Source organism: Bacteroidales bacterium (assembly GCA_035342335.1).
Classification (GTDB): domain Bacteria; phylum Bacteroidota; class Bacteroidia; order Bacteroidales; family JAGONC01; genus JAGONC01.
This window is the reverse complement of the sequence record DAOQWY010000011.1, coordinates 1-57671: the sequence shown is the minus strand read 5'-3', so window position 1 is coordinate 57671 and position 57671 is coordinate 1. Positions and strand designations below refer to the sequence as shown.

Here is a 57671-nt window from a genome sequence, read left to right as displayed (position 1 = left end):
TGGAATGAAACCCCGGATCGAAATACCGGAGCGCATTCCGCACCGCCAGCCTCTTTTCCTCCGTGGTTAAAATGTCCTTCCGTACAGGGGCGTGACTGACCGAGGGATCCCAGGGCTTACTTTCCGGCAGCTGGTCAGGAATGCCCTGTATGATAGTTTTTTTAAAATCAATGACTGTCATGGTGGTCTTTTTCTGCATAAAGGCAAAGTTAAGATATTTGGTGATTTCTTGTTGGCGTGGTTTATCTTTGTTTCAAAAAAGCAGGTGGATAACTTCAAGTTCTCCTTTCGTACTGATGAGATTACAGTGTCTTTAACCACGGAGAATATGTTCCAGGAAAAAGTCACCGGAACTGCAAAGAAAACGTTTTAGTACTTCATTCACAAAATGACCATGAATGACTATTGAATGACTTCTATCCTTCCCATCCCTGGAAAGAAAATGATAAAAAAATAAACAGAGACAACTATTTTGATAAATGCACTTCACCGCGTATTTTTGCCGCCCAAAATATCCCATTTCCTATGAAAAAATTCCTGGCCGGCTTGATGCTTTTTCTGGTCCCTGCAGTTATGTTTGCAGGAACTCCTGAACAGATCCCCGCTTTGTTCAACATCCGTGTTGAGTTTATCCTGTTTGGCCTGACACTGATCGGAGTGGCCTTGTTTCATAAACAAACGCTTCTGGTTGCCCTTACCGGACTTGCCGCCATCCTGATCTTTAAATTCATTTTCGATCCGGGATTCAATCTTTTGGAGCACCTGTTCGGACATAACTCGTTCAGTGACCAGATTCGTCATCCGCACATGCGCCAGGGAGAATGGGCGATCCTGTTGAACTTGCTTGGCCTTTTGCTGGGATTTGCATTGCTCTCGAGACATTTTGAAGAATCCGAGGTGCCCAACTGGTTGCCCAAGTTATTACCTGATAACTGGAAAGGCCCGTTAATACTCCTCTGCATGGTGTTTGTCATGTCCTCATTCCTCGATAACATCGCCGCTGCCATGATCGGAGGAACCATTGCAATGGTGGTATTCAAGGGCAGGGTGCATATTGGTTATCTTGCTGCCATCGTGGCGGCAAGCAATGCCGGGGGAGCAGGCAGCGTGATCGGAGATACAACAACGACCATGATGTGGATATCAGGTGTGCCCGCCTTCGATGTCCTGCATGCCTACATCGCAGCAATAGCGGCTTTTGCCTGTTTCGCGGTCATTGCATCCCTCCAGCAGCATAAAACCCAGCGCATCCAGGAAGATCCCACCCGGGGATACAAGATCCGCTGGAACAAGCTGATCCTGGTGCTCTGCATCCTGATCGGGACCATACTGACCAACATCCTGTTTGATTTCCCTGCCCTGGGAGTCTGGATCGCCATCCTGGCCGGTGCCGTTTTTGTAAAAACCGACTGGCGCGAGCTGAAGCATGCGCTGCCGGGTACGATTTTCCTCTTATCCCTGGTGACCTGTGCCTCCATGATGCCTGTCGACCAGCTGCCACATGCCTCCTGGCAATCAGCCTTCACCCTGGGGTTTGTTTCATCGGTATTTGATAACATTCCGCTGACAAAATTAGCCCTCGAACAGGGAGGCTATGACTGGGGAGTGCTGGCGTATGCGGTCGGATTCGGCGGATCAATGGTCTGGTTCGGCTCATCGGCAGGGGTGGCCATTTCCAATAAATTCCACGAGGCAAAGTCCGTGGCCAAATGGCTGGCCAACGGATGGCACGTTGCCATTGCCTATGTTGTCGGATTCATGGTCCTTCTGCTTATTTGGGGCTGGCACCCGGAAAAGATTGCCGAAAATGAGAGTGAACCTGCAACGGAGCAGGTGGGGGAATAAAGGCACAAAGGCACAAAGGCACAGAGGCACAAAGGCACAGAGGTGAAAGCGTTATTGCAGGTTGCGGATGCGGATTTCGCAGGATGATTCATCCTTCAATAGATCCAATAATTTGCTGACATCCGTAGTACCGTAATGGTAAGGATAGAGTATGGCGGGATGGAACATCCGGACAGCCTGGCTGACCATCTCAGGTGACATCGTATAAGGAAGATTCATCGGCAGGAAGGCACAACGGATGTCTTTTAATTCGGCCATTTCGGGTATATTTTCCGTATCGCCCGCCACATAGACCTTCTTATCGCCAAAATCAATCACGTATCCGTTGCCGACGCCTTTCGGATGAAACGGCTCCCCGTTGCTCCTTCTATGTTCGATGTTGTAGGCTGGCACGGCGCTGATCGTCAAACCTTTAAATGACCTGACATCTCCGTTTTTCATGACCAGGGCATCCGGAAGTTTTTCCAGGCAGGATTCTGAACAGATCACCGTTGTCCCCTCCTTTGATAGCTGAGCAATGGCTCCCGGATCAAGATGATCCCCGTGGTGATGCGTGACCAGGATCAGGTCAGCATCCGGTAACGCCTCATAATCAGCATATTGACTCACCGGATCAATGTGGATCGTCAGGCCGTTCCACGAAAACATCAGGGTACCATGTCCGACAAAGGTCATGGTCAATGGACCTGCAGAAGTCCGAAGGGTATCGGATTCGAATTTTTGCTGGCTCATGGCAAATGGAATGTTAAGGAAAAGCACTATAAAAAACAGACTTAATGATTTCATAATCGGTTTATTAATAAGCATTTACTCTTTGATCTTTGCATTTTTACTTTTGACTTTACATAAATATCCTGCAGCCACGACAACCAAGGTAATGATCGTGAGGGGAATGACAAAACCAGCCATCACCCAGGTGAATTTGTCAAGATGCTCATGCTGGATGGATGCCAGGATCAGATAGAGAACATAAGCGATATAATAGGCTACAAAAATTCCGCCTTCCCACCGGGATATTTTATTTTCCGTAAAGAATACGGGCAAACAGGCCAAAAGGACGACGATCATAACGGGAAGGTCAAAGCGGAGCATGGCACTGCTAACCTGCAGCCCATCCGGGGCCACCACGGCCGAGAGCCCAAGAATGACCAGAAGGTTCATGATATTGCTCCCAACCACATTGCCAATGGCAATGTCACGTTGTCCCTTTAAACTGGCAATCACTGATGTGGCAAGCTCTGGCAGGGAGGTTCCGGCAGCGATGATGGTCAATCCGATGATGAGTTCTGAAATGCCAAGCCTGCGTGCTATGAAAACGGCCGATTCCACCATCCACCGCGATCCAAGAATAAGCAAAGCCAACCCGACAAGGACGAAAAGAGTGAACAGCCACCATCTTTTGCGCTCATGCGTTTTATTACCTCCGTATTCCATGCTGAACTCATCCTGTTCACCTCCAATATCCTTTTTGCTGATATAAAATGAATATGTGATGTAACCTATGCTGCCTGCTAATAAAATGATCCCGTCACCTAATCCGATCCTGCCATTTAACCCAAGGAGCAAGACCAACAAGGAGGCCAGGATCATAACAGGAACGTCGATGCGAAGCAGCCGGTGCGAAACCATCAGCGGAATGATCAGGGCTGAGAGGCCCAGAAGGAGCAATACATTCATTATATTGCTTCCCACCAGGTTTCCCAGCGCAAGATCGGTCTGCCCTGCCGAACTGGCTACTAAGCTCACCACCAGTTCGGGTGAACTGGTACCCAAAGCCACCACTGTCAGACCGACAAGCAAAGGAGATATCCCTAAAATAAAAGCCAATCGTGAAGCACCACGAATCAGCAGTTCCGCTCCGACGGTCAGCAGGATCAATCCAGAGAAAAACGACAGATATTCCATCCTTTTACCGTTTGGGGTTCATAAAAATACGACTAAATTGACAAACCACATCAATGAATGTTTTAGTAATTTTACCCTGTCTTAAATGATTTGCCAATGATCAACGCTAAAGAATTCCGTCACCACGCTCACCAGTTTGTTGACTGGATGGCCGATTTCCTGGAAAATGTGGAGAACCTGCCCGTCAAATCCCCCGTCCTTCCCGGGGAAATCTATCAAAAAATACCGGATGCTCCTCCATCGGAGAGTGAACCGATCGAGAGGATCATGTCGGATTTTCAGCAGATCATCCTGCCAGGAATGACGCACTGGCAGAGCCCGAACTTTTTTGCCTATTTCCCTGCCAATTCAAGCTACCCTTCGGTACTGGCCGAGATGCTCACGGCCACCCTGGGTGCACAGTGCATGGTCTGGGAAACCTCCCCCGCTGCAACTGAACTGGAAGAGAAGATGATGAACTGGCTCAGACAAATGTTGGGATTGCCCGCCAGCTGGGATGGCGTCATCCAGGAGACGGCTTCCTCATCCACACTGATCGCCATGCTTTCAGCCCGGGAAAAATATTCTGATTATCAGATAAATGAAAAGGGCATCCATCATCAAAAATCGTTTCGTGTCTACTGCACATCGGAAACACATTCATCGCTCGAAAAAGCAGTCAAAATCACCGGACTGGGGAAGAAAAACCTCATCAGGGTGGATGTGGACGACCAGTTCAGGATGCGGCCTGAGGCATTGGAACAGGCCATTGAAACGGATCTTAAGAACCATAAGGCCCCTATGGCGGTGGTGGCCACCATCGGCACCACAAGCTCCACTGCCATTGATCCGCTGGCTGACATTGCACGCATCTGCAGAAAATACAATGTCTGGCTGCACGTTGATGCCGCCCTGGCAGGCACCGCGCTCGTGCTGCCGGAATACCGCTGGATGATCAGGGGTATCGAAGATGCGGATAGCTTTGTGTTCAACCCCCACAAATGGATGTTCACCAACTTCGACTGCTCTGCCTACTTCATCAAGGACCGGGAAACACTCATCCGGACATTCGGGATCCTGCCCGAATACCTGAAGACCAGAACCCGGGGTCAAGTGAACGATTACCGCGACTGGGGCATTGCGCTGGGAAGAAGGTTCAGGGCGCTGAAACTGTGGTTCGTTCTCCGCAACTTCGGCGTTAAGGGCATCCAGGAAAAGGTACGGCTGCATCTGACACTCGCACAGAACCTTGCCAAGGAGATCGAACAACACCCCGATTTCCAACTGATGGTCAAACCAGTTCTTAATACGATCTGCTTCAGGTTCCGGCCAGCAGGCCTTGAAGATGAAGTCAAACTCAATGAATTGAATGAGAATTTGTTAAACTCTGTGAACGGTACCGGGAAACTATTCATATCCCACACGCGCCTTCAGGGAAAATATACCCTGCGGATGGTTACCGCGCAGACATATGTAGAAGAAAGACATGTGATTGCGGCGTGGGATTTAATCCGTACGACCGCATCCGGAATGGTCAGATGATCTTATGAACACCATGGTCGAGCTTTATGGCACAAAAATACTCCCTTCAGAGGAGTTCCGGAACATCAGGGAACACCTTCTCAGGTTCGTACCGGAGCCATCCCGGAAAAAAATCAACTCATTTTACCGCGAACCGGATGCCCAGCGCTCCCTGTTTGGTGAACTGCTGATCCGTCGCCTGTTGTGTGAAAAACTTTCCATCCGCAATGAGGCACTTCAGATCGAATATGAGGAAAAAGGAAAGCCTTTTGTCCGGAATTACCCGGTCCATTATAATATGTCGCACAGCGGCTCCTGGATCGTTGCTGCATTCTCCGGCAAGCCAGTGGGCATTGATGTTGAACAGGTGAAAAAAGCCAGGATGGAGATCGCCAGGAGGTTCTTCACCAAAAGTGAATACCAAAACCTGATGGATGCTCCGGAACCCGCCCGGGCAGAATTTTTTTACACGCTCTGGACGTTAAAGGAAAGCTATCTGAAAGCCATTGGTAGAGGACTGACCCTTTCGCTGAGCAGTTTTGAACTTAAAGCAAGTCAGGGAGAATACGCTGTTGATATAAATGGTACTTTTGCAGAAGCACATTTACAGGTTGTTTCACTGGAAAAGGGCTATAAGCTTGCCGTTTGCGCCTTTGAGCCCGAGATCCGTCAGGAAGTGATACCCGTTTCGGCGAATGGATATCCGGAAGCATTCCAAAAGATTTAAACCACCAGGCCATGAAAAAATTCATTCTGTTTGCCGTGTTCAGTGCTTACCTTGCCGGTATGGCTGGTTTCGCCCAGGTTGCCCAAGAAAATCGTGAAGAATGGGTGAAGAAATATTATATCATCAAAGCGGGTAATCTCTGGTTCAATTCCATACGGATGGCATTCCCGGAACTTACCAGTTCCCGGACCGCAACCGACACCATCCCGGTATTCAACGCCTGGGATCTGCCCCTGGAGATGTCTTTCAAAAATCTGCCCGACTACACCACCGGTCAGATCCTTCCTCCAACACTCGGTCCCGGTGAAGAAGGAAAAATCATCATGACGTATGATCCTTTGAAAAAAGGCACTTATGGGCCGGTCTTCGAGAACATCTGGCTCTATACCAATGATACCAGCCAGCCACAAAAGAGACTGATCCTGAACCCAAACATCAGGGAGGACTTTTCCGGCTGGACCGAGGAGCAACTGGCCGAAGCACCGAAGATCATCTTTGAAAACGAAACGTTCATTTTCGATACCATTTCATCAGGCTTCCAGGTGGAATACAGTTTTGCTTTCAGGAATGAAGGAAAGAGCGACCTGATCATCCGGAATGTGAAGGCAGGATGCGGATGCACGGCCACAAATCCCGAAAAGACGTTGCTTGGCCCGGGTGAAACCAGCAAAATCGGCATTGTCTTCAACACAGCGGGGCGCAACGGACTTCAGCATAAAACGGTTGAAGTGATCGCCAACGATCCCGCCAAACCCTCAACCGTATTGACCATCAAGGGATATGTCCGCCAATAACCGTAACCGATGCGGTTAATCCGCATAGCGTTCTGCCTGCTCTGGTTGTCCCTGAAATTCATTCCCGGTGCAACAGGCCAGGGTCTCCCTCCGGGATGGGATTTTACCATCACACCCTTGTTTCACCCTTTTGCGATCCCCCTGTCAGCTCATCCATCCCTTTTCGGTGATTCACTGATGGCCGGAGACCATATCGGGGTATTTTTCACGCGCAACGATTCACTGATCTGCGCCGGTGCATCCGCCTGGGTGGGCAATGAGAATGTCGCCGTGGTAGCCTTCGGCGACGACAACATGACCACACTGAAGGATGGCTTTCACATAAATGAAACCATCCATTGGAAGATTTACTCCTGGATAGTTGAGGAAGAGTTCAGTGCTTCGGCAACCTATGACTCAGCAATGACCGATTACGACGGGAAATTTCATCCGGGGGGCCTTTCGGCACTGACAGGGCTCCATCATGGAGAAGCACTGCAGCTATCCGCAGAGGCCTCACCCGACACTTCCTGCATTGGAAATACGGTGCAGTTGACCGCTTTAGCCAGCGGTGGAAGCGAATCCTACAGCTTTTCCTGGTTTTCTCTCCCGGAGGGATTCTCCTCCGGTAAGCAGAATCCCAGCGTCAATCCGCTGCAGACGACCAGTTATATCGTCATCGTTGAAGACGGCTATCATTCCCTGACCGACACAACCACGGTCACCGTCGTTCAGTTGCCTCAAGTGTTTGCCGGAAACGACACGCTGATCTGCGAAAACGGACTGGTCAGCCTGCAAGGGGCTGCCTCTGATTTCCAGAGAGTGATCTGGCTGACAGACGGGGATGGGCAATTTTCAGACTCCGCCGGGCTGATCACCAGCTATTTGCCTGGCTCCTCCGACCTGGAAGACAGATGGATCAAGCTGACGCTAAAAGCCTGGGCACTGCAGCCCTGTCTGGATTCGGTGATCGATTTTCTGTACCTCTCCATCTGTCCGTTACCAATGACCGATGCAGGGAATGATGAAGCGATCTGTGCCGGTGAACATTTTCAGACCAGCGGGTACGCCGAACACTATACAATGATTGAATGGTCATCACAGGGAGACGGTTCGTTCGATAATCCAAATTACCTGGAAGCAAACTACTTCCCCGGAGAGGGAGATCTGCAGTCCGGCGAGATCAGCCTGATCCTTTCAGGATATCCCCCTTTACCCTGCACAATGACCATCAGCGACACGATGATGCTGACCATCCATCCGCTGCCCTCGGTGAATGCCGGTGTCGACCATTGGATCTCCTATGGCGCCAGCACCCAGCTGAACGGCACGGTCAGTGGTGGATCCGGTGAGTACCTTTACTGGTGGGAACCAGCCGTTTTCCTTGAGAACCCGGAAGCAGAGGATCCGTTGACCCTGAATTTGTATCAGTCCACCATTTTTGTGCTCACAGGAACCGATGGTCAGACATCCTGCAGTGAGCTTGATACTGCGATCGTAACCGTCACCGGCGGGCCGCTGGCCGTCACGGCAACCGCTCATCCTGACACCATTTGCACCGGATCCCTGTCGCAGTTAAAGGCGCTGCCGGGCGGAGGCTCAGGTAATTACGCATTTGCCTGGACGTCCGATCCTCCGGGATTTACTTCCAGTGAACAAAATCCTACTGTAATTCCAGGTCAATCCACTACCTACACGGTGACCGTCAATGATGGGTTCAACACGGCCGGTGACCAGGCGGCAGTGCAGGTCACTTCACCACCGGAAGCTGATGCAGGAGAGGACGAGACCATCCCCTGCGGGACCAGCACCACCTTGCAGGGTGCGGCGGCAGGAGGAACGGGGGAATATTCCTTTTACTGGTCGCCTGCCCAGTTCCTGGTCGATCCGCTGGCGGAGGATCCTGTGACCTTCGACCTGACCCAGCCGGTGGAATTCACACTTACCGTGACAGATTTGCTGACGCAGTGTCAGGATCAGGACAGTGTGAACGTATTTGTTGCCGGAGGGCCGCTGCAGGTGAATGTTACGGCCACCCCTGAGGAGGTGTGCGCCGGAGAACCCTCGCAGCTGAATGCGCTGGCATCAGGAGGTTCAGGAACCTACACCTATGCGTGGACCTCCGATCCGCCCGGATTTTTCTCGGGCCAGGCTGATCCTGTCGTGATCCCCGAGATCACGAAGGATTATTTTGTACAGGTTTTTGACGGATTTACAACTGCTTCAGGTTATACAACCGTTGAGGTATTTCCTGTCCCCGTCGTCGATATCCGGACCTATCCTGGCGACACGGTTTGCGCCGGGGAAGCCATCCGGCTGGATGCCAGCATACCGGGCGGGATCCAGTATTTGTGGACGCCGGGCGGGCAGACCGAACCGGTGATCGAAGTGGACTCGGCCGGGACAGGATTCGGGTCAGTGACGTATACCGTATATGTAAGAGCGCTTGACGGGTGCACGGGGGTGGATTCGGTGGAGGTAACGTTTTTTGATTGTGTGGGGATACCGGAATCCAAGGGCAAGGTTCCGGGAATGATCGTTTATCCCAATCCTGCGGAGGATTGGATCACCGTACAGCTCTACCACGCTGGATTCACGTTTGATGGTGGTCCTGTCGACACATATCATCTTGTGATTGCAGATACAATGGGTCGAATGCTGCTGCTGGCCAAATTATCGATCCGTGAACACACCCATTCACTATCTTTAGGTTCCCTGCCACCGGGAATCTACATACTGCTGCTAAAAAGGGATGATTCGGTCCTTTCGGCGGAGAAAATGGTGGTAAAGTGATTCCGTCAATCGACATTGACAATTGCCCATTATCAGCCTCTCACAGCGTGTCGTGTGAATTCTTCAGGATGTTGTACAGGAACTCCCGTGCCCTGAAAAGCTGCGCTTTGACCGTGCCCAGCGGTAGGTTCAACTGGCCGGCAATCTCCTCGTAGGAATATTCTTCAAAATAACGAAGATGGATCAACTGGCGGTAATGCGGTTTGAGCTTTTCCACCACATCGCGCATCATCTTGATCTTCTGATTCTTGATCAAATTCTCCTCGGGATCCGGTGTCTGCGAGGCAATCACCAGCTCACTGCCATCCTCCCCGTCACTGGGCTTATCCAATGAAAGCAGTTCCATCTTTTTCTTGCGGATGAAATCGATGCAATTATTAGTGGCTATCTTGAAAAGCCAGGTGCTGAAGGCGTAATCAGGCGTATACTGGTGCAGGTTCTTAAAAGCCTTGCCAAAGGCTTCAATGGTGAGATCATCTGCGTCGTGGACGTCGTTGGTCATTTTCAGTAAAAGGAAATACAGGGAATCCCGGTAATTGTTCATTAACTCTGCGTATGCCCTCTGATCGCCGGTCTTTATGGCTTGCTGTACAAGATGATAGTCGCGAAGTGCTTTATCCGTCAGATGTGAGGTCAGGTCTTCCATTTATCCTTTTTGTCGAACACCAGAGAGATACGGATCAGTCCATCCATTAGCAAAAGAAGAATCTCGTCTATGGGCGAAAGTAATAATAAATTCTTTTCACTCAGACGAATCATGCATTTTTTGAAAATGAATAACTGGCTGAATAAGCGCAGAATAAAAAGGGCAATGACCGGATAGAAGAGGAAGCGGACAATCAGCAGGTAAACAAAAGCTGCCAGAAACAACAGGAAGGAGAGGGCAAACAGGTTCAGGAGAAACTTGTCCCAGAAATGATAATACCGACGTGTCTTGAAATACTTTTTCCGGAACCGGATCCATTCAGAAAAACGCTGGGAGCCCCCGCAAACGACCTGACTTTCCAGATCAGGTGCAATGGCCACGTTGCGTTTGGTGGCAACCTGGTTGATGAACAGGTCATCTTCTCCGGCAGAAACCCGGTAATGTCCCGTAAATCCTTTGTTTTTATAATGGAGCATTTTACGGTAGGCCAGGTTCTTTCCGATGCCCATATAAGGACGGCCTGCCAGTGCAAACGAAAAGTAGTTCATGGCTGTGGAAAGGTTGGCAAATCGTCTGAATCCGTTCGGAGCACTTTTATCCGCAGGTGATGAACGAAAATAACCCAGAACAATCTCCTTATCCTCAATGAAGTTTGATTGAATCTGCTCAAGCCAGCGCTCGGAAACAGGGAGACAACCCGCCTCCGTAAAGATCAGAAGATCATTCCTGGCTGATTTGATGCCTATGGATAAGGGGAATTTGTTTCCCTTAAAAAAGTTTAAATCCTGTAACATCTTGACTATCTGAACATTAGGATACTCTTTCTCAATCTGTTCAAGATACTCAGCCAGATCATCATTAATGGATTGAATGATAAGAACGATCTCATAATCAGGATAATCCTGTGAAAGCAGGGCGGGGAGCTGTTCCTTTAATTTCTCAAACTCGTCATTGAACAGTAATACGACCGATACGGGCTCCTTTGTGCTTACACTCCGCCGCTTGCGGTAAAAAGCAAGTCTTCCGTACACAGCCCACCAGTAAACGATCTGAATGATGAAAGTTAGAACGAGAACAAGAAAAACATAAAAATGAACTTCATTGACGTGAAGTAAATCTGCAACCATATCCATTTTACAAGAAGGCACAAAATTATTTATTCTAGTCCTAGAAAATTTAACTTTGAAAAATATTTTTGATGGAAGCAAATCCCCGGGAAATGATTGTCAAAAAAGGATGGAATTCAGGATTTTAAATACCGACAGGGCAACATCGGCCCGTTGCGGGGAGATCAGCACGGATCACGGATTGATCCTGACCCCGGTGTTCATGCCGGTCGGCACCGCAGGTGCCGTCAAGGCCGTCCATATGAAAGACCTCAGGGAAGATATCCAAGCGCAGATCATCCTGGGAAACACCTACCATCTGTATCTCCGGCCGGGAACGGCCATCATTGAAAATGCAGGGGGACTGCACCGGTTCAATGGCTGGGACCGCCCCATCCTGACCGACAGTGGCGGATACCAGGTGTATTCCCTTTCGGCCCAGCGCAAACTGACGAAAAAGGGAGTCCATTTCCGCTCACACATTGATGGTTCAAAACACCTGTTCACACCCGAAGCCGTTGTGGATATACAGCGGTTGATCGGCGCAGATATCCTGATGGTGCTCGATGAGTGCACACCCTATCCCTGTGAGTTCGGATATGCCCTCAAATCACTGGAACTTACTCACCACTGGCTCGACCGTTGCCTGGAACATTTTGATGCGACAACGGGACGCTACGGGTATGATCAGGCTCTTTTTCCCATTGTTCAGGGAAGTGTCTACAAGGAACTGAGGCAGCGTTCTGCCGCCTTTATCGCTGAGAAAGGAGCCCCGGGAAATGCCATCGGCGGACTGTCGGTGGGTGAGCCTGCCGAAGTGATGTATGAAATGACCCAGGTGGTTTGCCGCATACTACCAGAGGATAAACCCCGTTATCTGATGGGAGTCGGGACACCGGTCAACATCCTGGAAAGCATCGCGCTTGGGATCGACATGTTCGACTGCGTGATGCCTACCCGCAACGGACGGAACGGGATGCTGTTTACCTGGGAAGGCATTATGAACCTAAAAAATGAGAAATGGAAGGATGACCATTCGCCACTGGACACGAATGGCAGTTCATTTGTTGATCAGACCTGCTCCAGGGCATATCTGCGGCACCTTTTCAGTGCCGGTGAAATGCTCGGGGCCATGATCGCCAGCAATCACAACCTTGCCTTCTACATGGACCTGCTCGATAAAGCAAGGGAACATATTCAGGAGGGCACCTTCGGAACCTGGAAAAACAGGATCACACCTCAGTTGCAACAACGCCTGTGAATTTGCAGGCATTGAAGTTCAACCGGATTTTCAAACATAATGAAAAAGATCGATCACTATATCATTCGTAAGTTCCTGGGTACATTCTTTTATGCCATTGCCCTCCTCATTGTAATCGTCATCGTTTTTGACCTTTCGGAAAAGATAGATAACTTTTTAAAAACCAAACCATCCGTAACCGAGATCCTGTTTTCCTACTACCTGAATTTCATACCTTATTTTGTAAACCTGTTCGTTTATCTATTTACGTTCATCTCCGTGATCTTCTTTACTTCCAAGATGGCCTCCAACACCGAGATCATTGCCATGCTCAGCAGTGGGATCAGCTTCAACCGCCTATTGAGGCCCTATTTCATCGCTGCTGTCTTCCTGGCAGGAATGTCACTGATCCTGTCCAATTTTGTGATCCCTTATACCAACCGAAGACTGCAGGCATTTGAAGATCAGTATCTTCATAATCCCCGATCGAACAGGGACACGGATATTCACATGAAGCTGGACCAGGAGACCTATGCCTATGTGGAAAGTTTCAACGCCCAAGCCAATGTGGGCTATAAGTTTGCGATCGAAAAAATCAACGAACAGGGTCTTTATTACAAACTCACCTCTGAAAAAGTTCAGTGGGACAGCGCAACCAGTACCTGGAAAGCCCAGAATTATTACCTCCGGCAGTTCAGGGGCGAGGACCAGGACATTCGCCACGGAAGAGAGATCAGTCTGGAACTGGATCTGAAACCCGAGGAATTCACGATCAAAAAGGATGATATGAAGACTATGAACTTCATACGACTGAATGAGTTTATCAAAGAAGAAAAGTTAAAGGGATCGCAAAATCTGAATGTTTACCTTGTGGAGAAGTACAAGCGCATTGCTGATCCGTTTGCCACGCTTATACTTACCTTCATTGCGGTTTCCGTATCCAGCCGAAAGGTCAGGGGCGGGATCGGCATGCATCTGGGTATTGGGATAGCCATCACCTTTTCGTACATCATGTTCATCCAGGTGTCGACCGTGTTTGCAACCATGGGGAACCTCTCTCCGGCCATTGGTGCCTGGATCCCCAACCTGATCTTTGGGATCATGGCGCTCTTCATGATCCGCCTTGCTCCTAAATAGCTAAAAATCAGCATTTTTCAGTCCACACAAAGCATCCGGGGAAGAGGGCGGGATCCGGGGGGGTGGATTCAAACAGACCATACACGGCTGAGCCGCTGCCAGTCATGGCGGCATACACAGCACCCCGGTCGAGGAGAGTGCTTTTGATGGCCCGGATCGACGGGTATTTCCTGAAAACGCTCTCCTCAAAATCATTGACCAGATGCCCCTGCCATTGGCTGACCGGATACCGGATGATTTCCCTCAGGGATGTCCTGCTTTCCACCGCAACGACTCCTGCGTAAGCATCCGCCGTACTGACGGAAACCGGTGGTTTGATCAGGATCAGGTGCATTCCCGACAGGTCCGGGCTGACAGGTTCCAGGTGCTCACCTCTTCCTGTTCCCAGCATCGGGCGGTTTTCAAGAAAAAACGGACAATCGCTCCCTACGCCGGCGGCCGCGCTGGTCAACTGATCCCTGGTTGCATTCAGGTTGAAAAGCGCATTCAGTGTTTGAATCGTAAAGGCTGCATCGGAAGAGCCGCCACCGAGACCAGCTCCGGTTGGTATCTTTTTATACAGAAAAATCCGGACAGGCGGTATCTTAAAGGACTCCAGCATAGTGTGATAAGCGCGAAGACACGTGTTCTGCCCGATGCTTCCCCCGATCTCCAGACCCCGGGATTCAAATACTGTTTCCTTCTCCGAAGATGGAATGATTTCCAGAATGTCGGTCAGGGCTATGGGGTAAAAAACCGTTTCAATCTGATGATAGCCATCAGGCCTTTTGCGGAGGACAGACAGGCCAAGGTTTATCTTGGCGTTCGGAAAGATGATCATGCGTTAAGGTGGATTATCTCCCCGTAAATGTAGTCCAATTTTTTAAAATATATTGTGTACTTTTGGTTCGTAAATGTAAGAATCCAATACCTGATGACACTCATATCTGCCGTAGCCTCACAGTTCCTTAAGGGCAGGATGCACCGGATAGAACATTTCATGAAGAACCCTCTTGAAGTGCAGCAGGATTGGTTTCGAAGGCTGATCACAACGGCAGAAAAGACGGAATGGGGCAGGAAATATGATTTTGCTTCCATCCGGAGTTATCGAGAATATGCCAACCGGGTCCCTGTTAGTGACTACGAATCAATCAAAACGCAAATTGCCCGTATTCGCAAAGGAGAACAGAATATTCTCTGGCCCTCCCGGATCAGCTGGTTTGCCCGCTCTTCAGGCACCTCAGGAGACAAAAGCAAGTTCATCCCCGTGAGTCGCGAATCCATGGCAGAATGCCATTACAAGGGAGCCATGGACCTGGTGTCCCTCTACCTGAGCCACCACCCTGAATCAGGGTTATTCAGAGGAAAAGGATTGATCATGGGAGGCAGCAACCGAATTTCAGAGGTCAACAATGAATCCTATTATGAAGGAGATCTTTCGGCAGTCCTGATCCAAAACATGCCGTTCTATGCCGATTTTTTCAGGGTACCGGACCGTTCCATAGCCCTGATGAGCGAATGGGAAACGAAAATTGAAAAAATTGCGGAAACCACTTTACATAAAAATGTGACCAGCCTCTCAGGTGTTCCTTCCTGGACACTTCTTCTTTTAAAGCGCACCCTGGAAATCTCCGGTAAACAGAACATCCACGACGTTTGGCCCGGGCTGGAAGCATTCTTTCACGGCGGCGTAAGTTTCCTTCCCTATAAAAGCCAGTACGACAGGATCATCACACCGGATAAGATCAACTATGTGGAAAGCTATAACGCCACGGAAGGATTTTTTGGCATCCAGGATATTCCTGAACTGGATTCCATGCTCCTGATGCTTGATTATGGTATCTTTTATGAGTTTTTGCCAACCGACCAGGTTGGAGAGGAATATCCGCGGGCGAAGACACTTCAGGAAATTGTTCCCGGAGAAAATTACGCCATGGTCATCACCACCAATGCCGGTCTGTGGCGCTACCTGATCGGCGACACCGTGGTGTTCACCTCCGTGGATCCTTACCGTATACAGATATCGGGGCGCACCAAAAGTTTCATCAATGCTGTCGGAGAAGAGTTGATCGTGGATAATGCGGAAAAAGCCATGGCCATTGCCTGTCAGAAAAGCCTGGCCGTCATCAATGAATATACGGCTGCACCTTTCTATTTCAATGATTCCGGGAATGCGGCCCACGAATGGCTCCTGGAGTTTGAAAAACTGCCTGCTGACGTTGATGAGTTTTGTAACATCTTCGATGAGGCGCTCAAATCACTGAATTCCGATTATGAAGCCAAGCGCTACCAGGGCATGGTACTGCGTGATCCTATCCTCCGGATCGTTCCTCACGGAACATTTTACAAATGGATGAAACAAAGGGGCAAGCTGGGCGGACAGAACAAGGTGCCCCGGCTGTCGAACAACCGCAACTATGTGGAAGAGATCATGAAGATCGTAACAGAATGAATTTTCGTCCTTCCGTTATGGCTTCCGAATTTATATCTTTGAAAAGTCTTTAATACCATTCTTATGCACATTGCCATCGCAGGTAACATCGGTTCAGGGAAGACTACGCTCACCGGTCTTTTAGCAAAAAATTTCGGATGGGAACCGCATTATGAAGATGTCGAATCCAACCCTTATTTGCACAGCTTTTATGAGGATATGCAACGCTGGTCGTTCAACCTGCAGATCTACTTCCTGAACAGCAGGTTCCGGCAGATCATACGGATCCGCAAAGGAGGCAAAACCGTCATTCAGGACAGGACCATCTATGAAGATGCATACATTTTTGCACCGAACCTTCACGAAATGAACCTGATGACTACCCGTGACTACCAGAACTACCGTGATCTTTTTGAGTTGATGAGCTCATTCATTCAGCCACCTGACCTGATGATCTATCTCCGTGCCTCCGTGCCGACCCTTGTCAGGCAAATACAGAAAAGAGGCAGGGAATACGAAGCCGCCATCCGGCTGGATTACCTTAAGAGGCTCAATGAGCGTTATGAAGCCTGGATCGCTCAGTACGAAATTGGCAAGTACCTGATCTTCGATGTGGATAATATCAATTTTGCAGAAAACACACACGATCTGGGACAGGTGATCGAAACCATCACCGGAGAACTTCACGGTCTGTTCAAGCAGTAAAATCATGTTGCGTTCAGGTGTCATCGGAATCATTCCCGCCCGCTTTGGATCTACCCGCTTTCCGGGCAAACCCCTGTCGATGATCAACGGGAAGACAATGATCCAGCGCGTATTCGAGCAAGCCAAAAAGTCGCGTTGCCTAAGCCGGACGATCGTCGCCACGGATGATCAGCGGATCTACGATCACGTTTGTCAGTTTGGGGGCGATGTTCTAATGACCTCCCCCCTGCACCTAAGCGGCACCGACCGCTGCGGGGAAGCCGTCCGGATTTTACAGGATACCTCCAATGATCCCTCCTCCCTGAAAATAGTGATCAATATCCAGGGAGATGAACCTTTTCTGGATCCTTTGCAGATTGACCAGGTAGCCGCTCTGTTTGACCACCCCGCAGTAACGATCGCCACCCTGGCCAGGCTGATAATCCGTACGGAAGAACTGGACGATCCCAATACGGTCAAGGTGGTCTTTAACAACAACAAAAAGGTCCTGACCTTTTCCAGGACAGCCCTTCCCTTTCAGCGAAACCTGCCGAGACAACAATGGATTGACCACCACCCCTATTATAAACACATCGGTGTCTACGGATTCAGGCTTGATACTTTACAGCAGATCATCTCCCTGCCGGTTTCTCCCCTTGAAACTGCAGAATCGCTGGAACAACTCCGGTGGCTTGAAAATGGATATGACATTTATTTAGACATATGTGATCAGGAAAGTGTTGCGATTGACACCCCGGAGGATTTATTAAAACTTTCCAACAGGACAGAGTAGCCTGATCCATCATTTCGTAACTTCGTGTGCTCATTTATAGAAAACCAGGCATGAAAACGATCGACGGATATATCTGTGATCTTTTATACAGTAACGATTGCATCATTCTTCAGGAATTCGGGGGATTCGTTGCCAGTTATACACCCTCCCGCATGCATCCCACACACCGGATGCTTCATCCGCCCTCAAAGCGCATCCTCTTCAATGTGCGGCTTCAGACCAACGATGGCCTGCTGGCAAATTACATCGCCGAAATGGAGAAGATATCCTATCAGGAGTCGATGTTTCGTATTCAGCAGTTTACCACACAGTGTCTGAACGCTTTGAAAGAGAATAAATCAGTCGTATTCGCACAAATCGGAACCTTTTCATTCAATAAGGAGGGAAAGCTCGAATTCATCCCCTTCCAGGAGACCAACTTCCTGGAAGAGGCTTATGGACTGACCAGCCTTGTGGCTCCTCCTCCGGCAGGCAAAAAAGCAAGAACGGTGAAACGCCCGGCACCGGAAAAAAGATCCGCTGTAAAGTCAAACAACACGAAGATCCTGCCTCGGGTGGTGTTCACTTCCATCCTGCTTGCGGTCATAGCATCCTGGGGCTATTACCACTCACCGCTTTTTAAGGACATCTACACCCATTATTCGGGCATTGTTCCCCTGATCAGAGCCTCACACCAGCAACCACCTGTTTTTTCAGATACCCCGGTGGAACAAAAATCCACCGTCGATTTGACTACTGCTGCTTCCCCGCCTGAAATCATTGAATCCGGAGATGAACCGGAGATTGTTCCACCGGCGGTTACACCAGCGGTTACACCCATTGACACACCTGCTGTTACACCTGTTGTTACGCCATCCGTTTCGACGGTGGCCACAAAACAGTTCTATATCATTGCCGGGGCCTTCAAAGATGAAATAAATGCAAGTTCACTTGAAACCCGGCTAAAAAACAAAGGCTATGACGCCAGGAGGGCCGGACGGACAAAAGGCGGACTCTACCGGGTCTGCTACGGAGTATATGCTGACAAAAAACAGGCACTCCGCGCCCTGGATACCATCCGGCAGAACGAGGATCCACAGGCCTGGCTGATGGTCGAATGAACCAGCTGCCTTTTTCTTTTATCTTTGCCCCATCATTCAGCATTCATTCACGTGGCAAAAAAAAAGCGGGAGCGATTCATTGAAAATGACACCTTCCCGAACCTGTTTCAACCCACCTACGAGCATCTCATAACCGAGGGTTTTGGTTTGAAAGGCAGGTGGAACCTGGATTTTTTCAGGAATGAAGCTCCCATCATACTCGAACTGGGCTGCGGCAAAGGGGAATATACTACCGGCCTGGCCAGCCGAACGCCTGAAAAAAATTTCATCGGCATGGATCTTAAGGGTGCCCGGTTATGGAGGGGGCTTAAAACGGCCCAGGAAGAGGGATTTCCCAATGTTGCCTTCATCCGCTGTGCCGTTGAACATATCGGATATTTTTTCGGTCCACAGGAAGTTGATGAATTATGGATCACCTTCCCTGATCCCAAGCCCAAAAAAAGCAAAGCCAGGCAGCGCCTTACTTCTCCCCGTTTTCTGGAAAGCTACGCTCCTATCCTGAAGCCCGGGCATGTGATCCATCTCAAGACCGATGACCCCGGACTGTTTGAATACACACGCGATACGATAACCAGGGAAAATCATTCGCTGCTCTATCACATCTGCGATTTGTACAAGGAAAACCTGAAAGAACCGGCCGACGAAATTCAGACATTTTATGAAAAAATGTGGCTGGAGCAGGGTAAGCCCATTTTTTATCTCCGTTTCCGGCTGAGAGAAATTCCCGGCGACAAAATCTTAAGACCCTGATGGAAAATCCTTCCTTTTTTGCAAAAGTCTATGCTGTTGTCAGGCAGATTCCCTATGGCCGTGTTACCTCTTACCGGGCGATTGCACGATACCTGGGCACCGAAGGTTCTGCCCGGATGGTGGGATGGGCCATGAACCAATCCCACAGCTCCACCGTCGAGATTCCAGCCCACCGTGTGGTTAACAGGATTGGGATCCTTACCGGAAAGCATCATTTCGGCGGTCCGGATGTTATGCGGCAACTCCTGGAGAGTGAAGGAATACAGGTCATTGACGATCAGATCGCCGACTTTGAAAAGCACTTTTGGGATCCGGCGAAAGAGCTTTGACGACACCCCGGAAAGAACCGTCAGCGGTGAAACTTTTTGCAGCTTATTTTTGTTTGTATATTTGCACGAACCCGTGAACAAATCTTATTTCAAGCGCGTGGAAAACTGGAATATTTTCGAAGCTTCTTCAAAAGAAAAACTGACGATCAGGAACACGGATAAGGAGATTCTCCGGAACTGGTTCCGCTTGATGACGATCGGCCGTCTGCTGGATGACCGGGCTCCCAATTACCTGAAGCAGGCACTGGGTTGGTCCTACCATGCACCCTACGCCGGGCACGATGGTATTCAACTCGCCATTGGCCAGGTCTTTGACCGGCATACCGACCATCTGTTTCCTTACTACCGTGACATGCTGACCGTCCTTTCTGCAGGAATGACAGCACAGGAAATCATCCTGAACGGGCTTTCGAAAAAGCTGGACATTGCAGGTGGGGGCCGCCATATGTCGAATCATTTTGCGAAACCGGAATGGAACATCCACAATGTTTCTTCCTGTACCGGAAATCACGCCTCCCAGGCAGCGGGTGTGGCGCGGGCCATCAAATACTACAAGCAACAGGGAGCCGCCATCTCTTCGCAGGGAGAATCGTCTGTATCAGAAGGATATGTGTATGAGGCCATCAACGGATCTTCCAACGAACGGCTTCCCGTCATCTTTGTGATCCAGGACAATGGCTACGGGATCTCGGTCCCCAAAGCGGAACAGACCGCAAACCGCAAAGTGGCTGAGAACTTCTCAGGCTTCCTGAACCTGAGGATCATCTACTGCAATGGCAAAGATGTATTTGATTCAGTCAACGCTATGGTCGAAGCAAAAAGGCATGTGCTGCAACACGGTGAGCCGGTGATGGTCCACGCCAACTGCATCCGCATCGGGTCCCACTCCAATAGCGACCGGCACGAACTTTACCGCGATGACTTTGAAATGAATTATGTGAGGGAATATGATCCGCTGGCTAAATTCAGAAGGCTTTTACTCCGCTATGACCGGATGACGGAAGAAGAGATCACCGGCATCGAAAACGAAGCCAAAGCCATCGTCAAGGAAGCACACAAAAAAGTACTCGCTTCCCCTGATCCGGATCCGGCCAGTATCTTCGATTTTGTTTCCCCTGAACCCTACCGGCCGGAGAAGTACCCTGATGGTCTGCCCGATGGTACCGGAAAAAAACTTCGGCTGATCGAAGCACTGAATGAAACCATGAAGGCTGAATTCCGCCATAACCCCGACACGTTCATCTGGGGCCAGGATATTGCCAGCAAGGAAAAAGGTGGCATTTTCAATGTCACAAAAGGGATGCAGCAGGAATTTGGCCGCGGAAGGGTCTTCAATGCCCCGATCGCGGAAGACTACATTGTCGCCACAGCCAATGGCATGAGCCGCTTTGACCGGAAGATACGCGTCGTGGTGGAGGGTGCTGAGTTTGCGGATTATTTCTGGCCCGCTATCGAGCAACTGGTCGACACCTCCCACGACTACTGGAGGTCGAACGGTCAGTTCTCGCCCAACATCACCATCAGGCTGGCATCAGGTGGCTATATCGGAGGTGGATTATACCATTCGCAGAACATTGAAGGTGCGCTGACCACGCTGCCCGGAATCCGCATTGTCTATCCCTCCTATGCGGATGACGCGGCAGGGTTGCTCCGGACGAGCATTCGTTCCGGGGGGGTGACGGTTTTCATGGAGCCCAAGGCGCTCTACAATGATCCGGCGGCAGAAGCGCCGGTACCCGCTGATTTTGAAGTTCCCTTTGGCAGGGCCCGCATCCGCCGCCCCGGGAAAGACCTTACCCTGATTACATACGGCAACACTGTCCACCTGGCCACGGCTGCCGCCGACCGTATCCAAAAAGACACGGGAGCGGAAGTGGAGGTGATCGACCTGAGATCGCTCATCCCCCTCGACAGGGAAATGATCCTCCAATCAGTCAAAAAGACAGGCAAGGCACTGGTAGTGCAAGAAGACAAGGTCTTTTCAGGATTCGGCGCCGAAGTGGCCGCCATGATCGCACAGGACGCCTTTGAATACCTTGACGGCCCGGTGGAACGTGTGGGATCAACCTTTACACCCGTCGGTTTCAACCGGATCCTTGAACGCGCCATATTGCCGGATACGGAAAAAATCTACCAGGCAGTTAAGAAGTTGCTGGAGTACTGAACACATAACCACGAATAACCATGAACCCAACCGGCCTCTTTTACAGCTTCAACACCAGGCATACATCCGATGCGGCCGAACGCATTGCCAAAGAACTGGGTGAGAAGAACATCGATAAGATCAATCTGGAAACCATTGAAGAACATGTCTTCCTGTCTTACCCGTACATGATCCTGGGCGTCTCCACCTGGTTCGACGGAGAACTGCCCAATTACTGGGACGAGTTTCTGCCTGCCATGGAGGAAATGGATTTTACGGGCAAAACCATCGCACTATTCGGCCCGGCCGACCAGGTAGGGTATCCGCAGAATTTTGCCGACGGAGTCGGGATCCTTGCCAGATTTCTTAAGGACAAAGGGGCCAGGATCATTGGCCATTATCCTGCGAAAGACTATCATTTCATCCGATCAAAAGCGCTGGAGGGAGATCATTTTGCCGGACTGGTCCTTGATTATACCAACCAGCCTGAACAGACGGAGAAAAGGATCAAAGAATGGTGTCAGCAGCTGAAAGATGAGTTCAGAATGTAACGCATCTTCCTTTTCATCGTCCTTTTTCGCTTTTCCGTACGAATTTTCGTCATTTCACCGTTCCTTTCTTTTCAAAGAGAGGGGTTTGATGTATTTTTACATGATCATTATCCATCACAAAAAATATCTGTCATGAAAAAGAGTTTTATTCTGGTTGCAGGCATGCTGATCCTGCTCCCCTCCATCACGTTTTCACAGGAAGAAAAAGAGATGCAGTATATTCTGGGAGGTGAGGACCGGCCATCCATCTCCGGACTCATTGGCCCCATTGTTGAATTTTCAGGCTTGGAAGATGATTTTGCAGTGTGCGTGGGTGGAGGAGGTGCCATTATATTCAATCAGACCTTCTACATCGGGGGCTATGGAGAAGGGCTCACCACCGGTCATTACCGGTATGATCTGAGCGATGTCACCGATATGGAGGAACCAAAAGTGTCATTTGGTCACGGGGGATTGTGGCTGGGTTACCTGCTGGATTCATATAAGGCTTTTCACTTTAGCACCAGCCTTAAAATAGGCTTCGGCGAGATCTCTCTCTATGACGGGGATGACTACGACTGGGATCCGGAAGACAGGAAAGCGAAAGACCAGTTCTTTGCGCTGATCCCACAGGTTGAGGTGGAGGTGAATGTTACGAAATGGTTTAAATTAAATGCCGGAGCAGGATATCGATACGTGACTGGAATAGACAAGCAGTACCAGCAGGGCGGAACCATGCATGATTATTATGAGGGCAGCAATTACAACAGTCCCATTGGCACTATATCCCTGCTTTTCGGCTGGTTCGTCGAAAAATAACACCTTGATAATGACTTAATTCACCGCATCATGAAATTATCTGCCCTTACTGCCATCTCCCCCATCGATGGCCGTTATCGCGACAAGACGGAAAGCCTTGCCAGCTACTTTTCAGAAGCTGCCCTGATCGGGTACCGCCTCTTGGTGGAAGTGGAATATTTCATTGCACTCTGCGAGATCCCCCTGGAGCAGCTTGCTTCTTTCGAACCCCTGAAATTCTTGGATCTGCGCAGGATCTACCTTGATTTCACACCGGAAGATGCCCTGGAAGTCAAAGAGATCGAAAACACCACCAACCATGATGTAAAAGCAGTCGAATACTACCTGAAAAACCGGTTCACAAAACTGGGACTTGGGAAATACAAGGAATTCATTCATTTTGGCCTGACTTCACAGGACATCAACAACACCGCCACACCGCTGTCGGTCAAAGATGCACTGGATGATGCCTTGTCTCCCCTGCTGAATGAACTTCTCCATACATTAAAAGACAAGGCGAAAGAGTGGAATCATATTCCGATGCTTGCCCATACCCACGGACAGCCCGCCTCCCCTACACTGCTCGGAAAAGAGATCCGCGTGTTCACCGAACGGCTCGGGAACCAGATCCGGATGCTGGAAAAGATTCCCCACGCTGCAAAATTCGGAGGCGCAACCGGTAATCTGAATGCTCACTATGCCGCCTACCCGCAAATCGACTGGATCGGATTTGCCAACAGGTTCGTCGTGGAAAAACTTGGATTGAAACGTTACTCAACAACCACACAGATAGAACATTATGACTATTTCGCCGCGATCTGTGATAACCTGAAGCGCATCAATACCATTCTGCTGGATTTCGCAAGGGATATGTGGATGTATGTTTCCATGGATTATTTTACCCAGCAGATCAACAAGGGTGAAACAGGCTCTTCAACGATGCCTCATAAGATCAATCCCATTGATTTTGAGAATGCAGAAGGCAACCTGGGTATGGCCAACGCCATCCTTGAGCATCTGGCTGCCAAGTTACCGGTTTCCCGCCTGCAACGCGACCTGTCGGATTCCACCGTCTTGCGGAATGCAGGCGTCCCGTTTGCGCACAGCCTCATCGCGATCAAATCCCTGATCAAAGGGATGAATAAATTATCCGTCAATGAAAAGCGGCTGAGAGCCGATCTTGAGGATAACTGGGCTGTCATTGCGGAAGCCGTGCAAACGATCCTGCGAAGGGAGAACCACCCTGATCCTTATGAGTCACTGAAGGAACTGACCAGGACCGGGAAAAAGATCGATAAAAAGATCCTTCACGAATTTATCAGCAACCTGAAGGTTTCCAGCGAGGTGAAGGAGGAGTTGCTCAGGATCACTCCGGAAAATTACACCGGTCATGCAGAATGAACAGCACAAATCCTTCAGGGTAAGTGGTTTTACGTTCATCCGGAACGCCATTCTGTATGACTATCCCGTGGTGGAAGCGATCTCTTCCATCCTGCCCCTTTGCGATGAATTCATTGTCGCTGTCGGCAACTCGGATGACTCCACGTACGATCTGATTCGCAGCATCCCTTCGGATAAAATCAGGATCATCAACACCCTGTGGGATGATTCGCTCCGGGAAGGCGGCCGTGTTCTGGCGCTGGAAGCCGACAAGGCTTACCGCGAGTTATCCGGTGACAGCACGTGGGCATTTTATATCCAGGGTGATGAGGTGGTTCATGAAAAATACCTGCCGGAAATCCGCCGGGCACTTGAGCAGTATGCAGAGGTCCCCGAAGTGGAAGGCCTCCTTTTCCATTACCTTCACTTTTATGGCTCCTTTGATTTTGTTGGAGACTCCAGAAAATGGTATCGGCGGGAGGTCCGGATCGTACGGAACCTTCCTGGAATCGTTTCCTACAGGGATGCTCAGGGCTTCAGGCTCAACAACCGGAAACTGAACGTAAAAAGGATCAATGCATCCATCTATCATTACGGATGGGTTAAACCACCTGCCGTGCAGCAACGGAAACAACAAAATTTCAACCGCTACTGGCACGAAGATACCTGGATCAGGGAGCAGATACCGATGGTTGAAGCATTCGACTACTCAGTGATCGATTCGTTACGGCGCTTCAACGGCTCCCATCCGCAGGTCATGGCCGGCAGGATCAAAAAAATGAACTGGGCATTCTCCTTCGATCCCACCCGTAAAAAGTTTGGCGTTATCAACCGTCTTCTGCAGGGATTCGAACACCTGAGCGGCTGGCGCATCGGGGAATATCGCAATTACAGGATCATTTGAGGTCGGCGGGTCGGCAGGTCGGCGGGTCGGCAGGTCGGCGGGTCGGCAGGTCGGCGACTTACGATTGGCATTGGCTTGCAGCTTGCAGCTAGTTAACAATTTGACAATTTGACAATTTAACAATGACACATTTGAATCCCTTTTCATTAGAGATTCCTATCTTTGCAAAAAAGTATCACCATGATGGATCTAAGCAAAATTTTGGCGATTTCCGGCAGACACGGTCTGTTTAGAATGATCAGCCAGACCAAAAACGGAGTCATAGTGGAATCGCTCACCGACGGGAAACGTTCCACGGCATTTGCAAGCGAACGCATCAGCTCCCTTGAGGAGATCAGTGTGTTCACCACCGGTGAAGATATGCCCCTGAAAGATGTCTTTAAAAAGATCTATGAAAAACTGGCAGGGGACCACGTGACCGACCCCCGGTCAGAAAATGTCGACCTGAAGGAATATTTCGCGGAACTGGTGCCGGAGTATGATCAGGAACGAGTTTATGCATCGGATATCAAAAAGCTGCTCTCCTGGTACAATGCACTGGCAGAACTGAAGATGCTTGACTTTACGGAGGATGTTGAAAAGGAGGAACAGACAGATGGCAGTGCACCGGAGGCCACAGACGCTCCAACGGATGCAGCACAATGAAAGGATTCATTGCTTAAAGGATACACGTTTGTTTAACCTCCCGCATTCATGAAGCGAATCCAGGATTGTTTGATCACTGATGTCCTCTGGTTAAATGAAACCAGTTACATCCTGGAACTCGTCGCACCAGATAATTTGCCCCGCGTATTCCCGGGGCAGTTTGCAGAGATCCGGATCGACAACAGCCGGGAAGTTTTTCTGCGGCGACCCTTTTCTTTCCTTGACATAGATTATGAACACAAAAAGATCCGTTTTTTGATCAAAATGATTGGCAAGGGGACCAAAAGGCTGGGAGAATTGAAAGCGGGTATGTCCGTCAACATCATTTACCCGCTGGGAAATCATTTCAGCCTGCCGGAACACGGGCATGCCCTTATCGTCGGAGGAGGCTCGGGGATTGCTCCGTTTATCCTGTTAGGAAAGGAACTCCGGAGGAAAGGAATTGCCATGACCTTTCTGCTTGGTGGCAAGCAGGCCGGGGATATATTGCTGGCCGACACTTTCTGTCAGTTCGGAGAAGTCCTTGTCACCACCGAGGACGGTCTGCTGGGTTCGGAGGGTTTGATCACTCAGCATCCCATCTTCGGAAAGGATGATTTTAATTTTTCGATGGTCTATGCCTGTGGTCCCGAGCCCATGATGAAGGCGGTGGCAGCCATTGCAGCCAAAAAAAATGTACCCTGTGAAGTTTCACTGGAAAATCTGATGGCCTGTGGTTTCGGCGTATGCCTTTGCTGCGTGGTGGAGACCGCAAAAGGAAACCAGTGTGTATGCACGGAGGGACCTGTTTTTAACGTAAACAACCTAAAATGGCAGACCTGAGGGTAACCATCGGCAAACTTGAACTTCGGAATCCCGTGACCACGGCCTCCGGAACCTCTGGTTTCGGGGAGGAGCTGGCCGAATTCTTTGATGTGAGCCGTATTGGTGCCATTTTTGTCAAAGGCCTTACGCTGAAATCCCGCGAAGGCAATCCATATCCCCGGATGGCCGAAACTGCTTCCGGCATGCTCAACTCCGTTGGATTGCAAAACAAAGGGGTCGATTATTTCATTGAGAGCATTTACCCCCGCATTCGAAACCTGGATACCAGGATCATAGCCAACGTGAACGGCTCTACTCTTGAAGAATACGTAAGCGTAACTGAAAAACTCAGCAGACTGGAGCGGATCCCGGCCATTGAACTGAACATATCCTGTCCCAATGTCAGGGAAGGAGGAATGTCGTTTGGGATAAGCTGTTCGACCGCCGCAGCCGTTACAAAAGCCGTAAGGGAAGTATGGGACAGGACACTCATTGTCAAGCTGACGCCCAACGTGACCGACATCCGCGATATTGCCCTGGCCGTTGAGGACGCAGGAGCAGATGCGCTCTCACTGATCAATACACTGCTGGGTATGGCCATCGATGCTGAAAAGCGCCGCCCTGTCCTCTCAACAGTAACGGGTGGCTTATCCGGACCGGCCATCAAACCCGTCGCCTTACGGATGGTCTGGCAGGTCACCCGTGTATCCCGCCTGCCAATCATCGGAATTGGCGGAATCATGAACACTGCCGACGCCATCGAATTCCTGCTGGCAGGTGCTTCAGCCATCCAGGTGGGAACCGCCCTGTTCATCGACCCCTTGGCGCCGGTGAAGATTGTGGAAGGGATCGATGAGTACCTGATCCGGCATGGATGCGGCAGCGTAAAGGAAATCATTGGAGCGTTGGAAAATTGAAATTTGGTTTTTTTGAATTTTAGATCCTGGAATTTGGGATTTGTTTGGATCTTGGTGCTTGTAATTTGGGATTTACCTATCTTTATGCTCCCATAATCCCCTTCAGTGAATGAAATGTCCCTACTGTAAATCAACCATGATCGTCCTGGAGCTGCACCAGGTGGAAGTCGATTATTGTACGGAATGCTGCGGATTATGGCTTGATACAGGTGAGATGGAATTACTGCTGGAGTATACGGAAAATAAAGACCTTTTGCTGGTCACTTTTAAACTCGATCCCCATTCAACTGAAAAAAAACTCAGATGCCCCATCTGCAGAAGAAAGATGCAGAAAGCAAAAGCGGGAATCGACTCCGGTACACCGATCGACAAGTGCCCGAAAGGCCATGGCCTCTGGTTTGACAAGGGTGAACTGCAGGAGATCATTGAACAGGGATGCTCACCGACGAACCAGGAAATCATTGAACTGCTGAAAAATATGTTCCAGTATAAACTTAAATCTTAAAATTATGTTCGCAATAGTCGTTTTAGCAATCATTGTCCTGCTTGTGTTGTATGTGGTTGGCCTTTACAACGGGCTGATCCGATTAAGAAACCAGGTAAAGAACGCGTGGGCGCAAATTGAGGTTCAACTCAAGAGGCGTCACGACCTCATCCCTAACCTCATCGAAACGGTCAAGGGATATATGAAGCACGAGCGCGAAACCCTGGAAAGTGTCACCAATGCACGTGCTGCTGCCATAGGTGCACAAACCGTCGGAGAAAAAGCCAAGGCTGAAAGCAACCTGACAGGAGCCCTGGGTAACCTGCGGGTGGCCGTGGAAGCTTATCCCGATCTGAAAGCCAGCCAGAATTTTATGGCCTTGCAGGAAGAGCTGACCTCCACCGAGAACAAGATCTCTTTTGCACGACAGAACTACAACGACCAGGTACTTGCCTACAACAACAAAATCCAGATGTTCCCGTCGAACATCATTGCAGGTATGTTCAATTTCACGCCGGACGAATTCTTCGAAGTAGAGATACCAGCGGAAAGAGAAGTACCAAAAGCCGATTTTACAACGAAATAACAGGAACCAACGATCAACCGGCCATGTGGGAACTGATTCGCCTGAACAGGCGTAAATCTTTGCTGCTGTTCATGGGCATGGGTGTTATCCTTGTCCTGTTGGGCTATTTCATCGGTCTGTACATCGATCCCAAAAACGGAGGTGTGATCGGTGTCTTCCTCGCCCTGCTGATAACCCTTGTGCTCAACCTTGTCAGTTATTACTCGGGCAGTAAGATCCTGCTTTCCATCAGCAATGCCAAAGAAGTCACGCCGGATGTCCATCCGCGACTTTACAATGTTGTGGAAGAGATGAAAGTTGCAGGTCAGCTTCCTGTGATGCCAAAGATCTACATCATCAACAGCGAAGCACCCAATGCATTCGCAACCGGAAGAAATCCCGAAAATGCAGTCATTGCCGTCACAGCAGGATTACTTGCCCAGATGGACCGGGATGAGCTTCAGGGTGTGGTGGCTCATGAAACAGGCCATATCCTTAACCGTGACATTCAGTTTTTGACCTATGCAGGAATCATGCTCGGGGTCATCGTCATGATATCCCAGGTATTCACGCGCAGCATGTTCTATTCCTCGGCCGGCAGAAGCCGGTCTGATTCGTCAAAGGGACAGGGACAGATCATCATCCTGATCATTGCCATTCTTCTGGCTGTTTTGGCGCCCCTGTTTGCCCAGCTGCTGTATTTTTCCATCTCCCGCAAGCGGGAATACCTGGCCGATGCTACGGCCGCCAGGCTGACACGCTACCCGGAAGGATTGGCTTCAGCCCTGGAAAAAATCGCCCGCTCCTCCCAGGATCTGGAAACAGCCAACCAGGTCACTGCCCCAATGTATACGGTCAATCCGCTGAAACCAAAGGGGCGCCCCATGGCCGACCTGACCAGCACCCATCCTCCCATATCGGAAAGGATCCGAATTTTGCGAAGCATGGCAGGAGGCGCCAACTTCAGAAATTATCAGGAAGCTTATTCCTCCGTGAAAAAGACCAGAACCACCATTATTCCCGGATCCGGCATGGCCGACTCGACAGAAATGGGCCTCCGGGCAGGATTGACTGAACAGGAGACCGGCTTTGACCGACGGCAGTATGAGCGGGACCTGGGCGACATCATGAAAACAGTGGATCAGTACCGGTTCATCCGGTGTTCCTGCGGGCTCAGGATCAAAGTTCCTCCCGGCTACCCGCTTCAACAGGTGCAATGCCCAAAGTGTGGAACAACCCATACGATTTGAACATATAATTTACAAGCAGTTATGGCCAAGATCCTTGTTGTCGATGATGAAAGAAGCATCCGTAATACATTGAGGGAGATCCTCGAGTACGAGAAATATGAGGTCGACGATGCAGTGGACGGACTGACAGCACTGGAAATGATCGGGCAGACGCATTACGATGTGATCCTCTGCGACATCAAGATGCCGCAGATGGATGGCATGGAAGTGCTCGAGAAGACCCTCCAGATGACGGACACACCTGTGGTGATGATCTCCGGACACGGAACGATCGAAACGGCCGTGGATGCCATCAAAAAAGGAGCATACGATTATATTGCCAAACCCCTCGACCTGAACCGCCTGCTCATCACGGTGAGGAATGCCCTGGATAAATCCACGCTCATCACGGAAACCAAAGCACTTAAGAAAAAAGTCAGCAAGGCCTACGATATGGTGGGGGAATCTCCGGCCATTCAACATGTCAAGGAAATGATCGAGCGAGTGGCCTCCACGGATGCCAGGGTGTTGATCACCGGAAAGAACGGTACCGGTAAAGAACTAGTTGCCAGATGGTTACATGAAAAAAGCAAACGATCTTTCGGACCTTTCATCGAAGTAAACTGTGCAGCAATTCCCTCTGAACTGATCGAAAGTGTTCTGTTTGGTCACGAGAAAGGATCGTTTACTTCTGCCATAAAACAACGCAAGGGGGATTTTGAACAGGCCAATGGCGGGACTCTTTTCCTGGATGAAATCGGTGACATGAGTCTTTCCGCTCAGGCCAAGGTGCTCAGGGCGCTTCAGGAAAACCGGATCATGCGCGTGGGAGGTGAAAAGGACATTGCGGTGGATGTCAGGATCATCGCTGCCACCAACAAAGACCTTATGGAAGAGATCAGGAGGGGCAACTTCAGGGAAGATCTGTACCATAGGATCAGTGTCATCCTGATCAATGTTCCCGAGCTGAAAGACCGAAAAGATGACATTCCCCTGATCGCAGATCACTTCCTGAAAATGATCTGCGAAAATGAAGGGAAACCGCAGATGAGCTTCAGCAGCGAAGCCCTGGAAGAATTAAAAACCTATCCCTGGACAGGGAATGTACGCGAGCTGCGCAACGTGGTGGAAAGGCTGGCCATCCTCTGCGACCAGGTGATCACGCTGGAGGATGTCAGGATGTATGCGCAGCCATTGCAGCAGTCGCGACAGTGAGGCTTTTGGAGAAGGAGAGGATGGGATACAAAGGGTTATTCGTCGTTATTTGTAGTTATTCATAATTACTGTTTGGAGTCTTGGACAATGAGATACTCGAGGGTGCCACGGTATTACGGATTTCGGATCTACCTGATCTCAACGGTCATCTTTTACCTGTTGATCACCCCTTTTATTGCCGTACTTGCCCTGAAATATGCCCCCCAGCTGATCGAAAAAGGTGAATTGCGTTCGCGACGAACAGGATCCGGATCGCTGATATTTTCGAACGACAGCCTGATCGAGGAACTTGATTCATTGGCAGATGCCCCTCTGGATACGACCATCTTTTTCAATCCGTCAAAAGGTGATTTCGACACAGTGATCCGCCCAAAGGCAACCATGGGATCCAACCGGGAGAACACAACCCTGCCCGGACCGGTGACGACTGCAAACGAAAAAAGTCCCCTGACCACCTCGCTCAACCTAATGCTGAAATTACTACTGGTGAGCTTCATCCTGGGATTTGTGTTCAACCTGCCATTTAAACGGTATTTTATCCGCAAGCGCAAGAATAAGAAGATTTCCAGGAAATTATTTCTTTTTACGAAGAAATACCTGCTTTTAACCCCTTTGATCAACAGCGGGATTCTTACGCTTGCCTACCTGGCAACGACCATCTACATGATCGTTGTTCTTTCCTCTCCTTCCCATTTCTCCGACGACACCCAAAAACAGATATTCTCCCAGTTTTTTTATGTATCCATTGTTGCATCCGTCCTGGTGATTCTGTTTGTCTACTTCTGGCAAAAGCATCGCGTACATATAAAGTATCTTGAACACGTTTTCACAGCTGAGGAGCTCCGGCGCCGCATCTTTAATTTCAAAGTCGGCAAAATCAGAAACCGATTCCTGGTGTCAAGCATCATGACCACGCTCCTTCCCCTGACCATCGTGATCCTGTATCTGTTCCTGAGTCTCACCCCTGTGGCGGACCTGGAAGAAATCACCCCTGAACAGGTGAAAATATTGCTGGGCGATTACACCCAGCTTTTCGGATTTCCTGAAAATATTGATGCTGACAGCCCCTACCGGAGCCTTTACTATATCAATGCCATTGACAACATTTCCATGTTCATCGGCATTGGTGCCGGTATCTTTGTATCCTTCATCTATATCATCCTCTTCGTCCGGTGGACCACACAGGACATTGCCAGTCCGGTGAGCGAACTGCTGGAGAACATGCGTCTGACTGGTGAAGGAAAACTGAACAACTTCGGCATTGTCAGGACCAACGACGAGATCGGGCAGCTCACGGAAGGATACAACGAAATGTCGCAAAAGATCAAAGATTACATCCATAATATCTCACGGATGAACCTGGCATACTCACGGTTCATCCCGCAACAGTTCCTTGATTTCCTTGGCAAGGAAAGCTTCGTGGATATCAAGCTCGGCGACCAGGTACAGCAGGAGATGACCATTCTGTTCACCGATATCCGACGGTTTACCGACCTATCGGAATCGATGACACCAAAGGAAAATTTTGATTTCCTGAATCACTACCTCGGATACATGGAACCCGTCATTCGCAACAACAATGGGTTCATCGACAAGTACATGGGCGACTCGATCATGGCCCTGTTTCCGGAAAATCCGGGAGATGCCATCAATGCTTCCATCGAAATGCGTATCAAACTGGCACAGTTCAACCAGGTGATGGGACAATTTGGCAAACCGGAAATCGACAGCGGCATCGGGATCCACATCGGTAAACTGATGCTCGGGGTGGTCGGAGGCGAAGGCAGGATGGACGGGACCGTCATCTCGGATGCTGTCAACCTCGCCTCCCGGCTGGAAAACCTGACAAAAATCTACGGTTGTGCCATCATCATCAGTGAAGATACCCTGATCAAGCTGGATGATCCCAGTGCTTACAATTACCGGTTTCTCGATATTGTGAAGGTAAAAGGTAAAAAGCAGGCAGTCTACATCTTTGAGGTCCTCGACGGGGAGCCGGAGGACATCAAGCGGCTGAAGATCCAGACCAAAGCCCAGTTTGCCAAAGCCATCAATTATTACAAGAACAAGGACTTTCAGAAAGCACTGGAGGAGCTCAGGGCGATCCATGAGGTCAACATGCACGACAAAGCCGCGGTACTGTACATCAACCGCTGTGCAAAAATGCTCCGTACGGGGATCCCTTCCGACTGGGATGGCATTGAAGTGATCGACTCCAAGGGTTGAACCTTCACTCCCGACCGGTATTATCTTTGTGATCCGGACAAATCCGTCTCAAAAATGAGTATCTTTGCATTTTCTATCACACCCACACCCACACTCAAACGCACACCCGCTTCGGGGCTGCACTGGTTTTGACAGCAAGCCGAGTGGATATGTAAGCATGCCGGGCAATGCAGACACACCCGTTACCAATTTCTGCGAACCAATAACTGGCGAAAATAACTTCGCTCTCGCTGCCTAATCGAAGTTTAGTAGAGAAGGCTTAATCCCGGACAAGGTCCGGGAGCGTGACGTCCTGCCGGTGGAGATGCCTGATTCCGGCCGGGGCACAGGGCGCTCGCAATTTCAGGCTGGCTGTGGCAACGCCTCGATGTCGCAGCGAGATTTCAGAGGATAAGGCAACGATTTGGGTGCCGGCTCCCGGATCCTGCCCGAAAACCAACAACCGGATAAGCATGTAGAAAGCACATCTGTTCCTTGTTTGGACGAGGGTTCGACTCCCTCCAGCTCCACAACTCGTAGTCCTCATCGCTACCCCAGCCTTAGGAATCGGCAAGGACTTTAGATCCCTCCGAATGGTGACCACCATTTTCAGTCACGCCCATCTCTTAAAATTACCGGTACGCCTTGCCCTTTTCTAACCCTATGCACTTGAAATATTGTTATTTTTGCTTTGCCTGACCGTCGGGCGTGGGTCAGCAAGGGATTAGGTGGATGGCCAGGGTCGTTAATCATTCTTTAATTAAACAAGATCTATGGCTAAAGAAATTACATTCAAAGAACTTGATCCTGCTGGCTTCATCGACAAAAAGGTCCTTGAAATCAAAAGTTCGGTGGGCGATGGGATTGCCATCAATGCCCTGTCGGGCGGCGTTGACTCATCGGTGGTCACCCTGCTCGGACACAGGGCGCTGGGAAAGAGTCTCAGGACAGTGATCGTGGAGAATGGGCTCATGCGTGAAGGAGAAGTGCTGAGTGTGGTGAACTGTTTCAGGGACCTGGGCATCGATGTGGAGGTCATTGAGGCTCAGCAGGAATTTTTCAGGGCGCTCAGTGGGATCACCGACCCGGAAATGAAACGGGAAGCCATTACCCGAACCTTTTACCAGGATGTTTTCGGCCGTACCGTCAGGGAGAGCGGGGCGAAGATCCTGCTCCAGGGCACCATCCTCACCGACATTGACGAAACAGTGGCAGGGATCAAACGTCAGCATAACGTTTTTGAGCAGCTGGGCATTGATCCCCGGCAGGCATTCGGCTACAGGATACTCGAACCCCTGGTTGAGCTCCGTAAGGACAGCGTGCGGGCGGTCGGTAAATCGCTGGGACTTCCTTCCGGTCTTTTTGACCGAATCCCGTTCCCCGGCCCTGCCCTTGCGGCACGCGTGATCGGTGAAGCAACACCCGAACGGATTGGAACGATCCGTAAAGCAACCTCCGTCGTCGAACGCATTCTGGAAGGAAGCCGTGCATTCCAGTACCTGGCCGTACTGCACCAGGACCGTGTAACGGGGATGCAAAATGGCAAACGTGACTTCGGCCAGCAGATCGAGATCCGCTGCTGGGACAGTGCCGATGCAAGGAGGGCGACTCCGAGCAGGCTCTCATTCGACACCCTGGAAAAACTGTCGGAGGAGATCATCCGGAGTGTTCCCGGCGTGGTTAGCGTCACCTATAACATCACCCCAAAGCCCCCTTCCACTATCGAGGCCGTCTGACCATGTCATTTTCATACGAAACTGAATTGACTCTATCCGTCACACCTGCGTGATGGATGTCAACCAAGTTCCTTCGCCTTCGCGTTTTCGTACGTGCTGAGACCTATTGTGCCTTATTCTTTGAAAAGCCCACAACCGCGTTGCCATCGCCACCCATGACGGAAAGGTTAAGGTCACCGGATTCACAGGTGATGCTTGCCCCCTGGCCACCTATATCCATGAACGTGGTCTGCATCCCATTTGCTTTGAGAATGTCATTGTATTTCTTGAATGCATCAGCAGGAACCTCCTCATAAACAATGGTCCAGATATACATTTCCGGATGGTCGCTGGTGGTGACGCCGGTAATCTTTCCAAAGGCAAATTCAGGGATCTCTGCGGGTGCATCCCCAGGCCATTTGTTTGCACCGGCGTCAATATGGGAGGTTACATCACCGGATTGAATGGTGGCTCCCTGTTCCGACAGATCTACATCCGCATCCTGGCCGGTACCTTGTTCCAGGGCCTGCTCCATGGCCTGCTCGGCCGACTTTTGTCCTGCATTCCTGCAGGAATAATTCAGTGTGAACATGGCAAGGAACAAAAAAATCATCCCCGCTGCAAGAAAATAGTTTTGTTTTTTCATGAATTGGAAATTTAGTGGGAATTAACGTTAATAATCTTACAAATATAAAATAAACCTATCCGATTTTCAAGCAGAAAATGCCTGAAGTTTAAGATAAAGGTAAAATTCTGACAGATTCAATGATTCAGGAAACCTTCGCCCCGCAATTACTGCAAAAACGTGCGCCGGGACTGACCTCAGCGCCGCAGTAATGGCAGAACGACCCAAAGTCCAAACGTTCACCGCATTCCGGGCATCGTTTCGCAAAGGGTGGAATATCGGCTCCGCAACTTGGACAAAAAATCTCCGGGTCACTGGAAGTCCTTCTTCTGGTTTTGGATGGAAGACCTTCATCGAAATCACCAAGGTCATCCATATCGTCAAAATCCTGCCGCCCTTTGCGGCCCTTTTTGCCTCCGGATACAGGCTCATCCTTTTCAAATTCGTCGAAATCCATGGAATGATGATATTTTAGTGAATCAGGTATGTGAATCCACCGTAAGTACCGCGTTTAATCCTCCTTACTCCAGATACGTGTACCCATACAATCCGGAACGGTAATTTGACAAAAACTCTTTCCCCTCTTCCGCAGTAATGAATCCCGATTTGACCGATGAAGTGACCCACTTCTCGACCGTGCGTACCATCTTCTTGGCATCATACTGAACGTAGTCGAGAACCTCAGCCACCGTTTCGCCATCAATGATCTGGTCAATTTCGTAACCCTTATCCCTCACGGAAACATGCACCACATTCGTATCACCGAAAAGATTATGAAGATCGCCCAGAATCTCCTGGTAGGCTCCCACAAGAAAAACACCGATATAGTAGGGTTCATTGGCTTTGAGAGAATGTACAGGCAGGTTGTAAGAAACATTCCGCGTGGAAATGAAATTATCGATCTTGCCATCAGAGTCACAGGTGATGTCCTGCAGCGTGGCGGTTCTGTCGGGCCGTTCATCCAGCCGCTGAATAGGCATGATGGGAAAGATCTGATCAATGGCCCATGCATCTGGCAGGGACTGAAACAGGGAAAAATTACAAAAGTACTTATCGGAGAGCAATTTGGGCAGATAGCGCAACTCCTCCGGAATGTGCTTTGTCTTGTAAACCATCTGGTTGATTTCCCTTGCTATCGACCAGAACAACCGTTCAATCTGAGCCCTGGTCTTCAGGTCCAGCATGCCAAGGCTGAACAGGTCCAGTGCCTCTTCCCTGATCTGCTGGGCATCGTGCCAGGTTTCCATCAACCGGGGCTGATTCAGGCGGTCCCAGGTTTTGTACAACTCCCTGACAAGCTCGTGGTCATGTTCTGTTACTTCATCATCATCATTCCAGGATGGCAGCGTTGCTGTTTCCAGCACTTCGAAGATAAGGACGGAATGGTGAGCGGTAAGGCTCCGGCCCGATTCGGTTATGATGTTGGGATGGGGGATCTTGTTTTTCTGGCTGATCTCCACTATGGTGGAAACCGCGTCGTTCACATATTCCTGAATCGTGTAGTTGACACTGCTCTCGCTGCTTGACGACCGTGTGCCGTCGTAGTCCACCCCCAGGCCGCCCCCGATATCTACAAATTCCACATGAAAACCCTGCTGATAGATCTGGGCATAAAACTGGGACGCTTCCCTTAAAGCGATCTTCACCCGGCGGATCATGTTCACCTGGCTGCCTATGTGAAAGTGGATCAGACGCAGGCAATTCTTCATGCCACTGCGTTTGAGGTATTCCAGCGCTTCCAGCAACTCACTGGAGGTCAGGCCAAATTTACTCACATCCCCTCCTGACTCCTCCCACTTGCCGCTGCCTGAACTGGCCAGCTTGATCCGGATACCGATGGAGGGCTTGACCTTCAGGCGCCGTGCAATGCTGGCGATCAGCTTCAATTCATTGAGCTTCTCAACGACCAGAAAGATGCGACGTCCCATCTTTTGAGCAAGCAGTGCAAGCTCAATGTAATCCTCATCCTTGTAACCATTGCAGATAATGATCGACTCTGCATCGGTGTTCAGCGCGATCACGGCATGGAGCTCGGGCTTGGAACCGGCTTCCAGTCCGATATTGAACTTTTTGCCGTGCCCGACAATCTCTTCGACCACGGGACGCATCTGGTTGACCTTGATGGGATAGATAATGAAATTTTGGCCCTTGTATCCATATTCCTCCGAAGCCAGCCGGAAACAACTGGACATCTCTTCAATCCTGGTGTCCAGAATGTCGGTGAACCGCAACAGGATGGGAGTGGAAACATCACGCAGCACCAGCTCGTCGATCAGCTCCTTTAAATTGACCTTTACTCCTGTGATCTTTGGCGTTACGTCCACCTGACCCTTTTCATTGACCGAAAAGTAATTGACACCCCATCCGTTAATGTTGTACAATTCAACCGAATCCTCAATTTGCCATTTTCTCATGGATGAAGAATGATAAAGTGATTTCTACCGCAAATATAGTATAAGTAATCACAAACTCTTCACCTGAAAGCGAACTTAATCCCAAAGGATCCCCCCTCACGTACCTGCCTGAACAATAAAAGTCAAAATAATTTCATATTAAATGATTCATATATAATAATTATTATTAATTTTGCATAAAATTAATTAGGAATTATTCCTATTTATGAATCGTTATCTATGAAAACGAACGACCTTAAAGAAATACTTGTTAACAGCAACCTAAGGGTCACTCCCCAGCGGTTGGCGGTGCTGAAAGCGGTTTGCCAGCTACACGGACACCCATCCTCAGAGGAAGTTCAGCAGTACATCCACCGCAGCAATCCCAACATCGCCCTGGGTACGGTATATAAAACACTGGAGACCTTTGTCGGGAAAGGCATCCTGGAAAGGGTAAAAACGGAAAAGGATTTTATGAGGTACGATTCAGTCAGGATGAAGCATCATCACCTCTACTGTACCGATTCAGAAAAAATAGAAGATTATTTTGATGAAGAACTGGATGCGCTTTTGAAAGAATATTTTGAAAGAAAACAAATCCCCCACTTTCAAATAAGGGATATTAAACTTCAGATCATCGGAAAATTCAACGATCAACTAACCTAAACATCCTTGACTTACAACACATAACCATGGCAAAGAAAAAACTTACAACTGCATCCGGCAGGCCCTATGTGGAAAACGAGAACAGCCAGACTGTCGGCCCAAGGGGCCCGGTCCTCCTGCAAGATTACATTCTTCACGAAAAGATGGCACATTTTAACCGCGAACGCATCCCGGAGCGTGTCGTACATGCCAAGGGAACGGGTGCATTCGGTAAATTCACGGTGACACACGACATCTCACACTATACACGGGCAAAACTTTTCAGCAAGACCGGCAATGAGTGCCGCGTATTTCTCCGGTTCTCGACCGTTGGCGGAGAAAAAGGCAGTGCGGATACCGAACGTGATCCCCGCGGTTTCGCCATTAAATTCTACACCGTTGATGGAAACTGGGACCTGGTCGGAAATAACACCCCTGTCTTCTTCATCAAGGATCCCAAGAAGTTCAGCGATTTTATCCATACACAGAAACGGGATCCCCGTACCAACCTGAAGTGCGCGACCATGATGTGGGATTTCTGGAGCCTGAATCCTGAAAGCCTTCACCAGGTGCTTATCCTGTTCAGCGACCGTGGCACCCCCTACAGCTACAGGCATACCAACGGTTACGGGAGTCATACGTTCTCCCTGTACAATGCCAGAGGAGAGCGTTTCTGGGTGAAGTTCCACTTGAAAACGATGCAGGGAATCAAAAACTTCACGGGACCGGAAGCCGAAGCGATGAAGGGTAAAGATCCCGACTGGGCGCAGCGTGACCTGGTACAGGCGATCGACAACAAAGATTTTCCGAAATGGGCGATGAAGATACAGGTCATGACCGAAGAACAGGCCAAAACCTTCCGCTGGAATCCTTTTGACCTGACCAAGGTCTGGCCGCATGGCGAATATCCACTCATGGATGTGGGTGTTTTGGAACTCAATGAGATCCCGTCCAATTATTTCAGGGATGTTGAACAGTCGGCCTTTGCGCCAGCCCACGTAGTGGATGGCATCGGGTATTCACCCGATAAGATGCTGCAGGGGCGGCTTCTCTCCTACCCCGACGCACACCGCTACCGCCTGGGAGCCAACTATGAGCAGATTCCTGTTAACAGGCCCATCACGGAAGTCAGCAATTACCAGCGCGACGGGTCTATGCGCGTGGATGAGAACGGTAACGACAAGCCGAACTACTTCCCCAACAGCTTTGATGACATCCAGACGAATCAGAGCTACAAGGAACCGGCTCAGAAACTGGATTCCCCGGTGGCCGACTGGTACGACCGCAATGAAAACGATGATGATCACTTTACCCAGCCGGGAATGCTTTTCAGCAAAGTGATGACCCAACAGGAACGACGGAACACCATCAGCAACCTGGTGGGCTCCATGAGCGGGATCAAGGGCGACAAGCGCCTGGAGATCATCAACCGGCAACTGCACCACTTCCACAAAGCCGATCCCGAACTGGCCGCCAGGGTTGCAGAAGGGCTTGGCGTATCATTCAAATCGTAATTCATTGAAATATAATTAATTAATAACTTCATTAAAAAAGGTACAATTTAACAGTTTAACAATTTGACAATTTATCAATTTATCAGTTTAACAATTTAACTTAAACATTATGGAAACAAAACAAGAACAAACCGTCGTTTCGATGCCCAGGATCAATGATCCGGCACCGTCATTCAAAGCGATTACCACACAGGGAACCATCAATTTCCCGGAAGACTACCAAGGCAGCTGGGTCATATTATTCAGCCATCCGGCCGATTTCACGCCAGTATGCACTTCTGAATTCATGACCTTCGCCCACATGGAAAAACAGTTCAACGACCTCAATTGCAAGCTGGTCGGACTGTCGGTCGACGGCCTCTACAGCCATATTGCGTGGCTCAGGACCATCAAGGAAAAGATCACTTACAAAGGGATGAAAGATATCGAGGTGACCTTCCCCCTGATCGAGGACATCACCATGGAAGTGGCCAACAAATATGGCATGATCCAGCCGGGTGAAAGCAATACCAAAGCCGTCAGGGCTGTCTTCTTCATCGACCCAAAAGGAATCATCCGGACGATCATTTACTACCCGCTGAGCCTGGGCAGGAACTTTGATGAGCTGCTGCGCGTTTTGATCGCACTTCAGGCCGCCGACAGTTTCGGCATTGCCACGCCGGCCGACTGGCGCCCGGGCGACGACGTGATCGTTCCCACAGCTGGCTCCTGCGGTACCGCAAAAAACCGGATGGAAGGGAAAGAGGGTGAAATGACCTGTTACGACTGGTTCTTCTGCACGAAAAAACTACCGAAGGATAAAGTGTTCGAGGCACTGAAGAAATAATTTTCCTGGTCACTGACATTTGAGCATCGATAAAATCCGGAAATTTGCCGGAAATTTTGAGCGATGCAGTGGCTGATTGATCTTTTCACCAACGATTCCGTTGCCCATGCTGTCGTCGTTTACAGTATGGTGATAGCCATGGGCATCGGACTCGGTAAGGTTAAGGTTTACGGGATAAGCCTGGGTATCACCCTGGTGCTCTTTGTGGGAATCCTCATCGGGCACCTGGGATTATCCATTCATCATCTTGTGCTGGAATTTGCCAAGGACTTCGGATTGATCCTGTTTGTCTACTCCATTGGTCTTCAGGTCGGCACCGGATTCTTTTCCTCGCTCCGCTATGGAGGCACCCGGCTGAACCTGCTGGCCTTGACGATCATTGCTCTTCACGCAGGTATAACCATCCTGGTGCACTATCTCGGGAACATTTCGATGCCTGTTGCCGTGGGTATCATGTCGGGCGCTGTGACCAACACACCCGGACTGGGAGCCGCACAGGAAACACTCAACCAGCTTAAAGCCACAGGCCTTGATACCGACATTCCGGATATCGGCCTGGGATATGCAGTGGCCTACCCTTTTGGGGTCATGGGAATCATCCTCAGCATGATCCTGATCAAATCGGTGTTCAGGATCCATATTGACTCGGAAATTGATACCTTCAATAAACTGAAGTTTCCCATTGAGGAATTACCCGACCAGATCTTTATCGAAGTAACCAACCCGGCACTGTATGGACGGAAAATCATTGACGTTGTACCGGAACTGAAAATGGAGGTCATCTTTTCAAGGCTTTACAGGAAAGGCGAGATCATTTTCCCCGACAAAGACACCATTCTGATGGGAGGGGACATTGTTCTCATCACTTCATCCCGGGCCAATCACCGTGCGCTTGTACGACATATCGGGAAAGAAAGTGCATTGGATGTTCGGACTGTGCCGTGTAAGCTGATGTCGAAGCAGGTGATCGTGACCCGGACTAAAATGGCAGGTCAGACCCTGGGATCCTTGCGGCTACGATCCAACTATGGCGTTAACATCACGCGAATCAGCAGGGCTGGCATTGAATTCGTCGCCAATCCCAACCTGAGGCTGCAGATCGGTGATAAACTTGCGGTGGTAGGAGAAGAAGACCACATCGACCGGGTGGCCGGTGTGCTTGGAAATTCGCTGAAACGGCTCAACGAACCCAATCTTGTACCCATTTTTATCGGAATTCTTCTGGGTGTGATGCTTGGCAGCATCCCGATCGTTGTCCCCGGCATTCCCATTCCCATACGCCTGGGACTAGCCGGAGGGCCGTTGATCATCGCCATCCTGGTCAGCAACTTCGGGTATAAGATATCCCTTGTTTCCTATACAACACCGAGTGCCAACCTGATGCTCAGGGAAATCGGCATTGTCCTGTTCCTGGCAAGTGTCGGAATCAAAGCAGGTGATCAATTCATTCCAACCCTGGTCTCAGGGGAAGGATTTGTCTGGATGGGATATGGAGCCATCATTACCCTGACACCCCTGGTGCTGGTCGGATTTTTTGCCCGGAAACGAATGAAGATGAATTACATAGAGATCTGCGGTCTCCTGGCTGGCAGCACTACCGATCCTCCTGCTCTCGCCTATGCCAATTCCATCGCCACCACCGACGCCCCTTCGATCACCTATGCAACGGTGTATCCCCTGACCATGTTCCTTCGTATCCTTGTTGCCCAGATGCTTATTATCCTTTTTGTGTAAAAAGAAGCGTCGTGTTGGCTGAAGAGAAGATTTATTTCTTCGCTTTGGGCCGGGCAGTTACTGTTTTGGCTTTCGGAGCTTTTGCAGGTGCTGCCTTTGCTTTAGGAGCTTTTGCTGAAGCCGGTTTCACTGCCGGGGTCTTTTTAGCCGTTACGGTTTTATTTTTAGCTACCGGCTTTACCTCATCATCTTTCCTGAAAGCTTCAGCTGCTTTTGCAAAACCACCCTTCAGAGCTGACCACGCATCGCCTGCTTTGTCCTTGAAATCTTCCCATTTGTCCTCACCGGCATCCATGATATCGTTCATTTCCTTCGCCATCTTATCCTTCTTCACCTTCAGGTCCTTCATTTTTTCCTCATATTTGACCTTTGCGCTTTCCTTCGCCTGGCCGGCTTTCACTTCCAGCTCATCCAGTTCACCATCCCACTTGTCCAGCTGTTTTTTCAATTTTTCGATATACACATCACGTTTACTCATGGCTACTTGCTTTAAATTAATAAAATGTAATAAAGTTAATTACGTATTTTCACCTATTAAACGTCAAAATTATAAAATATAGTATTCATTATGAAAGCGTACGGATATCTGATTAACGATTAACCGATATTTGATTTGGGATTTGATTTGGGATTTGATTTGGGATTTAAATCAAATATCAGATATCGGTTAACCGTTCATCAGATATCGCTCAGGGCGCTTCGATGGTATAGGCCATCTTTGTCAGGTCGACGGTGACCTTGTACGAGCCAGCTGAGGGGCCCGGAATGCCCGGAGGATCCGGGACACTTTCCGTGGGTCGGTAGACCATCAGACCCTTTTTGGAATTACCCTTTTCATTGGTTCCCCATTGCGGAGCCCATTGTCCGGGAACTTCCAGGAACTTGAGAGCGCCTCCGCCCAGCAGGTTGGTGGTGATGGTAAACACATGGTCGGGACCTTCGGTCATTTTCAGCCCGGCTGTATTGTCCCATCCGGCTGATGTGGCGTCACCGATCAGGTATAGTTCACCGGAGGTCAAAAATGTTTTGTATTCCAGCAGCAGGGTATCGGCTTCGATGTAGTAATCTCCGGATACGGTTCCCATGGGTACGGCTGGTGGATCGGCTGTGGCCTCATCGGGCCGGTAAACCAGCGGGCCTGACTCCAGGGTACCGGTGGCATCGGTTCCCCACTGCGGTGCCCAGGCGCCCAGCATCGAAAGGAACTTGAACCAGTCGCCGGCCGCGTCCAGGTACTCCACCCGGGCGAACTTGCCGCTGCCGATGTGTTCCATCGGGATCGCCTGGGTGTTGTCCCAGTCAATGTCCGTCGCATCGCCGATCAGGTAAATGGGTTTGACATAGATGATCTCGGAATAGGGCGTGATCGCAAGGGTGATCACATCGGAATACACGACCGAATATTCACTGTACGTATTCAGAAACGCTTTTATCCTGTAGTCAAAATCATAGGCGATATCCGGTTCCAGCTCCAAAACTCCCAGTAGTTGGTTGTTCACCTGGGCTATGGTTGTCTCATACGTGAGTCCGGTCGTACTTACCAGATCCATCGGATCTGTAAAATTCTTCCCGGCAAAGTCCATCTGCAGGATGTACTTGGTAGATTCCAGATTTCCGAGGTCGTATTTTGTATCCGACCATCTAAATTCAACTACGCTGTCGGCTAATTCCTTTAAGAGGACCAGGGATGATCCGCTTGAAGGGGATAGGATGGACGACTTCACCGTCTTGCTCATGTCCAGTTTCGGATCCCGTAGTTCCTCTTCACAGGCTGTAAAAAAGATGAATCCTGTGAGTGCAATGATGCTATATACCAGTTTTTTCATAGGGTATTTTCGTTTTAAAGTGATCTTAATAGTCCGGATTCTGTTTCAGGTTCAGGTTAGCTGTCAGATCGGATGAGGGGATCGGGAACAAGTTGTATTTTTCAGCTGTGGCCATTCCATCCATCGTTTTCCCTTTCCAGGGCCAGAGGTAATCCCCGCCAGTGAACAGTCCATACCGTATCAGGTCGGTTCTGCGGTGGCATTCCCAGTAGAGTTCACGTGCCCGTTCATTCAGGATAAAGCCAAGATCAATGTTCGCAACATTTCCTGTTGCGTTACCGTAGGCCCTTTCCCTCAACTGATTCACATATCCGATGGCCGTTCCGTTGTCACCGCCTGAACCGCCGCGTAATACTGCTTCTGCGTACATCAGATAAACATCGGCCAGCCTGAACATCGGGAAATCGGTATCCGTATACGTCAGATTGGATCCCGGGGCGCCGTCTCGTTTCACGTTCCTGAACTTGGTGATCGCATACCCTTCCGTAAAGAATCCAACATCATTGATTTCAAGGTTCTGGCCGTCGGTGTAAAACATGGCCCGGCTGTCGGTAGTGCCCGTAATATCCGTGAATTTCTGAACAAAGGCTTTTGTTGTCCGTGTTCCGCCCCAGCCGCCTTCGATGCCGAATTCAGTGGGGTTCATCGTTCCTCCCACTGCCGCACAGATGATGAAGGTTGTGCCTCCCCACGTCCTGGTGTAGGTCCCGTCGAAAGGCACTGCGAAAACGACCTCATCCAGGTGGTCGTTATCGGCCAGGAACAGGTTCTGATATTCCGGCTCCAGCGTGTAACCGGCATTGATGATGTTTTTGCAGTAGGTCAGGCACTCGGTATATTTCGGCTGGCCGGTGTACACCTCTGCGTTAAGATAGAGTTTGGCCAGCAGCATCCATAAAGCAGCCTTATCGGCCCGGCCGTACTCATTCTGCCGGGCTTCCACCATCAGATTCTCAATGGCGAGCAGTTCGGATTCTATATAGGCATAAAGGTCGGCTTGTTGGATTTGATTCGGAAAAAATGAACCAACCGGATCCTCTTCCGTCACAAATGGAACATTTCCAAACAGATCCAGTGCATGCCAGTAGCTCAGGGCACGGAGAAACCGTGCCTCAGCCCGGTAATGCTCCACTTCTGTCCTGAGCTTTCCGCTGACTCCACGCTCCGACAGTTTACCCTCAGAGGTCTCCCGGATATATTCGTTGCAAATGGAGATCTGATAAAAGATCCGGTAGTACATGGCCGCAATGAACACATCGCTGGTACCCCAGGTCTGCCAGTGCAGATCCTTGATGGTCTGGTCACTCCACGACATGACCGCTTCGTCCGTTGTCAGCTCCTGGTGATACCAGTAACCTCTCAGATACTGACCGAAGCCTTCATCAATGCCACTGATGTCGCCCGCTCCGTGAGGGCCTATCTGTCCCGAAACGGCAAGTCCTGCATAAAGCTTGGCGAGGACCTGCTTGTAGGAATTTGTGTCATCATACACAGATGCAGCAGTCACTTCATCCTTGTCAAGAGGTACGGTATCCAGGTCCTTCACACAGGAGGTGAACACGATCATACCTGCCGCAATGAACAGGGATATGTCGAATATTTTTTTCATGTTAATCCTTTTTAACGGTTATTAAAATGTCAGGCTGACGCCGAGTACATAAACGCGGGGGCGCGGATAGAGCCTGTTATCGATCCCGTTGCTGACTTCCGGGTCCAGGCCGGTATAGTTGGTGATCACAAAGGCATTGTTGACGGTAGCTGACAGCATAAGGCTCGCCTTTTCCTTGAAAAGCTGGTCAAAGGTGTAATTGAGCGTGATGTTGTCCATCCGGAAGAACGAACCGTTTTCGATATAATAGCTTGACCAGTACCATGGGTAATCAAAGTCGACTTGTACAACTTCCGAAGTTACGTTGCCAAGGTAGGGCCCTTCGGGACGGTACATTCTCTCCCAGACAGCATTTTCGGATTTGACGTTGTTGTAGACCCAGTTTCCGAAGTTGGCCCTTCCGGAAAATGAGAATCCCAGATTCCTGTACTGAAGGCTGGATCCAATGCCAAAATAGAAATCCGCAACCGGATCTTTATAATGAATGCGGTCCTTGTCCGTCTGACCTGAGCCATCTCCGTCCTGATCGACAAACGTACCTTCCAGGGGATTTTCATTGGGATCATAGATCTGCTCCAGCACATAGAAGGAACTGGGAGCGTAACCAACACTGTGAACCTGGATGGTATTGCCCACGCCACCGGAAATTCCACCGACAAGCACGCCGAGATAGTTCGGGTCATCGGTGGCAGTCAGTTTTGTGATCTCGCTGGTGTTGTAGGTGGCATTCAGGTTGATCTCCCAGAAAAGATCCTTCTTTGCTACGGGACGTGTGTTGATGGAAAATTCAACGCCCTTGTTGTCCATATCTCCGATATTGGTCAGGATATAGTTGGTCAGGTTGGACCCGGCGGGTACCGGGATGAAATTGATCAGATCGGCGGTCTGCCGGTAGTAAAAGTCTAACGAACCGTAAAATTTATCCCTGGCAAAACCATAATCCAGTCCGAGGTTCCAGGTGGTGGTCTCCTCCCATTTCAGATTGATGTCATATCCTTCCGGCCGCAGGGTCTGGTAATAAGTACTGCCGAAAAGATAAGCTGCATTCATCTGGCTGTAGGTGTACCTGGGCAGGTAAGGATAGTCACCCTGTCCCAGGTTCTGCTGCCCCGTGATGCCCCATCCGGCCCGGAGTTTGAGCTGCGACAGGACGTTTGCATTCTGCATGAACGGTTCGTCAACGATCTTCCATGCCAGGGCCAGAGATGGAAACAACCCCCAGCGCGTATCCTCGGAGAACCGGGAGGTTCCATCATCACGCAAGGTGAATGTCAGCAGGTACCTGTCAAGCAAAGTATAATTGAACCTGCCGAAAAAGGATACCAGGTAGTTTTCCGTCTCGTAATCGGAGTCATCGGTGACAACTGTTCCTTTCAGGTTCGTGGAATAATTGGATCCTCTCCTCCAGTAATGCTGCCAGGAGTAACCGGCCATGATATTGAAGGCGCTCTTGGCTGATGGAAGGTCTTTGGCATAATTCAGATAGAAATCCAGCACCTCGTTTTTCTTTTCCTGGTCGTATGTTGTACTGACACCTCCTCCGTTGACCGGATCATAGGACCAGGGCGCATACTCCGGAACATACACATTGCCATCGCTCAACGAATGATCGTAACCCAGGTTCAGGTTGGCCCTGAGGTCCGGCAGGAAATGAAACTTATAATCCAGCTGGATATTACCGACCAGCCTGTTCACATTCGATTCATCATCCCTGAGTTCCAGCAAAGCGACAGGATTGGAAGATCCCTGTGATACCGGGGCTCCGGTTGAAGCCTGGGTCCATGCATAATACCCGCCGTAGTCTGTCGTCATGGTCTGAGGATTTCCATTGGCATCATTGTAATGGACCGTGTAAACCGAATCGGAAGTAATGGGCTTTGTCGGATCGTACTGGATGGCAGCTCCAATGGCGCCCTGGTCGGCAAAATGGTTCTTCAGGAACATACCCATCATGTTGAAGTCAATCTTCAGATGGTCGTCGAACAGCGTTGGATTCAAAGAGGCTGAGATCGTGGTGTTTTTCAAATTGTCTGTTTTCAGGATGCCATCCTGATCGGAATAACCCAACGAAATTCGATAGGGAAGATTATCGACCGTCCCGGAAGCGCTCAGGTAATGATCCATACCAAATGCATTCGTATAGATTTCATTTTGCCAGTCCGTATTGTCGTTGCCAAGCATCGACAATACGGTTTCGTTTTCAGCATATCGTTTGTTCAGGAGGGCCTTATATTCTGTTGCCCCCAGCACATTGACCATATTGGGTACTGTGGAAAGAGAAAAACTGCCAGTGTAGTTCAGCTTGATTTTACTTCCTTTTTGACCTTTTTTGGAAGTGATCAGGATAACTCCGTTGGATGCCCGTGAACCGTAAATGGCTGTGGCAGAAGCATCCTTCAGCACGGTAAAGGTTTCAATATCATTTGGATTGAACATGCTGAGCGAGCCCCTGGCACCGGAAACCCCCTCATTGTCCATGGGTACGCCATCAATGATGATCAAGGGATCATTACTGGCTGAAAGAGAAGAACCCTGGCGGATTCGAATGAGGTATCCCTCTCCGGGTGCTCCTCCGCCACTTGTGATCTGTACACCGGCTATTTTACCGGTTATCAATCCGGCCGGAGTCGTAACGAGACCCTTATTGAAGTCCTTGACCGAAACAGCGGAAACCGACCCCGTAGCGTCCTCCTTTTTCTGGACACCGTAGCCGATGACCACCAGCTCCTGCAAGACCGTGGATTTGGTGACCAGGCCAACGTTGACAACGGTGTTGGGCTGAGCAACGATCTCCTGGCTCTCAAAACCAATGAATGAGAAGATCAGGGCCGTGTTGGAGGATTCAACCCGGATCCGGTAAGATCCATTGTCATCCGTAATCGTACCCATGGTCGTTCCCTTGATGACGACGGTCACCCCTGGCAAGGTCGTCCCATCCGCAGCATCGGTCACCACCCCGGTGACATCACCTCCCTGAGCGTATCCTGCCAGATAGGTAAAAAAAAGCAGCATCAGAAAGATGTATCGCTTCGACAGTAACATTTTTCCCATGATGATTGATTTAATTAAGTGACTATTGTTTGAGTATAAAATATAAAATGCTATAAATCAATTTTATTCAAAGATCAATGCTAAAAAATCACAAATTTATTAAAAATTTGATAAGTGATTCAAAAACCGGCCGCAGGAATTACTTTTGAAGCTCAAGGATGAGCGCCTCTCTGGCCGGGACCACCAGATCGTTGAGAAGGTATTCTTTTTTGGTCAAAACATCCTTTCCGGAATGAAAATCACCTGTTACCTCACTGAATCGTTGTGTGCCAAGGGTAACAGGAACATTGTTCTTATTCATCACGATCATGACCGTCTGATCCTTCGTATAACGGAAGTAAACATATATACCATTATTGGGGACGTAATGTACCAGGGATCCGTCGTGAATGACGGGATGATTTTGGCGCCAACGGAGCAATTTCCTCGTAAAATCCTGAATGTCTGTCTGCTGCTGAGTCAGTCCTTTCCCCGAAAAGGCATCAACCGTATCGCTCTCCCAGCCACCCGGGAAGTCACTCCGGATGATTCCGTGATCGCTGGTTCCGGGATTATTCATCGCTATTTCCGTTCCGTAATAAACCTGTGGTATGCCTCTCACCGTCAGGATATAAACCAGACCCATCTTAAAAAGATCAACATCCTCATCAACCTGGGTGAAAAAACGGCTCATGTCGTGGTTATCCGCAAAAATGACCAGGTTGCCCGGATCAGCATACAGAAAATCATTCGCCAGGGTTTCATATAACCGGATCAGTCCATCGGAATAGATGGCGTCATTTTCAACAAGACCTTTAACCAGGGCCTGCTGCAAAGGAAAGTCCATGAGGCTTGGCAGGCAGGACGTGTAACCATCGCGGTTCACTTTTCCTTTTTGCCAGTAGGAAACAAGGGCGGGATTCACGCTCCATTCTTCGCCGACAATGTTCAACTGGGGATACTCGGCCATCAGTCTGCACGACCATTCGCTCATGAAGTCCTTGTCCGGATAGGAGTAGGTATCCTGCCGAATGCCGGCAAGGTGTGCATACTCGATCCACCAGACCGAATTCTGGATCAGGTAGGTTGCCAGGAAAGGATTCTGCTGGTTCATGTCGGGCATGGACTTAACGAACCAGCCATCAGGGAACATCATTTTATCCGATGGAGAAGCATAAGGATCCTGGACCGTTGCCCGCATATGGTTGGTGCTGAAGAATTCCCCGCCTCCGTGGATCCAGTCTTCCGAAGGAAGGTCCTTCATCCACCAGTGTTCTGATCCGCAATGATTGGCCACCATATCCATGATCAGCTTGATCCCTTTGCGTGATGCCATTTCACCCAGCTGTGCATAGAGTTCGTTGGAACCAAACCTGGGGTCCACCCTGTAAAAGTCCGTGATCGCATAGCCGTGATAAGAGGTCCGGGGCATGTTGTTCTCCAGCACCGGGTTCAGCCAGAGGGCTGTAAATCCCATGCCGGCGATATAATCCAGGTGGTCGATGATCCCCTTCAGGTCGCCTCCATGGCGGCCATCCCTGTCATCCCTGTTCAGCTTGTCGGGGTATCCGCTGACCTCATCGTTGGAAGGATCACCGTTGGCAAAGCGGTCGGGGGTGACCAGGTAGATGACATCCGAAGGGCCGAATCCAATCCGCTGGGCGGAACCTGGTTCCCTCTCCCATAGCTCATAATGCCATAAAACTTGCGTCGTTTTATCCTTCTGAAACAAAATATCGAAGCGTCCCGGTTTCACATCCGGACTGATCTTCAATGTAATGAACAGGTAGTTCGGATTCCCTGTACGTTCTGTCCGCTGGATCCTCACTCCCGGATATCTGATCACCGGGGTAAGGTCTGCGATTTGTTCGCCGCAGACCATCAGCTGTAAAACGGGATCATGCATCCCGATCCACCAGGACGGAGGTTCCACGCGTTTCAGGGAATAGCCATCAGCAAAAGAAAGGGGTATCCATAATGAAAAACAGATGGCCAGGCAGGTGAGTCGTCTCATGTTGATTGTTAATGGTTTCACAGTTCCCAGGTGACCGTCAGATTCTCCCGGCCCCGGATAAAACAATTGGCAACGGTGTAAGTCACAGTGTACGGCTGGTCACCCTTGCCGCTGACACGCAGGAGGATGGTTGCATTTGCAGGCAGGAAGATCCGCCGGGGTGCCATGGATTCCCCGGATTCGGTTCCCGCTGTCAGTGTATAATTGACATCCGATGTATTCGTCAGGTAGTAGGAGCGTTCCTTGTCGGTCAGATTGAAAGGTTTGCCAAGGGTGACGGATTTCATGAACAGTTCCCTGAGCCAGGTTTCCTGCCCGATCAGCGTATCTTCGAACCAGCCTGCCGTGCGATGAGCCAGCAAGGCTTCCCGTATGGATTCAATAGTACGTTCTCTGGCAAAAACCAGGGTCACCAGCCGGTGTTTCACACCCGCATATTCCCTGTAGATCTCCGAAGGTTCATGGATATCCGAGTTGCAGAGGACCGTAAGGTTCTTGTCCATGCACCATTGCAGTGCCTCGGGATACCATTCGCCGTAATTGCCCACTTCGATCCCGTGGATCAGGTTTTTGGCCAGAAGGTCCGTATGAACATCGTACCAACGGATCCCATCCTTTGCCTGGGCGATCCAGCCCGGATGATTCCAGAAAATGAAGGCACCCTGATCAGCCAGTCCCCGCAGGGTCTTTTCATAGTCCGGATCGTCAGCCGAATCTGCGTTTTCAATGAACAATGCATTCAAATGGCCGGGCGGCATTTTCCGTGTCACCTCCGCACCGCGTATTAACAGTATATTCAACTGGTCAGCCGCGGGCTTCATCAGTTCCCAGGCATTATTGCTTGCAGTATCTACGTACTTCTTATGAGGTTGATATTCAAGATGATCTGTGATTGCAATGGCATCCAGCCCTTCCCGGAAGGCTTCCCATATCCTCACATCAGGCCAGACATAAGCATCGGAAAACACAGTATGGATGTGTAAGTAGCATTTAAGGGTATGGTAGCCCAGGATATCCGGAAAATGGATCTCCTTGCGGACGAGCTGCTGGGAAACAACTTTGCCAGGCATCCATACACAACCCGTGATAATATACAGGAATAAATATAGAACAATATTTCTCATTTCTCCTCTCTCCTCTCTCCTCTCTCCTCTCTCCTCTCATTCCCCAACCTCCTTAAACCTTCCCTGGAAAAAGCGCAGATGTTCAGGTTCGTAGGTGAACTGCAATCCGCGGATGGTGTGCCGCTGTTCGTAGAGACGGATGATCCCCTCCGCGACTGCTTTCATATGGTCGCGTGTATAGACCCGTCTGGGGATGGTCAGACGGACCAGTTCCAGGGCGGGGCGAAAATTCTGCCCTGTGACGGGATTGCGTCCTTTGCTGACGTTGCCGCGTTCCATGGCCCGCACGCCTGTTTCGACGAAAAGCTGTGCTGCCAGCATCTGTGAGGGAAACTGATCCTGGTCGAGGTGTGAAAGGAATGCGCGTGCATCCAGAAAGATTGCATGTGCTCCATAGGGCAGCACAATGGGAATGCCTGCCTTATGCAGCAGCTCTCCCAGGTAGGCGGTCTGCTCGATGCGGGAATTGATGTACGCATCATCTACCATTTCGCGAAGTCCCTGTGCGTGTGCAGCCATGTCACCGGCCGAGGTGCCTCCGCTGCAATACGTCCCTTCAAAGATGCGGAGCATCTGAAGCCCCTTCCGGTACCATTGCTCATTGTCCCTGAAAAGCAGGGAGCCCGACAGGTTGCTCAGCATGTCCTTCTTGCTGGAAATGGTGGCGCCGTCGCCATAGCTGAACATCTCCAGGAGGATGTCGGCAACCGGTACATTCCTGTACACAGGGTCGTTCCGCTGTATGAAACAGGCGTTCTCGGCGCAGCGCGTGGCATCAAAGAATACCGGAATGTTCCTCGCCTTGCACCAGGTGTACACCTCCTTGATGTTCGTCATCGACACCGGCTGCCCCCCGGCAAGGTTAACATTGAACTCATAGGAGAGGTAGGAAAGCTTCCTGCCTTCGGCTGTTGCTTTTTCATAAAGGGTCTCCATCTTGGCAAGGTCAACATTCCCCTTCCAGGGAAAAGTGGAAGCTGTCTGATGGGCTTCATCAACGATGACATCCACAAAAGTTCCCCCGGCCATTTCCTGATGTTCCCTGGTGGTGGTGAAGTACATGTTGCCGGGGACATAGTCGCCCGGTTTGATGAACATCTGCGACATGATATGTTCTGCCGCCCGTCCCTGATGGGTCAGGATGATATACTTATGCCCGTAAATTTTCTGGGCGGTCGATACAATGTCCAGGTAGGCATCCGGGGTGGCCGGGGTTTCTTTTGCCCGCAGGTAGGCCATCCACTGCTCGACACTCATCGCGCTGGTTCCCGAATCGGTCAGGAAATCGATGGTCACATCCTCCGATTTGAGCAGGAAGGTATTGTAACCTGCCTCTTTCATCGCTTTGAGGCGTTGTTCACGCGTATCCATCCCGACGTGCTCAATGGAATGGATCGTATAGGGTTCGCAGGTAAAACGATAAGATTCCAGTTCCGGGGCGATCCATTCAAAGCAGGCCTCAAAGGTGAAGACAGGCTGGTTGACAGGATCCAGCGGGGAGACAAGCGCCCGCTGTTCATATAGTTTCACAATGGCATCCCCGATCTGTTCCACCTGGGTACTCATCAATGCCCTGCGCGGAATGAGTACAGGCAATAAGTTGTCATTTTTATAATTCTCCTCCAGATGACACCGTATGCCGGAACTCAGGTACAGCGCCGCAGCAACGGTCTCTGCCGCCGCCGGTCCGGCATCGGGAAGAAACTGATCGGCACGAAGGTACACTCCGTTAAACCCCCGGATATAGGGCACGTTACCCTTATCGAGCGCCTCTGCCAAAACAGACACCTGGTGGTCGGTCCACTGGGCGTGCAATGGATCTGACATTTCCCTGAGGCCGGTGGCCACCACTTCCATGGTCCTGCCAGCCATGCCCCCATAGGTATGCAGCCCCTCAAATACGACGACTGTATTCTGATAATGTTCGTGATCCTTCGGATCGTGTGAGGCAAGGAATCCACCGACGTTACTCAGGGAATCCTGTCCTCCATCAAACAGGACCGTATGACAGGATGCAGCCAGTAATTTGATCACGGAGCCAAGATCGCTGTTTTTGAATACAGGATCATGCTGAAGAACATAATACGCTGCTTCAACGATGCAGGAAGCATCCATGATCAGCTTCACCTGGTGAGCATCTGCGAGCTTTTTGATCTCCTGGAGATTTCCGGGTGAAACGGGCCGATACCCTTCGCCCTGCAGATCCATATAGATCAGGGCCACTTTGCTCCTGTTCTTTTCCAGAAACTGCCGAAGGCCCGACAGATCAATGTTACCCGGGTAGAGGGGCACTGCAGCCGTGCCAAGCAATTGGCAGTCACCCCCGAATGCCCTGAATGTCGGGAAAGGCATCGTCGTATTTCCCGCCACGATCTTCCGGTGAGTGAGATGTACGTAACTGAGTAATTTCAATCCTCCGAACGTATTGTGGACCGGACAAACACTGTCAATGGCGAACACATCCCGCACTGAATCGTTGAGACGGTAAAAATTTCTTGCACCGGCATAGGCTTCATCCCCGATGAAAAGATTGCCAAGCTGTTCCTGGCTCATGGCAGAGCTGCCCTGTGTGACCATGTCGAAAGCCACTTGATTGGAGGGTAGCAGATCAACATTATAACCGGCATTCCTCAGGGCCTTTTTCCTGTCCGGCAGGCTCTTGAACCGGATGTTCCTGATCGATTTGATTTTATAAGGCTCGTGCAATGTCATCATTTTCCTTTCTCTTATAAATAACAGTAATTAACGTGTAGATAATATATTATGTTTGAATTCATCAACGCAGAAGCCTGTTATCAACCACAGCGGATAAGTCTTTCAAATTTAACAAAATTTCAGAAATACGATCAAATTGTGAACTTTTTTCACCTTTGTTCTCATGATTTTTGATAAATATCCCCGTACCTTTGGGCAGATTTGAATATCCTGCGGTCTGAATGATTCTGTAATCCGTTATCTGTGAAAAAATTTCTTTTTCTTTTCCTGGCAGCGATCAGTCTGGTTAATGTAAAAAGCCAAGGCCAGTCAAGCGTTGAATACACCCACTGGACGCTGGCCCATATCATAAACGATTATAAGGAAGTGCCTGTCTATGACTCCTTCATTACCGGCGGACCCGTCATTGAGCAGCTTGATTCGCTGGGAGGTAGCCTGATATTTTACCTGACACCCCAGGGCAACCGTGATTGCAGGCAGGCATTCCGTGTCGGATGGCAGTTTGCACGATCCGTAAAGGACCTGGAGGAGGGCAAAAGCGTGGATGTGGAGGTTTTCAGCTATCCGGTGATCGATTCCGTCAGGGGAGTGCTTGAATGTTTTCGCAATGCAACCGAAGCAGTTGGGCAAAATGAAGAAGTCAGGGTGAGATTCACTGGTGGAAGCTCCACTGGATTGGACAACTGGCCTGACCTTTCCTTTTACTGGGAACAGTCATCCCCTGATCTTTTTAAAGTAAATCAGGTCATTGAGGCTGCCTCCGGGGGTAACCTGACCACTGCGTCAGGATCACTTCTCGTTCAGGATCCGGATGAAGATCCTTCAGCGGACGACGTTGCCTTTGGAGCGTTCGCCATTGAGATCAGCAGGGAGGGAGCATTTGATTACAGGGTAATCTATCTTTACGACGGGAAGGAGTCGGACCTGTCGCCGGCGGGAGCTCATCGTTTGCTGCTTGACAAGCTGGTGGTGGAGCACAGTGTCACCGGTAACAGCGCAGAGCCGGTGATGCATATTTCCCTGATGGGTTTACTGGAACAGGCTGTGGGCCATGATGTCCGGATCGGCATCCATTTTTTTGACAACTACCGCCGTCCCCTGCCCGGAATCGAAGGTGATGCAGTGTATTGTGATTCGCTTGGCTATGCCGTCACCTCTTCTGCTGTCAGGCGCGTACCCAGCCGGCAGTATTACCTGAACGAACTGGCAATGACCATGCCCTATTATGCCCTGAATCTTCCCCTGTCAAACGCAGGCCATATGATCTATCTCCATGCGGAAATTTTTCTCGACAATAAAAGCATCGGAATGTCACGGATGGCACAGACGACGTTCTTCTGGTAATCCCTAAGCAGTCAGCAGTCAACAATTTGACAATTTGACAATTTATCACTGAATAATAACGAACGACAACCAATGACTATGAATGACAATTAATTTTTGTATTTTTGCGCACCTTTTCCGGCGAGGTAGCTCAGGTGGTTAGAGCGTCGGATTCATAACCCGAAGGTCAGGGGTTCAATTCCCCTCCTCGCTACCCTATTTTAACAATAAAAGCCTGTAAATTAATGACTTACAGGCTTTTCATTTTTCATCCTTCATCAAATATCCTTCATCCTTACATTAAATACCTGTGGATTAAGGAAATAAAGTAGGGTGGAAAGAATGTACTCCCTTATGTTTTAGGGATTCTCCAGCGCAGGAATTGATTACAAATGGAAATGATGATTATGGATCTGCGTCTTGGTTCCGCCTGCGGCGGAATTCAATGAATCAATTAATCCATTGATTCCTGCTTTCGCAGGGATGACCCCTCGCTGCGCTCGGGGTTGACGCACGGTGAAGGTCGCTCGCGGAGCTCGGGATGACGGTGCGGGGAAGGGGTAAACGGATCCCTCACTGCGTTCGGGATGACGACCGTGGGAAAGGGCAAATAAAGCGGCGCGGCACTCATCTGAAATTTTCAATGGTGTGCCGCGCCGCTTCCTTCTTTAATGTATCAAACGCCGTCATCCCGAGTGTAACGAGGGATCTGTTTACTTTTACGCATCGTCAATCCGAAGCGAAGCGAGGGACCTGTTAAATGTTACCACGCATCGTCATCCCGAAGCGCAGCGAGGGACCTGTTAAATGTTTCCCCGCGCCGTCATCCCGAGCGCCAGCGAGGGATCCGTACGCCCCTCGAGCTCTGTGCTTCTCGTGCTTTTTCCGCCTGCGGCGGAATTCAATGAATCAATTAATCCATTGATTCCTGCTTTCGCAGGGATGACCCCTCGCTGCGCTCGGGGCGCCGAGTAGGCCGGGGCATTTCAGCCCCAGCCTCTCACAGAACCGTACGTGATAG

At 49.9% G+C, this 57671-nt stretch carries 48 protein-coding genes, 1 tRNA gene and 1 other RNA gene (1 of these 50 running past the window's edge); 34 read left to right on the top strand and 16 right to left on the bottom strand.

Features of this window, described 5'->3' with window-relative positions; all coding sequences use genetic code 11:
- Window positions 1-181: the 5' portion of a urocanate hydratase gene (locus PKI34_07290; protein ID HNS17605.1), read on the bottom strand. Its footprint begins 1826 nt before the window's first position; only the first 181 of its 2007 coding nucleotides appear in the window; the start codon lies at window positions 179-181; its stop codon lies beyond the left edge, outside the window.
- A gap of 344 nt (window positions 182-525) precedes the next feature.
- Between PKI34_07290 and PKI34_07285 the strand changes: the two genes are divergently transcribed.
- The gene (locus PKI34_07285) at window positions 526-1845 is read left to right on the top strand and encodes an SLC13 family permease (protein ID HNS17604.1); all 1320 of its coding nucleotides are present in this window, start codon (window positions 526-528) and stop codon (window positions 1843-1845) included.
- Between the two features lie 51 nt (window positions 1846-1896).
- On the opposite strand, the gene PKI34_07280 is transcribed toward PKI34_07285, so the two are convergent.
- Together PKI34_07280 and PKI34_07275 are read right to left on the bottom strand one after the other, a co-directional pair.
- On the bottom strand, window positions 1897-2631 hold the full coding sequence (locus tag PKI34_07280) for an MBL fold metallo-hydrolase (protein HNS17603.1): 735 nt from the start codon (window positions 2629-2631) through the stop codon (window positions 1897-1899).
- Window positions 2632-2652: 21 nt separating this feature from the next.
- Window positions 2653-3750: a calcium/sodium antiporter gene (locus PKI34_07275; protein ID HNS17602.1), complete on the bottom strand. Its 1098-nt coding sequence runs from the start codon at window positions 3748-3750 to the stop codon at window positions 2653-2655.
- Window positions 3751-3846: 96 nt separating this feature from the next.
- Between PKI34_07275 and PKI34_07270 the strand changes: the two genes are divergently transcribed.
- The 4 genes from PKI34_07270 to PKI34_07255 are packed head-to-tail and all read left to right on the top strand — an operon-like array spanning window position 3847 to window position 9543.
- Entirely contained in the window at window positions 3847-5271 is a 1425-nt protein-coding gene (locus PKI34_07270; GenBank protein ID HNS17601.1) for a pyridoxal-dependent decarboxylase, read from the top strand.
- A 4-nt stretch (window positions 5272-5275) separates the two neighbouring features.
- Window positions 5276-5977: a 4'-phosphopantetheinyl transferase superfamily protein gene (locus tag PKI34_07265; protein HNS17600.1), complete on the top strand. Its 702-nt coding sequence runs from the start codon at window positions 5276-5278 to the stop codon at window positions 5975-5977.
- A gap of 11 nt (window positions 5978-5988) precedes the next feature.
- Complete coding sequence (locus tag PKI34_07260) at window positions 5989-6771, top strand: DUF1573 domain-containing protein (protein HNS17599.1); 783 nt, start codon at window positions 5989-5991, stop codon at window positions 6769-6771.
- 9 nt (window positions 6772-6780) lie between these two features.
- Complete coding sequence (locus PKI34_07255) at window positions 6781-9543, top strand: hypothetical protein (GenBank protein ID HNS17598.1); 2763 nt, start codon at window positions 6781-6783, stop codon at window positions 9541-9543.
- A gap of 40 nt (window positions 9544-9583) precedes the next feature.
- Here the strand turns inward: PKI34_07255 and PKI34_07250 are convergent, their stop codons facing one another.
- A complete protein-coding gene (locus PKI34_07250) occupies window positions 9584-10189 on the bottom strand; it encodes a sigma-70 family RNA polymerase sigma factor (protein HNS17597.1) in 606 nt (201 codons plus the stop codon).
- Window positions 10177-11316 carry a glycosyltransferase gene (locus tag PKI34_07245; GenBank protein ID HNS17596.1) on the bottom strand — a complete coding sequence of 380 codons (1140 nt, stop codon included), beginning with the start codon at window positions 11314-11316 and terminating at the stop codon, window positions 10177-10179. Before PKI34_07245 ends, PKI34_07250 begins: the two co-directional genes overlap by 13 nt.
- A 109-nt stretch (window positions 11317-11425) precedes the next feature.
- Between PKI34_07245 and tgt the strand changes: the two genes are divergently transcribed.
- A complete protein-coding gene (tgt, locus tag PKI34_07240; GenBank protein ID HNS17595.1) occupies window positions 11426-12556 on the top strand; it encodes a tRNA guanosine(34) transglycosylase Tgt in 1131 nt (376 codons plus the stop codon).
- A gap of 39 nt (window positions 12557-12595) precedes the next feature.
- A complete protein-coding gene (locus PKI34_07235; protein HNS17594.1) occupies window positions 12596-13672 on the top strand; it encodes an LptF/LptG family permease in 1077 nt (358 codons plus the stop codon).
- A gap of 7 nt (window positions 13673-13679) precedes the next feature.
- On the opposite strand, the gene ispE is transcribed toward PKI34_07235, so the two are convergent.
- A complete protein-coding gene (gene ispE, locus PKI34_07230; protein HNS17593.1) occupies window positions 13680-14492 on the bottom strand; it encodes a 4-(cytidine 5'-diphospho)-2-C-methyl-D-erythritol kinase in 813 nt (270 codons plus the stop codon).
- A gap of 93 nt (window positions 14493-14585) precedes the next feature.
- Between ispE and PKI34_07225 the strand changes: the two genes are divergently transcribed.
- The 21 genes from PKI34_07225 to PKI34_07125 all read left to right on the top strand — a co-directional run bounded on the left by PKI34_07225 (window position 14586) and on the right by PKI34_07125 (window position 35293).
- Window positions 14586-16103, top strand: a complete 1518-nt coding sequence (locus PKI34_07225; protein HNS17592.1) for a GH3 auxin-responsive promoter family protein — start codon at window positions 14586-14588, stop codon at window positions 16101-16103.
- A gap of 63 nt (window positions 16104-16166) precedes the next feature.
- Complete coding sequence (locus PKI34_07220; protein HNS17591.1) at window positions 16167-16787, top strand: deoxynucleoside kinase; 621 nt, start codon at window positions 16167-16169, stop codon at window positions 16785-16787.
- A gap of 4 nt (window positions 16788-16791) precedes the next feature.
- Window positions 16792-17559, top strand: coding sequence for a 3-deoxy-manno-octulosonate cytidylyltransferase (kdsB, locus tag PKI34_07215; GenBank protein HNS17590.1), 768 nt, complete (start codon window positions 16792-16794; stop codon window positions 17557-17559).
- Between the two features lie 50 nt (window positions 17560-17609).
- The gene (locus PKI34_07210) at window positions 17610-18659 is read left to right on the top strand and encodes an SPOR domain-containing protein (protein ID HNS17589.1); all 1050 of its coding nucleotides are present in this window, start codon (window positions 17610-17612) and stop codon (window positions 18657-18659) included.
- 51 nt (window positions 18660-18710) lie between these two features.
- A complete protein-coding gene (gene trmB / locus PKI34_07205; protein HNS17588.1) occupies window positions 18711-19409 on the top strand; it encodes a tRNA (guanosine(46)-N7)-methyltransferase TrmB in 699 nt (232 codons plus the stop codon).
- Window positions 19409-19738 (top strand): MGMT family protein, encoded by a 330-nt coding sequence (locus tag PKI34_07200; protein ID HNS17587.1) that lies wholly within the window; start codon window positions 19409-19411, stop codon window positions 19736-19738. Before trmB ends, PKI34_07200 begins: the two co-directional genes overlap by 1 nt.
- Window positions 19739-19928: 190 nt before the next feature.
- On the top strand, window positions 19929-21902 hold the full coding sequence (locus PKI34_07195; GenBank protein ID HNS17586.1) for a thiamine pyrophosphate-dependent enzyme: 1974 nt from the start codon (window positions 19929-19931) through the stop codon (window positions 21900-21902).
- A gap of 20 nt (window positions 21903-21922) precedes the next feature.
- On the top strand, window positions 21923-22432 hold the full coding sequence (locus PKI34_07190; protein ID HNS17585.1) for a flavodoxin: 510 nt from the start codon (window positions 21923-21925) through the stop codon (window positions 22430-22432).
- 132 nt (window positions 22433-22564) lie between these two features.
- Window positions 22565-23230, top strand: coding sequence for a hypothetical protein (locus tag PKI34_07185; protein ID HNS17584.1), 666 nt, complete (start codon window positions 22565-22567; stop codon window positions 23228-23230).
- 30 nt (window positions 23231-23260) lie between these two features.
- Window positions 23261-24610, top strand: a complete 1350-nt coding sequence (gene purB / locus PKI34_07180) for an adenylosuccinate lyase (GenBank protein ID HNS17583.1) — start codon at window positions 23261-23263, stop codon at window positions 24608-24610.
- The gene (locus PKI34_07175; protein ID HNS17582.1) at window positions 24600-25493 is read left to right on the top strand and encodes a hypothetical protein; all 894 of its coding nucleotides are present in this window, start codon (window positions 24600-24602) and stop codon (window positions 25491-25493) included. The genes purB and PKI34_07175 overlap by 11 nt, the downstream gene beginning before the upstream one ends.
- 183 nt (window positions 25494-25676) lie before the next feature.
- Window positions 25677-26138, top strand: a complete 462-nt coding sequence (locus tag PKI34_07170) for a DUF5606 domain-containing protein (GenBank protein ID HNS17581.1) — start codon at window positions 25677-25679, stop codon at window positions 26136-26138.
- Window positions 26139-26186: 48 nt separating this feature from the next.
- Window positions 26187-26960: a dihydroorotate dehydrogenase electron transfer subunit gene (locus tag PKI34_07165; GenBank protein HNS17580.1), complete on the top strand. Its 774-nt coding sequence runs from the start codon at window positions 26187-26189 to the stop codon at window positions 26958-26960.
- A complete protein-coding gene (locus tag PKI34_07160) occupies window positions 26948-27859 on the top strand; it encodes a dihydroorotate dehydrogenase (protein HNS17579.1) in 912 nt (303 codons plus the stop codon). Before PKI34_07165 ends, PKI34_07160 begins: the two co-directional genes overlap by 13 nt.
- 109 nt (window positions 27860-27968) lie before the next feature.
- Window positions 27969-28364 carry a zf-TFIIB domain-containing protein gene (locus PKI34_07155; GenBank protein ID HNS17578.1) on the top strand — a complete coding sequence of 132 codons (396 nt, stop codon included), beginning with the start codon at window positions 27969-27971 and terminating at the stop codon, window positions 28362-28364.
- A 4-nt stretch (window positions 28365-28368) separates the two neighbouring features.
- Window positions 28369-28929 (top strand): LemA family protein, encoded by a 561-nt coding sequence (locus tag PKI34_07150; protein HNS17577.1) that lies wholly within the window; start codon window positions 28369-28371, stop codon window positions 28927-28929.
- Between the two features lie 23 nt (window positions 28930-28952).
- Window positions 28953-30158, top strand: coding sequence for a M48 family metallopeptidase (locus PKI34_07145; protein ID HNS17576.1), 1206 nt, complete (start codon window positions 28953-28955; stop codon window positions 30156-30158).
- Window positions 30159-30179: 21 nt separating this feature from the next.
- Window positions 30180-31352, top strand: coding sequence for a sigma-54 dependent transcriptional regulator (locus PKI34_07140; GenBank protein HNS17575.1), 1173 nt, complete (start codon window positions 30180-30182; stop codon window positions 31350-31352).
- Window positions 31353-31439: 87 nt separating this feature from the next.
- Window positions 31440-33578, top strand: a complete 2139-nt coding sequence (locus PKI34_07135; GenBank protein ID HNS17574.1) for an adenylate/guanylate cyclase domain-containing protein — start codon at window positions 31440-31442, stop codon at window positions 33576-33578.
- A gap of 113 nt (window positions 33579-33691) precedes the next feature.
- Window positions 33692-34090: a transfer-messenger RNA gene (gene ssrA, locus PKI34_07130) on the top strand.
- 240 nt (window positions 34091-34330) lie between these two features.
- Window positions 34331-35293 (top strand): ATP-binding protein, encoded by a 963-nt coding sequence (locus PKI34_07125; GenBank protein ID HNS17573.1) that lies wholly within the window; start codon window positions 34331-34333, stop codon window positions 35291-35293.
- Between the two features lie 103 nt (window positions 35294-35396).
- On the opposite strand, the gene PKI34_07120 is transcribed toward PKI34_07125, so the two are convergent.
- From PKI34_07120 to speA, 3 genes are all read right to left on the bottom strand, one after another.
- Window positions 35397-35918, bottom strand: coding sequence for a hypothetical protein (locus PKI34_07120; protein ID HNS17572.1), 522 nt, complete (start codon window positions 35916-35918; stop codon window positions 35397-35399).
- 124 nt (window positions 35919-36042) lie between these two features.
- The gene (locus PKI34_07115; protein HNS17571.1) at window positions 36043-36354 is read right to left on the bottom strand and encodes a zinc ribbon domain-containing protein; all 312 of its coding nucleotides are present in this window, start codon (window positions 36352-36354) and stop codon (window positions 36043-36045) included.
- A gap of 64 nt (window positions 36355-36418) precedes the next feature.
- Window positions 36419-38311: a biosynthetic arginine decarboxylase gene (speA, locus tag PKI34_07110; GenBank protein HNS17570.1), complete on the bottom strand. Its 1893-nt coding sequence runs from the start codon at window positions 38309-38311 to the stop codon at window positions 36419-36421.
- A gap of 219 nt (window positions 38312-38530) precedes the next feature.
- On the opposite strand from speA, the gene PKI34_07105 reads away from it, so the two are divergent.
- From PKI34_07105 to PKI34_07090, 4 genes are all read left to right on the top strand, one after another.
- Complete coding sequence (locus PKI34_07105; protein ID HNS17569.1) at window positions 38531-38956, top strand: transcriptional repressor; 426 nt, start codon at window positions 38531-38533, stop codon at window positions 38954-38956.
- Between the two features lie 26 nt (window positions 38957-38982).
- The gene (locus PKI34_07100; protein ID HNS17568.1) at window positions 38983-40449 is read left to right on the top strand and encodes a catalase; all 1467 of its coding nucleotides are present in this window, start codon (window positions 38983-38985) and stop codon (window positions 40447-40449) included.
- 109 nt (window positions 40450-40558) lie between these two features.
- Window positions 40559-41275: a peroxiredoxin gene (locus PKI34_07095; GenBank protein HNS17567.1), complete on the top strand. Its 717-nt coding sequence runs from the start codon at window positions 40559-40561 to the stop codon at window positions 41273-41275.
- 63 nt (window positions 41276-41338) lie between these two features.
- Entirely contained in the window at window positions 41339-43009 is a 1671-nt protein-coding gene (locus tag PKI34_07090) for a putative transporter (protein ID HNS17566.1), read from the top strand.
- Between the two features lie 31 nt (window positions 43010-43040).
- Here the strand turns inward: PKI34_07090 and PKI34_07085 are convergent, their stop codons facing one another.
- The 7 genes from PKI34_07085 to PKI34_07055 all read right to left on the bottom strand — a co-directional run bounded on the left by PKI34_07085 (window position 43041) and on the right by PKI34_07055 (window position 55327).
- Window positions 43041-43487 (bottom strand): hypothetical protein, encoded by a 447-nt coding sequence (locus PKI34_07085; protein ID HNS17565.1) that lies wholly within the window; start codon window positions 43485-43487, stop codon window positions 43041-43043.
- Window positions 43488-43698: 211 nt separating this feature from the next.
- On the bottom strand, window positions 43699-44835 hold the full coding sequence (locus PKI34_07080; protein ID HNS17564.1) for a SusF/SusE family outer membrane protein: 1137 nt from the start codon (window positions 44833-44835) through the stop codon (window positions 43699-43701).
- A gap of 25 nt (window positions 44836-44860) precedes the next feature.
- Window positions 44861-46444 carry a RagB/SusD family nutrient uptake outer membrane protein gene (locus PKI34_07075; GenBank protein ID HNS17563.1) on the bottom strand — a complete coding sequence of 528 codons (1584 nt, stop codon included), beginning with the start codon at window positions 46442-46444 and terminating at the stop codon, window positions 44861-44863.
- 21 nt (window positions 46445-46465) lie between these two features.
- Complete coding sequence (locus PKI34_07070; protein HNS17562.1) at window positions 46466-49495, bottom strand: TonB-dependent receptor; 3030 nt, start codon at window positions 49493-49495, stop codon at window positions 46466-46468.
- Between the two features lie 139 nt (window positions 49496-49634).
- A complete protein-coding gene (locus PKI34_07065) occupies window positions 49635-51488 on the bottom strand; it encodes a glycoside hydrolase family 13 protein (GenBank protein ID HNS17561.1) in 1854 nt (617 codons plus the stop codon).
- Between the two features lie 17 nt (window positions 51489-51505).
- Entirely contained in the window at window positions 51506-52558 is a 1053-nt protein-coding gene (locus PKI34_07060) for an Sb-PDE family phosphodiesterase (GenBank protein HNS17560.1), read from the bottom strand.
- Window positions 52559-52648: 90 nt separating this feature from the next.
- A complete protein-coding gene (locus PKI34_07055; GenBank protein ID HNS17559.1) occupies window positions 52649-55327 on the bottom strand; it encodes a tryptophanase in 2679 nt (892 codons plus the stop codon).
- A gap of 243 nt (window positions 55328-55570) precedes the next feature.
- Here PKI34_07055 and PKI34_07050 point away from each other — a divergent pair, with 243 nt between their 5' ends.
- Complete coding sequence (locus PKI34_07050; GenBank protein ID HNS17558.1) at window positions 55571-56671, top strand: hypothetical protein; 1101 nt, start codon at window positions 55571-55573, stop codon at window positions 56669-56671.
- Between the two features lie 119 nt (window positions 56672-56790).
- Window positions 56791-56864: transfer RNA gene (locus tag PKI34_07045), tRNA-Met, on the top strand.
- The last annotated feature ends 807 nt before the right edge of the window (window positions 56865-57671 follow it).

Excerpts from the sequence above, each read along its gene's own strand:
- PKI34_07285 (HNS17604.1), top strand. The coding sequence starts at position 526 with ATGAAAAAATTCCTGGCCGGCTTGATGCTTTTTCTGGTCCCTGCAGTT.
- PKI34_07280 (HNS17603.1), bottom strand. The coding sequence starts at position 2,631 with ATGAAATCATTAAGTCTGTTTTTTATAGTGCTTTTCCTTAACATTCCA.
- PKI34_07275 (HNS17602.1), bottom strand. The coding sequence starts at position 3,750 with ATGGAATATCTGTCGTTTTTCTCTGGATTGATCCTGCTGACCGTCGGA.
- PKI34_07270 (HNS17601.1), top strand. The coding sequence starts at position 3,847 with ATGATCAACGCTAAAGAATTCCGTCACCACGCTCACCAGTTTGTTGAC.
- PKI34_07265 (HNS17600.1), top strand. The coding sequence starts at position 5,276 with ATGAACACCATGGTCGAGCTTTATGGCACAAAAATACTCCCTTCAGAG.
- PKI34_07260 (HNS17599.1), top strand. The coding sequence starts at position 5,989 with ATGAAAAAATTCATTCTGTTTGCCGTGTTCAGTGCTTACCTTGCCGGT.
- PKI34_07255 (HNS17598.1), top strand. The coding sequence starts at position 6,781 with ATGCGGTTAATCCGCATAGCGTTCTGCCTGCTCTGGTTGTCCCTGAAA.
- PKI34_07250 (HNS17597.1), bottom strand. The coding sequence starts at position 10,189 with ATGGAAGACCTGACCTCACATCTGACGGATAAAGCACTTCGCGACTAT.
- PKI34_07245 (HNS17596.1), bottom strand. The coding sequence starts at position 11,316 with ATGGTTGCAGATTTACTTCACGTCAATGAAGTTCATTTTTATGTTTTT.
- tgt (HNS17595.1), top strand. The coding sequence starts at position 11,426 with ATGGAATTCAGGATTTTAAATACCGACAGGGCAACATCGGCCCGTTGC.
- PKI34_07235 (HNS17594.1), top strand. The coding sequence starts at position 12,596 with ATGAAAAAGATCGATCACTATATCATTCGTAAGTTCCTGGGTACATTC.
- ispE (HNS17593.1), bottom strand. The coding sequence starts at position 14,492 with ATGATCATCTTTCCGAACGCCAAGATAAACCTTGGCCTGTCTGTCCTC.
- PKI34_07225 (HNS17592.1), top strand. The coding sequence starts at position 14,586 with ATGACACTCATATCTGCCGTAGCCTCACAGTTCCTTAAGGGCAGGATG.
- PKI34_07220 (HNS17591.1), top strand. The coding sequence starts at position 16,167 with ATGCACATTGCCATCGCAGGTAACATCGGTTCAGGGAAGACTACGCTC.
- kdsB (HNS17590.1), top strand. The coding sequence starts at position 16,792 with ATGTTGCGTTCAGGTGTCATCGGAATCATTCCCGCCCGCTTTGGATCT.
- PKI34_07210 (HNS17589.1), top strand. The coding sequence starts at position 17,610 with ATGAAAACGATCGACGGATATATCTGTGATCTTTTATACAGTAACGAT.
- PKI34_07200 (HNS17587.1), top strand. The coding sequence starts at position 19,409 with ATGGAAAATCCTTCCTTTTTTGCAAAAGTCTATGCTGTTGTCAGGCAG.
- PKI34_07195 (HNS17586.1), top strand. The coding sequence starts at position 19,929 with ATGACGATCGGCCGTCTGCTGGATGACCGGGCTCCCAATTACCTGAAG.
- PKI34_07190 (HNS17585.1), top strand. The coding sequence starts at position 21,923 with ATGAACCCAACCGGCCTCTTTTACAGCTTCAACACCAGGCATACATCC.
- PKI34_07185 (HNS17584.1), top strand. The coding sequence starts at position 22,565 with ATGAAAAAGAGTTTTATTCTGGTTGCAGGCATGCTGATCCTGCTCCCC.
- purB (HNS17583.1), top strand. The coding sequence starts at position 23,261 with ATGAAATTATCTGCCCTTACTGCCATCTCCCCCATCGATGGCCGTTAT.
- PKI34_07175 (HNS17582.1), top strand. The coding sequence starts at position 24,600 with ATGCAGAATGAACAGCACAAATCCTTCAGGGTAAGTGGTTTTACGTTC.
- PKI34_07170 (HNS17581.1), top strand. The coding sequence starts at position 25,677 with ATGGATCTAAGCAAAATTTTGGCGATTTCCGGCAGACACGGTCTGTTT.
- PKI34_07165 (HNS17580.1), top strand. The coding sequence starts at position 26,187 with ATGAAGCGAATCCAGGATTGTTTGATCACTGATGTCCTCTGGTTAAAT.
- PKI34_07160 (HNS17579.1), top strand. The coding sequence starts at position 26,948 with ATGGCAGACCTGAGGGTAACCATCGGCAAACTTGAACTTCGGAATCCC.
- PKI34_07155 (HNS17578.1), top strand. The coding sequence starts at position 27,969 with ATGAAATGTCCCTACTGTAAATCAACCATGATCGTCCTGGAGCTGCAC.
- PKI34_07150 (HNS17577.1), top strand. The coding sequence starts at position 28,369 with ATGTTCGCAATAGTCGTTTTAGCAATCATTGTCCTGCTTGTGTTGTAT.
- PKI34_07145 (HNS17576.1), top strand. The coding sequence starts at position 28,953 with ATGTGGGAACTGATTCGCCTGAACAGGCGTAAATCTTTGCTGCTGTTC.
- PKI34_07140 (HNS17575.1), top strand. The coding sequence starts at position 30,180 with ATGGCCAAGATCCTTGTTGTCGATGATGAAAGAAGCATCCGTAATACA.
- PKI34_07135 (HNS17574.1), top strand. The coding sequence starts at position 31,440 with ATGAGATACTCGAGGGTGCCACGGTATTACGGATTTCGGATCTACCTG.
- PKI34_07125 (HNS17573.1), top strand. The coding sequence starts at position 34,331 with ATGGCTAAAGAAATTACATTCAAAGAACTTGATCCTGCTGGCTTCATC.
- PKI34_07120 (HNS17572.1), bottom strand. The coding sequence starts at position 35,918 with ATGAAAAAACAAAACTATTTTCTTGCAGCGGGGATGATTTTTTTGTTC.
- PKI34_07115 (HNS17571.1), bottom strand. The coding sequence starts at position 36,354 with ATGGATTTCGACGAATTTGAAAAGGATGAGCCTGTATCCGGAGGCAAA.
- speA (HNS17570.1), bottom strand. The coding sequence starts at position 38,311 with ATGAGAAAATGGCAAATTGAGGATTCGGTTGAATTGTACAACATTAAC.
- PKI34_07105 (HNS17569.1), top strand. The coding sequence starts at position 38,531 with ATGAAAACGAACGACCTTAAAGAAATACTTGTTAACAGCAACCTAAGG.
- PKI34_07100 (HNS17568.1), top strand. The coding sequence starts at position 38,983 with ATGGCAAAGAAAAAACTTACAACTGCATCCGGCAGGCCCTATGTGGAA.
- PKI34_07095 (HNS17567.1), top strand. The coding sequence starts at position 40,559 with ATGGAAACAAAACAAGAACAAACCGTCGTTTCGATGCCCAGGATCAAT.
- PKI34_07090 (HNS17566.1), top strand. The coding sequence starts at position 41,339 with ATGCAGTGGCTGATTGATCTTTTCACCAACGATTCCGTTGCCCATGCT.
- PKI34_07085 (HNS17565.1), bottom strand. The coding sequence starts at position 43,487 with ATGAGTAAACGTGATGTGTATATCGAAAAATTGAAAAAACAGCTGGAC.
- PKI34_07080 (HNS17564.1), bottom strand. The coding sequence starts at position 44,835 with ATGAAAAAACTGGTATATAGCATCATTGCACTCACAGGATTCATCTTT.
- PKI34_07075 (HNS17563.1), bottom strand. The coding sequence starts at position 46,444 with ATGAAAAAAATATTCGACATATCCCTGTTCATTGCGGCAGGTATGATC.
- PKI34_07070 (HNS17562.1), bottom strand. The coding sequence starts at position 49,495 with ATGGGAAAAATGTTACTGTCGAAGCGATACATCTTTCTGATGCTGCTT.
- PKI34_07065 (HNS17561.1), bottom strand. The coding sequence starts at position 51,488 with ATGAGACGACTCACCTGCCTGGCCATCTGTTTTTCATTATGGATACCC.
- PKI34_07060 (HNS17560.1), bottom strand. The coding sequence starts at position 52,558 with ATGCCTGGCAAAGTTGTTTCCCAGCAGCTCGTCCGCAAGGAGATCCAT.
- PKI34_07055 (HNS17559.1), bottom strand. The coding sequence starts at position 55,327 with ATGATGACATTGCACGAGCCTTATAAAATCAAATCGATCAGGAACATC.